Source organism: Mesorhizobium sp. M1406 (assembly GCF_040317555.1).
In the GTDB taxonomy this organism is placed as follows: Bacteria; Pseudomonadota; Alphaproteobacteria; order Rhizobiales; family Rhizobiaceae; genus Mesorhizobium.
The window spans coordinates 1-57053 of record NZ_JAMYKW010000006.1 but is presented as its reverse complement, the minus strand read 5'-3'; the positions used below and the strand labels follow the sequence as shown (position 1 = coordinate 57053).

Annotated in this window: 54 protein-coding genes and 1 riboswitch (1 of these 55 running past the window's edge); of the genes, 32 read left to right on the top strand and 22 right to left on the bottom strand. The window is 63.0% G+C overall.

Annotated elements, in window-relative coordinates; all coding sequences use genetic code 11:
* The 3 genes from xdhB to uraH all read right to left on the bottom strand — a co-directional run.
* On the bottom strand, positions 1-748 hold the start of the coding sequence (gene xdhB / locus NKH03_RS08000) for a xanthine dehydrogenase molybdopterin binding subunit (RefSeq protein ID WP_352967969.1). 1595 nt of this gene lie to the left of the window's left edge; only the first 748 of its 2343 coding nucleotides appear in the window; its start codon is at positions 746-748; its stop codon lies off the left edge, out of view.
* A gap of 202 nt (positions 749-950) precedes the next feature.
* On the bottom strand, positions 951-2432 hold the full coding sequence (gene xdhA / locus NKH03_RS07995) for a xanthine dehydrogenase small subunit (RefSeq protein WP_352967967.1): 1482 nt from the start codon (positions 2430-2432) through the stop codon (positions 951-953).
* Positions 2433-2435: 3 nt separating this feature from the next.
* The gene (gene uraH / locus NKH03_RS07990; RefSeq protein ID WP_352869271.1) at positions 2436-2810 is read right to left on the bottom strand and encodes a hydroxyisourate hydrolase; all 375 of its coding nucleotides are present in this window, start codon (positions 2808-2810) and stop codon (positions 2436-2438) included.
* Positions 2811-3014: 204 nt separating this feature from the next.
* Between uraH and puuE the strand changes: the two genes are divergently transcribed.
* The 4 genes from puuE (at position 3015) to NKH03_RS07970 (ending at position 6456) form a co-directional block, all read left to right on the top strand.
* A complete protein-coding gene (gene puuE / locus NKH03_RS07985; RefSeq protein WP_352967965.1) occupies positions 3015-4433 on the top strand; it encodes an allantoinase PuuE in 1419 nt (472 codons plus the stop codon).
* 10 nt (positions 4434-4443) lie between these two features.
* Positions 4444-5307: a bifunctional allantoicase/(S)-ureidoglycine aminohydrolase gene (locus NKH03_RS07980; RefSeq protein WP_352967964.1), complete on the top strand. Its 864-nt coding sequence runs from the start codon at positions 4444-4446 to the stop codon at positions 5305-5307.
* Positions 5304-5795, top strand: coding sequence for an ureidoglycolate lyase (locus NKH03_RS07975; RefSeq protein WP_352880044.1), 492 nt, complete (start codon positions 5304-5306; stop codon positions 5793-5795). Before NKH03_RS07980 ends, NKH03_RS07975 begins: the two co-directional genes overlap by 4 nt.
* 67 nt (positions 5796-5862) lie before the next feature.
* Positions 5863-6456 carry a nucleoside deaminase gene (locus NKH03_RS07970; protein WP_352880042.1) on the top strand — a complete coding sequence of 198 codons (594 nt, stop codon included), beginning with the start codon at positions 5863-5865 and terminating at the stop codon, positions 6454-6456.
* Positions 6457-6465: 9 nt separating this feature from the next.
* On the opposite strand, the gene NKH03_RS07965 is transcribed toward NKH03_RS07970, so the two are convergent.
* The gene (locus tag NKH03_RS07965; RefSeq protein ID WP_352967962.1) at positions 6466-6777 is read right to left on the bottom strand and encodes a BrnA antitoxin family protein; all 312 of its coding nucleotides are present in this window, start codon (positions 6775-6777) and stop codon (positions 6466-6468) included.
* Positions 6764-7018, bottom strand: a complete 255-nt coding sequence (locus NKH03_RS07960; protein WP_352869397.1) for a BrnT family toxin — start codon at positions 7016-7018, stop codon at positions 6764-6766. The genes NKH03_RS07965 and NKH03_RS07960 overlap by 14 nt, the downstream gene beginning before the upstream one ends.
* A gap of 181 nt (positions 7019-7199) precedes the next feature.
* Between NKH03_RS07960 and NKH03_RS07955 the strand changes: the two genes are divergently transcribed.
* The 9 genes from NKH03_RS07955 to NKH03_RS07915 all read left to right on the top strand — a co-directional run bounded on the left by NKH03_RS07955 (position 7200) and on the right by NKH03_RS07915 (position 18206).
* Complete coding sequence (locus NKH03_RS07955; RefSeq protein ID WP_352967961.1) at positions 7200-9185, top strand: CocE/NonD family hydrolase; 1986 nt, start codon at positions 7200-7202, stop codon at positions 9183-9185.
* A 154-nt stretch (positions 9186-9339) separates the two neighbouring features.
* Positions 9340-10926 (top strand): ABC transporter substrate-binding protein, encoded by a 1587-nt coding sequence (locus tag NKH03_RS07950; protein WP_352880038.1) that lies wholly within the window; start codon positions 9340-9342, stop codon positions 10924-10926.
* A gap of 15 nt (positions 10927-10941) precedes the next feature.
* Positions 10942-11901 (top strand): ABC transporter permease, encoded by a 960-nt coding sequence (locus NKH03_RS07945; protein WP_352880037.1) that lies wholly within the window; start codon positions 10942-10944, stop codon positions 11899-11901.
* A 9-nt stretch (positions 11902-11910) separates the two neighbouring features.
* The gene (locus NKH03_RS07940; protein ID WP_127262628.1) at positions 11911-12735 is read left to right on the top strand and encodes an ABC transporter permease; all 825 of its coding nucleotides are present in this window, start codon (positions 11911-11913) and stop codon (positions 12733-12735) included.
* A complete protein-coding gene (locus NKH03_RS07935) occupies positions 12735-14390 on the top strand; it encodes an ABC transporter ATP-binding protein (protein ID WP_352967960.1) in 1656 nt (551 codons plus the stop codon). Before NKH03_RS07940 ends, NKH03_RS07935 begins: the two co-directional genes overlap by 1 nt.
* Positions 14391-14450: 60 nt before the next feature.
* Entirely contained in the window at positions 14451-15290 is an 840-nt protein-coding gene (locus tag NKH03_RS07930; protein ID WP_352967958.1) for an alkaline phosphatase family protein, read from the top strand.
* A 261-nt stretch (positions 15291-15551) separates the two neighbouring features.
* The gene (locus tag NKH03_RS07925; protein WP_352879308.1) at positions 15552-16118 is read left to right on the top strand and encodes a sigma-70 family RNA polymerase sigma factor; all 567 of its coding nucleotides are present in this window, start codon (positions 15552-15554) and stop codon (positions 16116-16118) included.
* Positions 16115-16783 carry an anti-sigma factor gene (locus NKH03_RS07920; RefSeq protein ID WP_352967956.1) on the top strand — a complete coding sequence of 223 codons (669 nt, stop codon included), beginning with the start codon at positions 16115-16117 and terminating at the stop codon, positions 16781-16783. Before NKH03_RS07925 ends, NKH03_RS07920 begins: the two co-directional genes overlap by 4 nt.
* Positions 16773-18206 (top strand): S8 family serine peptidase, encoded by a 1434-nt coding sequence (locus tag NKH03_RS07915; protein WP_352967954.1) that lies wholly within the window; start codon positions 16773-16775, stop codon positions 18204-18206. The genes NKH03_RS07920 and NKH03_RS07915 overlap by 11 nt, the downstream gene beginning before the upstream one ends.
* A 98-nt stretch (positions 18207-18304) precedes the next feature.
* On the opposite strand, the gene NKH03_RS07910 is transcribed toward NKH03_RS07915, so the two are convergent.
* Both NKH03_RS07910 and NKH03_RS07905 read right to left on the bottom strand, forming a co-directional pair.
* Positions 18305-19117: a hypothetical protein gene (locus tag NKH03_RS07910; RefSeq protein WP_352879302.1), complete on the bottom strand. Its 813-nt coding sequence runs from the start codon at positions 19115-19117 to the stop codon at positions 18305-18307.
* Between the two features lie 158 nt (positions 19118-19275).
* Positions 19276-20298, bottom strand: coding sequence for a LacI family DNA-binding transcriptional regulator (locus NKH03_RS07905; protein WP_352967952.1), 1023 nt, complete (start codon positions 20296-20298; stop codon positions 19276-19278).
* Positions 20299-20661: 363 nt separating this feature from the next.
* Here NKH03_RS07905 and NKH03_RS07900 point away from each other — a divergent pair, with 363 nt between their 5' ends.
* From NKH03_RS07900 to NKH03_RS07880, 5 genes are all read left to right on the top strand, one after another.
* Positions 20662-22017 (top strand): ABC transporter substrate-binding protein, encoded by a 1356-nt coding sequence (locus tag NKH03_RS07900; RefSeq protein ID WP_352967951.1) that lies wholly within the window; start codon positions 20662-20664, stop codon positions 22015-22017.
* Between the two features lie 244 nt (positions 22018-22261).
* A complete protein-coding gene (locus tag NKH03_RS07895) occupies positions 22262-23275 on the top strand; it encodes a carbohydrate ABC transporter permease (RefSeq protein WP_183445972.1) in 1014 nt (337 codons plus the stop codon).
* A gap of 1 nt (position 23276) precedes the next feature.
* The gene (locus NKH03_RS07890; protein WP_352967949.1) at positions 23277-24431 is read left to right on the top strand and encodes a carbohydrate ABC transporter permease; all 1155 of its coding nucleotides are present in this window, start codon (positions 23277-23279) and stop codon (positions 24429-24431) included.
* Between the two features lie 4 nt (positions 24432-24435).
* Complete coding sequence (gene bglA / locus NKH03_RS07885) at positions 24436-26100, top strand: beta-galactosidase BglA (protein WP_352967947.1); 1665 nt, start codon at positions 24436-24438, stop codon at positions 26098-26100.
* Positions 26101-26141: 41 nt separating this feature from the next.
* Positions 26142-27254, top strand: coding sequence for an ABC transporter ATP-binding protein (locus tag NKH03_RS07880; RefSeq protein ID WP_352869318.1), 1113 nt, complete (start codon positions 26142-26144; stop codon positions 27252-27254).
* Between the two features lie 86 nt (positions 27255-27340).
* Here NKH03_RS07880 and NKH03_RS07875 read toward each other — a convergent pair whose 3' ends face one another.
* The 3 genes from NKH03_RS07875 to NKH03_RS07865 form a co-directional block, all read right to left on the bottom strand.
* A complete protein-coding gene (locus NKH03_RS07875; RefSeq protein WP_352869321.1) occupies positions 27341-27577 on the bottom strand; it encodes a DUF680 domain-containing protein in 237 nt (78 codons plus the stop codon).
* 77 nt (positions 27578-27654) lie between these two features.
* Positions 27655-27861 (bottom strand): DUF680 domain-containing protein, encoded by a 207-nt coding sequence (locus NKH03_RS07870; protein ID WP_352869324.1) that lies wholly within the window; start codon positions 27859-27861, stop codon positions 27655-27657.
* A 69-nt stretch (positions 27862-27930) separates the two neighbouring features.
* A complete protein-coding gene (locus NKH03_RS07865) occupies positions 27931-28134 on the bottom strand; it encodes a DUF680 domain-containing protein (protein WP_352869327.1) in 204 nt (67 codons plus the stop codon).
* A gap of 508 nt (positions 28135-28642) precedes the next feature.
* A riboswitch (cobalamin riboswitch) is annotated at positions 28643-28844 on the top strand.
* Positions 28845-28959: 115 nt separating this feature from the next.
* On the opposite strand from NKH03_RS07865, the gene NKH03_RS07860 reads away from it, so the two are divergent.
* Both NKH03_RS07860 and NKH03_RS07855 read left to right on the top strand, forming a co-directional pair.
* Positions 28960-30207, top strand: coding sequence for an aromatic ring-hydroxylating oxygenase subunit alpha (locus NKH03_RS07860; protein WP_352967945.1), 1248 nt, complete (start codon positions 28960-28962; stop codon positions 30205-30207).
* A 71-nt stretch (positions 30208-30278) separates the two neighbouring features.
* A complete protein-coding gene (locus NKH03_RS07855; protein WP_352967943.1) occupies positions 30279-31379 on the top strand; it encodes an FAD-binding oxidoreductase in 1101 nt (366 codons plus the stop codon).
* A gap of 16 nt (positions 31380-31395) precedes the next feature.
* On the opposite strand, the gene NKH03_RS07850 is transcribed toward NKH03_RS07855, so the two are convergent.
* From NKH03_RS07850 to NKH03_RS07815, 8 genes are all read right to left on the bottom strand, one after another.
* Positions 31396-31800, bottom strand: coding sequence for a type II toxin-antitoxin system VapC family toxin (locus NKH03_RS07850; RefSeq protein WP_352967941.1), 405 nt, complete (start codon positions 31798-31800; stop codon positions 31396-31398).
* Positions 31797-32030, bottom strand: coding sequence for an AbrB/MazE/SpoVT family DNA-binding domain-containing protein (locus tag NKH03_RS07845; protein ID WP_352869337.1), 234 nt, complete (start codon positions 32028-32030; stop codon positions 31797-31799). Before NKH03_RS07845 ends, NKH03_RS07850 begins: the two co-directional genes overlap by 4 nt.
* A 130-nt stretch (positions 32031-32160) precedes the next feature.
* A complete protein-coding gene (locus NKH03_RS07840) occupies positions 32161-32907 on the bottom strand; it encodes an FAD-binding oxidoreductase (RefSeq protein WP_352967939.1) in 747 nt (248 codons plus the stop codon).
* On the bottom strand, positions 32904-33515 hold the full coding sequence (locus NKH03_RS07835; protein ID WP_352869341.1) for a molybdopterin-dependent oxidoreductase: 612 nt from the start codon (positions 33513-33515) through the stop codon (positions 32904-32906). The genes NKH03_RS07840 and NKH03_RS07835 overlap by 4 nt, the downstream gene beginning before the upstream one ends.
* Before the next feature lie 142 nt (positions 33516-33657).
* Positions 33658-35181: a DegQ family serine endoprotease gene (locus NKH03_RS07830; protein ID WP_352967938.1), complete on the bottom strand. Its 1524-nt coding sequence runs from the start codon at positions 35179-35181 to the stop codon at positions 33658-33660.
* Between the two features lie 262 nt (positions 35182-35443).
* Positions 35444-36163: an MBL fold metallo-hydrolase gene (locus NKH03_RS07825; RefSeq protein ID WP_352967937.1), complete on the bottom strand. Its 720-nt coding sequence runs from the start codon at positions 36161-36163 to the stop codon at positions 35444-35446.
* A gap of 16 nt (positions 36164-36179) precedes the next feature.
* Positions 36180-37346, bottom strand: a complete 1167-nt coding sequence (locus NKH03_RS07820) for a diphosphate--fructose-6-phosphate 1-phosphotransferase (protein ID WP_352869345.1) — start codon at positions 37344-37346, stop codon at positions 36180-36182.
* A gap of 86 nt (positions 37347-37432) precedes the next feature.
* Positions 37433-38200, bottom strand: a complete 768-nt coding sequence (locus NKH03_RS07815; RefSeq protein WP_352869347.1) for a L,D-transpeptidase — start codon at positions 38198-38200, stop codon at positions 37433-37435.
* A gap of 216 nt (positions 38201-38416) precedes the next feature.
* Here NKH03_RS07815 and NKH03_RS07810 point away from each other — a divergent pair, with 216 nt between their 5' ends.
* The 3 genes from NKH03_RS07810 to xylB all read left to right on the top strand — a co-directional run bounded on the left by NKH03_RS07810 (position 38417) and on the right by xylB (position 42299).
* Entirely contained in the window at positions 38417-39040 is a 624-nt protein-coding gene (locus NKH03_RS07810) for a LysE family translocator (protein ID WP_199646081.1), read from the top strand.
* 399 nt (positions 39041-39439) lie between these two features.
* Complete coding sequence (locus NKH03_RS07805) at positions 39440-40762, top strand: tetratricopeptide repeat protein (RefSeq protein ID WP_352967935.1); 1323 nt, start codon at positions 39440-39442, stop codon at positions 40760-40762.
* A gap of 82 nt (positions 40763-40844) precedes the next feature.
* Positions 40845-42299 (top strand): xylulokinase, encoded by a 1455-nt coding sequence (gene xylB / locus NKH03_RS07800; protein WP_352967933.1) that lies wholly within the window; start codon positions 40845-40847, stop codon positions 42297-42299.
* Positions 42300-42496: 197 nt separating this feature from the next.
* Here xylB and NKH03_RS07795 read toward each other — a convergent pair whose 3' ends face one another.
* A complete protein-coding gene (locus NKH03_RS07795; RefSeq protein WP_352869353.1) occupies positions 42497-42859 on the bottom strand; it encodes a nuclear transport factor 2 family protein in 363 nt (120 codons plus the stop codon).
* 132 nt (positions 42860-42991) lie between these two features.
* Between NKH03_RS07795 and xylA the strand changes: the two genes are divergently transcribed.
* Entirely contained in the window at positions 42992-44317 is a 1326-nt protein-coding gene (xylA, locus tag NKH03_RS07790) for a xylose isomerase (RefSeq protein ID WP_352967931.1), read from the top strand.
* A 396-nt stretch (positions 44318-44713) separates the two neighbouring features.
* Positions 44714-44923: a hypothetical protein gene (locus NKH03_RS07785; RefSeq protein WP_352869357.1), complete on the top strand. Its 210-nt coding sequence runs from the start codon at positions 44714-44716 to the stop codon at positions 44921-44923.
* Positions 44924-44985: 62 nt separating this feature from the next.
* Here the strand turns inward: NKH03_RS07785 and NKH03_RS07780 are convergent, their stop codons facing one another.
* Positions 44986-45966 (bottom strand): GlxA family transcriptional regulator, encoded by a 981-nt coding sequence (locus NKH03_RS07780; protein WP_352869359.1) that lies wholly within the window; start codon positions 45964-45966, stop codon positions 44986-44988.
* Between the two features lie 135 nt (positions 45967-46101).
* On the opposite strand from NKH03_RS07780, the gene bcoG reads away from it, so the two are divergent.
* From bcoG to NKH03_RS07745, 7 genes are all read left to right on the top strand, one after another.
* Positions 46102-47019 carry a 3-dehydrocarnitine:acetyl-CoA trimethylamine transferase BcoG gene (bcoG, locus tag NKH03_RS07775; RefSeq protein WP_023810589.1) on the top strand — a complete coding sequence of 306 codons (918 nt, stop codon included), beginning with the start codon at positions 46102-46104 and terminating at the stop codon, positions 47017-47019.
* Positions 47020-47099: 80 nt separating this feature from the next.
* Entirely contained in the window at positions 47100-47729 is a 630-nt protein-coding gene (locus tag NKH03_RS07770) for an HD domain-containing protein (protein WP_352869361.1), read from the top strand.
* Entirely contained in the window at positions 47726-48829 is a 1104-nt protein-coding gene (locus tag NKH03_RS07765; RefSeq protein ID WP_352967929.1) for a carnitine 3-dehydrogenase, read from the top strand. Before NKH03_RS07770 ends, NKH03_RS07765 begins: the two co-directional genes overlap by 4 nt.
* A 4-nt stretch (positions 48830-48833) precedes the next feature.
* Complete coding sequence (locus NKH03_RS07760) at positions 48834-49997, top strand: acyl-CoA dehydrogenase family protein (protein WP_352880018.1); 1164 nt, start codon at positions 48834-48836, stop codon at positions 49995-49997.
* 63 nt (positions 49998-50060) lie between these two features.
* Complete coding sequence (locus tag NKH03_RS07755; protein WP_352967927.1) at positions 50061-52139, top strand: acetate--CoA ligase family protein; 2079 nt, start codon at positions 50061-50063, stop codon at positions 52137-52139.
* On the top strand, positions 52132-52914 hold the full coding sequence (locus NKH03_RS07750) for a carnitinyl-CoA dehydratase (protein WP_352967925.1): 783 nt from the start codon (positions 52132-52134) through the stop codon (positions 52912-52914). Before NKH03_RS07755 ends, NKH03_RS07750 begins: the two co-directional genes overlap by 8 nt.
* 199 nt (positions 52915-53113) lie before the next feature.
* Positions 53114-54052: an alpha/beta hydrolase gene (locus NKH03_RS07745; protein ID WP_352967923.1), complete on the top strand. Its 939-nt coding sequence runs from the start codon at positions 53114-53116 to the stop codon at positions 54050-54052.
* Positions 54053-54080: 28 nt separating this feature from the next.
* Here the strand turns inward: NKH03_RS07745 and NKH03_RS07740 are convergent, their stop codons facing one another.
* Both NKH03_RS07740 and NKH03_RS07735 read right to left on the bottom strand, forming a co-directional pair.
* Complete coding sequence (locus NKH03_RS07740) at positions 54081-55739, bottom strand: FAD-binding dehydrogenase (protein ID WP_352967921.1); 1659 nt, start codon at positions 55737-55739, stop codon at positions 54081-54083.
* Positions 55740-55773: 34 nt separating this feature from the next.
* Positions 55774-56760, bottom strand: a complete 987-nt coding sequence (locus tag NKH03_RS07735) for a Gfo/Idh/MocA family protein (protein WP_352880028.1) — start codon at positions 56758-56760, stop codon at positions 55774-55776.
* Positions 56761-57053 lie beyond the last annotated feature (293 nt).

The following is a 57053-nucleotide window of genomic DNA, read 5'->3' as shown; positions in this document are numbered from 1 at the left end:
GCGTCTCCTTGCCGCCGAAGCCGCCGCCCATGCGGCGGATTTCCACCGTAATGGCGTTGCTCGGCACGCCCAGCGCGTGGCTGACCATGTGCTGGATTTCGCTCGGATGCTGGGTCGAGGAATAAATGGTGACGTCCTGGTCCTCGCCGGGCACGGCCATAGCGATATGGCCTTCGAGATAGAAATGCTCCTGGCCGCCGATGCGCATTTTTCCTTTCAGCCGGCGCGGCGCCTGACGGATCGCTGTAGCGGCATCGCCGCGCTTCAGGGTCAGCGGCGGCGTGACGAACTTGTCCTTCTTCGGATCGAGCTCGCCGATGTCGGTGACGAAAGGCAATTCCTTGTATTCGACCTTGGCCAGCCTTGTCGCACGACGCGCCTGCTCGCGCGTCTCGGCAATGACGCAAAAGATCGGCTGTCCGTAGAACTGCACCTTGCCGTCGGCCAGCACCGGCTCGTCGTGGCGGCCGGTCGGCGAGATGTCGTTTTCGCCCGGCACGTCCTTGGCCGTCAGCACGTCGACAACGCCGGGCGCTGTACGCACCGCCGAGAGATCCATGCTGGTGATGGTGGCATGTGTTGCAGCCGAAAGCCCGAGGCAGCCATGCAGCGTGCCGGCTGGCTCCGGCATGTCGTCGATATAGACGGCGGTGCCGCTGACATGCTTGTGCGCGGAATCGTGGCGCTGGCTGGTGGCGACGCCGCCTGAAATCTTTTCAGCCTTGAGGTTGGGAGCGTGGCTGGTCATCGAGCGTCCCCTTTTCCTTCTCCCCGTTCACGGGGAGAAGGTGGCCCGAAGGGCCGGATGAGGGGCAGCGCCGACGTTGACAGCCTTTCAGACAAAGATCGATGACGGCGCCGCCCCTCATCTGACTGCCGGCATCTTCTCCCCGTGAACGGGGACGCTACTCGCGACCGTTCGGCTGTTTGTTCACTGGCATTGGTGTTCATCATGCTGCCTCGTTGCGTGACACCTGGAATGGTGCCCGGGTATCCGCGGTTTCGACAAAGAAGCGCAGCAGCAGGTTCTTCGCCGCCAGAGCTCGATACTCGGCCGAGGCGCGCATGTCGGTGAGCGGCGTAAAGTCTTTCGGGTACTCGGCCATCGCCACCTCTACCGTCTGTTCTGTCCACGGCTTGCCGAGCAGCGCTTTTTCAACGGCCGGCGCACGCTTCGGCGTCGCCGCCATGCCGCCATAGGCGATGCGCACATCCGCGACCGTGCCATCCCTGGCCAGCGTCAGGAAGAAGGCGCCGAGGGCTGCCGTGATGTCCTCGTCGCGGCGCTTGGTGATCTTGTGGACGGCGAATTTTGTGCCCTTGGCCGGCACTGGCACGTGCACCGCTTCGACGAATTCGCCAGGCTGCCGGTCCTGCTTGCCATAGGCAATGAAGAAGGTTTCCAACGGGATCGTGCGCCGCTTGTTGCCCTTGCGCAGCGTCAGCCGCGCGCCAAGCGCGATCAGGGGCGGCGGCATGTCGCCGATCGGTGAGCCGTTGGCGATGTTGCCGCCGATAGTGCCCATGTTGCGCACCTGATCGCCACCGATGCGATCGAACAACGGCCCCAGCGCCGGTATGCGTCTGGCCAGCGTCGAGAATGCTTCGGTGTAGGTGACGCCGGCGCCGATGGTGATGAGGCCATTGTCTTCGGCGATGGTGCAAAGCCCATCGAGATCGCCGATGAAGATCGCCGGCGAAATATCGCGCATATGCTTGGTCACCCACAGGCCGACATCGGTCGCACCGGCGACGATTGTGGCGCCAGGTTCCTTGTCCAGCACAGTGGCGAAATCATCGACATTGGCCGGCACGATCAGCCGCTTCTTGCCGGCGCCGATCTCGACCCGCGCACCGTCATGCATGGCCTCGAGCCTCGCTGTGATCGCCTTGCGCTCGGCGGCCAGCGGGTCCTTCGCCACCTTGCCGTAGCTGGAGATGGCATGCGCCGCGCGTATGATCGCCTCGTAGCCGGTGCAGCGGCAGAGATTGCCCTGCAACGCCTTTTCGATAGAAGCGTTCGACGGGTCCGGTGATTTCATCCACAGGCCATAGAGAGACATGACGAAACCCGGCGTGCAGAAGCCGCATTGCGAACCGTGGAAATCGACCATCGCCTGCTGCACCGGGTGCAACTGCCCGGGCGACCCATGCAAATGCTCGACGGTGACGACATGGGTGCCGTCCAGCGAGCCAAGGAACCGGATGCAGGCGTTGACGCTTTCATAGACCAGGCCGCCAGCCGAAAGCTTGCCCACTAACACGGTGCAGGCTCCACAATCGCCTTCGGCACAGCCTTCCTTGGTGCCGCGCAGCGAACGGTCGAGCCGCAGCCAATCAAGCAAGGTCGCCTCAGGGGCCACCGATGAAAGCACGACATCCCTGCCATTGAGAATGAACCGGATCTCGTTACGGATGCTGACTTTGGCCATGCTTCAGCTCCCCCTGTAGGTCGAATAGCCATAGGGCGAGACGAGCAGTGGCACATGATAGTGCACCGGCTCGGCCACGCCGAAACGAATTGGTATCAAGTCGAGAAAGGCCGGGTTCGGCAATTTCGTTCCCTGCTGGCGTAGATAATCACCGGCCGCGAAGACCAGTTCGTATTCGCCGGTGCGGAACTCCACGCCGGCGAGCAGCGGCTTATCGCAACGGCCGTCGGCATTGGTGACAACAGTCTTCAGATGTGTTCGCGCCTTGCCCTCGAGGTAATAGAGCGCGATCGACAGTCCCGCCGCCGGCTTGCCGGTCGCCGTGTCGAGGACATGGGTCGTCAGACGCCCGCCATCGGCTTTCGACGTTTCTGCCATTGGCCGCCTCCCATTTTCGGTACGAGCGAATTTGGCCCGGTACGATCAAATATCAACAGTGAATTGTGCGCCAATTAAAGGCGATGCATAAGTCCTGGTCGAGCGGAGTGCGACAAAAACACTTTCAAAAATTTTCGGGGGAATGCGTAGGCAGTCCTTTCGATATTCTCACCACACTTCGGGCCATGCCCGGCAGGAGGGACGATGCGATACACCAGAGACATGCGCGGCTACGGAGCCAATCCGCCGGATCCGAAATGGCCCGATGGTGCGCATGTCGCAGTGCAGTTCGTCGTCAACTATGAAGAGGGTGGCGAGAACTGCGTGCTGCATGGCGACAAGGCGTCGGAAGCCTTCCTGTCGGAAATCGTCGGCGCTGCGCCCTGGGTGGGCCAGCGCCACTGGAATATGGAATCAATCTACGAATATGGCGCGCGCGCCGGCTTCTGGCGGCTGCTGCGGCTGTTCACCGAGGCCGAGGTGCCGATCACCTGCTACGGTGTCGCCACCGCGCTCGCCCGTTCGCCCGACCAGGTCTCGGCCATGCAGGAAGCCGGCTGGGAAATCGCCTCGCACGGGCTGAAATGGATCGACTACCGCGACCACAGCGCCGAAGATGAGCGTCGCGACCTCGAAGCAGCGATCCGCCTGCACTATGAGGTGACCGGGCAACGACCGACCGGCTGGTACACGGGCCGCACATCGATCAACACGGTGCGGATTGTGGCGGAAGAGGGCGGTTTCGACTACGTGTCGGACACCTATGACGACGAACTGCCCTACTGGTTCGAGCACGCAGGCGGCACGCAGCTCATCATCCCCTACACGCTCGACGCCAACGATATGCGCTTCGCCACGCCGCAAGGGTTCAATTCGGGCGACCAGTTCTTTGCCTATCTCAAAGATAATTTCGACACGCTCTACGCCGAGGGCAAGGCCGGCCGGCCGCGCATGATGAACATCGGCCTGCATTGCCGCCTCGTCGGGCGTCCGGGCCGCGTCGCGGCGCTGAAGCGCTTCGTCGATTATGTCAAATCGCATGACAAGGTTTGGCTGGCGCGGCGCGTCGATATCGCCAAGCATTGGCAGGAGAATCATCCCTACAAGCCGGCGGCATTGCGTCCATCCAAGATGGAGTTCGAGACGTTTGTTCACACGTTCGGCGGCGTGTTCGAGCATTCGCCCTGGATCGCCGAACGCGCCCATGAGCTGGAACTGGGCCCGGCGCATGACACGGCCGGTGGCTTGCACAACGCACTCTGCCGTATCTTCCGCTCCGCCAGCGAGACCGAGCGGCTTTCCGTGCTCAATGCCCATCCCGATCTTGCCGGCAAGCTGGCCAAGGCCAAACGGCTGACGGCTGAATCAACCAGGGAACAAGCTTCGGCCGGGCTCGACGCGCTAACCGACAAGGAGCGCGAACTGTTTTCCAAATTGAACGCCGCCTACGTCACCACCTTCGGCTTCCCCTTCATCATCGCGGTGAAGGGCAAGACCAAGGAGGAAATCCTCGCCGAATTCGAGACGCGCATCGGCAATAGCCGCGGCGTCGAATTCGAGACCGCCTGCAAACAGGTCGAGCGCATCGCGCTGCTCCGCCTCAAGGACATGCTTCCGCAATAGGTTTGAACCCATGGATACGATCAGGATGCCCGAGCGAACCTATTACGCACCACGTGGCGGCCACCCCGGCCAGAGCGAGTTGCTGACCGGCCGCGCCGTCTTCACCGAGGCCTACGCCGTCATCCCCAGGGGCGTGATGCAGGACATCGTCACCAGCGCCCTGCCGTTCTGGGACAAGACCCGCGTCTGGATCTTGTCGCGACCGCTGTCCGGTTTTGCCGAGACGTTCTCGCAGTACATTGTCGAGGTCGCGCCCGGCGGCGGCAGCGCCCGGCCGGAACCCGATGCCGGCGCCGAAGGTGCCCTGTTCGTGGTCGAAGGCGAATTGACGGTTCTGCTTGCCGGCAAGAAGCACGTATTGCGGCCCGGTGGATTTGCCTTCCTGCCGCCGGCCAGCGGCTGGACGGTTCGCAACGAAGGCAAGGCCGATGTCCGCTTCCATTGGATTCGCAAGGCCTACGAGGTGGTCGACGGTCTCGATACGCCCGAAGCCTTCTTCACCAACGAACAGGAGATCGCGCCAACGCCGATGCCCGGCACCGAGGGTCGCTGGGCGACGACACGTTTCGTCGATCCGGCCGACTTGCGCCATGACATGCACATGACAATCGTGACGCTGGAACCCGGCGCGGTCATTCCCTTCGCCGAGACCCATGTCATGGAGCACGGGCTCTATGTGCTGGAAGGCAAGGCGGTCTACCGCCTCAATCAGGATTGGGTCGAGGTCGAGGCCGGCGACTATATGTGGCTGCGCGCCTTCTGCCCGCAGGCCTGCTATGCCGGCGGTCCGGGCAAATTTCGCTATCTGCTCTACAAGGACGTCAACCGCCACGCCAAGCTCGGTGGCGCCGGCATCGCAAAGCGCGCTCCATGACCCGTATCGTCGCGCGGCCGCTGACCCGCGAGAGCTTTGCTCCATTTGGCGACGTCATCGACATGAGCGGCGACAACCACTACCCGATCAATGGCGGCAGGGCCGAGCGCTACCACGATCTCGCCACCGCCGAGGCGACCGGGCCGAACGCCCGCGTGCTGATCTCCATGGTGCGCGGCACGCCCTACGAATTGCCGCTGAAGCTGAGCATGGTAGAGCGCCACCCGTTCGGCAGCCAGGCATTCATTCCGCTGTCGCCGCGCCCGTTCCTGGTCGTCGTCTGCCATGACGGGGATGAAGGACCGGGAGAGCCGCATGCCTTTATCACTGCCCCCGGACAAGGGATCAATTACCGGCGCAATCTCTGGCATGGCGTGCTGACGCCGCTCGGCGAGGCGCAGGATTTTCTGATCGTCGACCGGGGTGGCGACGGCCCCAACCTCGAGGAATTCCATTTCTCGCACGCCTACGAGATACATCTCCCTTGATTTTTTGTGCATGTCGTTACCCCGAAACCGGGGCACTTTTGGGGGACATGCAGCAGGAGACCCAGTAATGACCGACATTTCGCTGATCGACCGCCTGCTCGACGTGATCGAGCACGATATCGTGCCGAAGACGGCCGAAGGTGTCGCCCATGGCAACAAACTGTTCGGCGCGGCGATCCTGCGCAAGGACGACCGTTCGCTGGTGCTGGCCGAGACCAACAACGAGGTGGAAAACCCGCTCTGGCATGGCGAGGTGCATTGCCTGAAGCGCTTCTACGAAATGCCGAAGGCAGAGCGAGTCGACACCAAGGACGCAATCTTCATCGCCACGCACGAGCCATGCTCGCTGTGCCTGTCGGCGATCACCTGGACCGGCTTCGACAATTTCTACTATCTGTTCAGTCATGAGGATTCGCGTGACAGCTTCGCCATCCCGCATGATTTGAAGATCCTGAAGGAGGTCTTCACCCTCGATCCCGGCGGCTACAATGCCGAGAACGCCTACTGGAAGAGCTTTTCGATCCGCAGGCTGGTGCGGTCCCTGCCCGAGGCCGAACGCCAGCGGCTGGAAACACGCATCGACAATATCTCGGCCCGTTATGACGAGTTGTCCGGCGCCTACCAGGCGAGCAAGGATGAAAACGACATTCCGCTGAATTGACGCGGATGCTTAACCAATTTTCGCTTTCTTCAGCACTTCATTTATCTTGGCTTGCCAACCCTTGCCGGTGGCCTTGAATTTTCTGACGACATCCTGATCCAGGCGGATGGACACAACTTGCTTCGGCTTTTCCACGGTCGGCCGACCACGGGACCGCCTTATACTCTCGAAAAGTTCTGGAAACACTTCCGCGAAAGGTTTGGCATGCACCAGCTCTTCGTCGGTCGCCTCCGCATCATCGGGATCAGCGGCAATTTGTCTTTGAATTTCCGCTTCCTCCTCATTGGTAAGCGGTCGAATATGCGATTTAGGATTGCTCATATACGGACCTTTCCTTTCGGCTGGCACGACGCATCGAGATTACCGAAATCGCTTCGGAACCAAGCGGCTTAAAGATCACGGCGAGAATGATCTCTCCGAATTCGCCAATCGCCTTGAGTCGGCCTGCTTTGGCCGGGAGGACGGTTGAAGTCGCAAAAAACTCGATATCGAGTTCGGCAAAGTCCAGACCTCGGCCTTCGAGGTTCGTCACGCGCTTTGGCTCATCCCAAACGATCTTCAGTCGAGATTGTCCTCAATGCATCGGGCCTAAGCGAATAAAAGTAATACATAAATTAATGGGACAACGCAAGATGGAAAGTCGAACGGTCCCCGCCAGGCGTCGTCTCGGCGACACGGACCGTCGCCCGTTTGACTTCGTGACGTACACGTTTCATGCGTCACTGACATCCTGGAGAGCTCCCATGAAAACCGTCACCGAATTTCCCCGCAAGGTCGTCGAATTTCCGGACATGGCCATCGTCATGCCCGATGGCTGCCGGCTGTCGGCGCGGGTGTGGATGCCGGAAGATGCCGGTGATGATCCGGTGCCGGCGATCCTTGAGCATCTGCCCTACCGCAAGCGCGACGGCACCATCTTTCGCGATCAGCTGACGCATCCGTATTTCGCCGGCCACGGCTATGCCTCGATCCGCGTCGACATGCGCGGCAATGGCGATTCCGAAGGGCTGATGGACGACGAATATTCCGAGCAGGAATTGCAGGATGCCTGCGACGTCATCGCCTGGGCGGCAAGTCAGCCCTGGTGCAACGGCAATGTCGGCATGATGGGCATTTCCTGGGGCGGCTTCAACTGCCTGCAGGTGGCGGCCAAACAGCCGCCGTCGCTGAAGGCGGTGATCAGCCTGTGCTCGACCGTCGACCGCTATGCCGACGACATCCATTACAAGGGTGGTTGCCTGCTGATTGAGAATTTCGGCTGGGCCTCGACCATGCTGTCCTACTCGTCGCGGCCTCCGGATCCGCTGCTGGCCGGAGACAATAGATGGCGCGACCTGTGGCTCACCCGGCTGGAGAACCAGCCTTTCCTGGCGCCGCTGTGGCTGAAGCACCAGCACCGCGACGCCTACTGGAAGCGCGGCTCGATCTGCGAGGATTTTTCCGCCGTCAAAGCCGCGGTGCTGTCGATCGGCGGCTGGCATGACGGCTACCGCAACACCGTCTCGCATCTCGCCAGCAAAATCGAAGCGCCGGTCAAGGGCATCATCGGGCCGTGGATCCACAAATACCCGCATTACGCCGGGCCCAGGCCCGCCATCGGCTTCCTGCAGGAGGCGTTGCGCTGGTGGGACCGCTGGCTGAAGGATATCGACACGGGCGTCGAGGCCGACCCCGCCTACCGCGCCTATGTCATGGACAGCGTGCGTCCGGCACGCTGGCATCCCGAGCGGCCGGGCCGCTGGGTGGCGGAACAGCAATGGCCTTCGTCCAACATCAAGACGCAATCGATCGAGCTTATCGCCGAGGGCGGCAACCCCGCGATCGTCGCCTCGCCGCAAAGCTGCGGCCTGGCCGGCGGCGAGTATTTTCCGTTCACCTTCGGCCCGGAACTGCCAGGCGACCAGCGCCCCGACGACGCTTTGTCGGTGTGTTTCGACCAGCCGGAGCTCCGTGAGGCTATCGATATCGTCGGTGCGCCCGAAGTCCTGGTCCGGGTCGCGTCCGACCGGCGTCAGGCCAACATCGCGGTCCGGCTTTGCGACGTGCATCCCGACGGTGCCACCGAGCTGATCTCTTACGGCGTACTCAACCTGACGCATCGCAACTCGCACGAATTCCCCGAGGCGCTGGTGCCGGGCGAAACCGTGTCGGCGCGCGTGGTGCTCGATCAATGCGCCTACCGCGTGCCGGCTGGCCACCGCCTGCGTATTGCTGTTTCGAACGCCTATTGGCCGATGATCTGGCCGTCGCCGGAGCCGGTCCAACTCGCGCTGTCGACCGCGACGCTGTCCTTGCCGCTGCGGCCGCTGGCAACAGGCGACGAAGCGACGTTTGCCGAGCCGGAAGGCGCCTCGCCCTGGGCGACAGAAACGATCCGCGCCACCAATTCCGAGCGCCATGTCGATCGCGACGAGAAGACCGGAATTGTCACGCTTTCCATCGTTGATGATTTTGGCGAGGTGCGCGATCTCGATCACGGCCTTGCCAATGGCAGCATCGCCCGCGAGACCTGGACGATCCATCCCGACGATCCGCTGTCGGCCTCGGGAAAGACGCATTGGACGCAGACCCTGTCGCGAAATGGATGGTCGGTGCGCACCGAGACATCCGCCGAAATGCGATCGGACGCGCAAAACTTCATCGTCAGCGCCAGAATCGAGGCCTATGAGGGCGAAAGGCTCGTTTTCGAACGCAATTTCGAGGAGAAGGTGCCGCGCGCGCTTCTTTGAACGCCGGTTTCGTTGGTCCAATTGCGACGTACGATTTACGCCACGGCATGTCGCATTCGGTCTTGCTTACCGCTTTCCCTTGCGGTCATTATTCTCCCCACAAGAAACAAGAAAAACGACCCCAGAGTCGAACCAACAGAGTGAGGAACTCAAAATGTCAAACGAACTGGAATATCTTAGCCGGCGTGTCGCGTCGGGCAAACTGAGCCGTCGTGATTTTCTGGGCCGGGCGGCAGCGCTCGGCGTCACCGCCCCCTTCGCCAACTCGCTGCTTTCAAGTGCGGCGCGCGCGGCGGGTCCGGTCAAGGGTGGCACGCTGAAGGCCGGCCTGGTCGGTGGCGAATCCACCAACAGCCTCGATCCGGCGCTAATGATGACGCAGGTGCCGTTCGCCTTCGGCAAGTGCTGGGGCGAAATGATCGTCGAGCTGTCTCCCGAGGGCAAGCTTGAGAACCGTATCGCCGAGGAGATCGGCTCCTCGGACGACGCCAAGGTGTGGACGCTGAAGATCCGCGACGGCGTCGAATTCCACAACGGCAAGACCGTGACCGCCGAAGACGTCGCCGCCACGCTGGAGCGCCATTCGGACGAGAAGTCGAAGTCCGGCGCGCTCGGCTACATGAAGGGCATCGAAACCATCAAGGCCAGCGGCAAGGAAGTTGTGCTGACGCTGAAGGAGGCGAACGCCGACCTTCCCTACCTGCTCAGCGACTATCACCTGATCGTCCAGCCGAATGGCGGCAAGGATAAGCCAGACGCCGGCATCTCGGCCGGCCCTTACATGGTCAAGACCAACGAGCCTGGCGTGCGCCATGGCGCCGAGCGCTTCGCCAATTACTGGCAAGGCGACAAGATGGGCCATGCCGACCAGATCGAGGTCATCGTCATCAACGACGCGACGGCGCGCACAGCGGCCCTGCAGGGCGGCCAGGTCAACATGATCAATCGCGTCGAGCCGAAGATTGTCGACTTGATCAAGCGTCTGCCGGGCGTCACCATCCGCAATCACGCCGGCCCAGGCCACTACGTGTTCATCATGCATTGCAACACCGCGCCGTTCGACAACAACGACCTGCGCATGGCGCTCAAGCTGGCCATCGACCGCGAGGAGATGCTGGACAAGATCCTGCGCGGCTACGGTTCCCTCGGCAACGACTTCCCGATCAATGCGTCCTATCCGCTGTTTACCGAGATCGAGCAGCGCAAGTACGATCCCGACAAGGCGAAGTTCCACTACAAGAAGTCCGGTCACGACGGCGCCGTGCTACTGAGAACCTCGGACGTCGCCTTCCCAGGCGCAGTCGATGCAGCGCAGCTCTTCCAGCAGAGCGCCGCCAAGGCCGGCATCAAGCTCGAGCTCAAGCGCGAGCCGGGCGACGGCTACTGGAACGAAGTCTGGAACAAGCAGCCCTTCTGTGCCTCCTACTGGGGTGGCCGCTCGACCCAGGATCAGATGTATTCCACCGCTTATCTATCGACGGCCGACTGGAACGACACGCGTTTCAAGCGTCCGGATTTCGACAAGATGGTGCTGGCGGCTCGCGCCGAGCTCGACGAGACCAAGCGCAAGCAGATGTACCACGACATGGCTGTCCTGGTGCGCGACGAAGGCGGCCTGATCCTGCCGATGTTCAACCAGTTCATCGACGCGACCGGCGCCAAGGTCGGCGGCTGGATCGACGATCCGCATCAGGAGCTAATGAACGGCTACGCACTGGCGAAGTGCTGGCTCGAAGCCTGAGCCGGCTTTGCGGATATGTCTTCACCCATCCTGAAACTGATTGCCCAGCGCGTTGCGCTGGGCATTCTCCTCTTGTTGGCCGTTTCGGTCCTGATTTTCGCCGGCACACAGATCCTGCCCGGCGACGTCGCGCAAGCCATTCTCGGGCAATCGGCGACGCCGGAGTCGCTCGCCAATCTGCGCGAGCAGCTCGGCCTTAACGATCCGGCCTATATCAGGTATTTCCGCTGGCTCGGCGGGGTAGTGACAGGCGACCTGGGTACCGCCATGTCGAGCGGCCAGGACATCGCCACGTCGATCAAGGGCCGGCTGTGGAACACGCTGTTCCTCGCCTTCTGGGCGGCCGTTGTCGCTGTGCCGCTGGCGATCATCCTCGGTCTCATCGCGGTGCGCTACCGCAATGGCTGGGTCGACAAGCTGATCTCAGGACTTGCGCTCGCCTCGACGTCGTTTCCCGAATTCTTCATTGGCTATGTGCTCGTCTATTTCTTCGCCGTGAAGTGGCAAATATTCCCCGGCATCTCAACCGTCTATGACGGCATGCCGTTCGGCGAACGCATGCAGGCGATCGCCTTGCCGGCGACGGCGCTGACGCTGGTCGTGCTGGCGCATATGATGCGCATGACGCGCGCGGCGATCCTCAACGTCATGCAGTCGGCCTATGTCGAGACGGCGGAACTGAAAGGCCTGTCGGCCTTCAACGTCATCCGCAAGCATGCCTTTCCCAATGCCATCGCGCCGATCATCAACGTCGTCATGCTCAACCTCGCCTACCTGATCGTCGGAGTCGTCGTGGTCGAGGTGATCTTCGTCTATCCGGGCATGGGACAGTATCTGGTCGACCACGTCACCAAGCGCGACGTGCCGGTGGTGCAGGCGGTCGGCCTGATCTTCGCCGCCGTCTACATCAGCCTGAACATCATTGCGGACATAGGGGCTATCGTCGCCAATCCGCGTCTCAGACATCCGAAATAGGGGGCGGATATGCTCGATATCAAACGCATCCCCATCCCCGCGCTAATCGGCATCGTGCTGACGGCATTGTTCGTGCTGGCGGCGGTCTTCGCACCGTGGATCGCACCGCACGGCAATGGCGAGATCGTCGGCGATGTCTGGGAACCGATGTCGGCTACCCATTTGCTGGGCACCGACAATCTCGGCCGCGACCTGCTGTCGCGCATGATCTACGGCGCCCGCATCACCCTGTTCATCGCGGTGCTGGCCACCGCGCTGTCGTTCTCGCTCGGCGCCATCCTCGGCTTCTCGGCGGCGGTCTTCGGCGGCTGGTTCGATACGCTGCTGTCGCGCCTTGTCGATCTTTTGATGTCGATCCCGACGTTGATCATGGGTCTTGTCGTGCTGTCCGTGCTGCCTACCAATCTGGTGACGCTGATCCTCGTGATGGGCATTCTCGACTCGACCCGCGTCTATCGCCTGTCGCGCGCGGTCGCCGTCGACATCAACGTCATGGACTATGTCGAGGCGGCGAAACTGCGCGGCGAGGGCAGCGCCTGGATCATCTTCCGCGAGATCCTGCCCAACGCACTGTCGCCGCTGGTTTCGGAACTCGGCCTGCGCTTCATCTATGCCGTGCTGTTCCTGTCGACACTGTCGTTCCTCGGCCTTGGCGTGCAGCCGCCGGACGCCGACTGGGGCGGCATGGTCAAGGAAAACAAGGACGGCATCGTCTTCGGCATCGCAGCCGCACTCATCCCGGCGGCGGCGATCGCCTTGCTGGCGATTTCCGTCAATCTGGTCGCGGACTGGGTGCTCAACCGGACGACAAGCCTGAAGGGAGGACGCGGGTGATGGCCGACAGCAAAGCGAAGCCCGGCGTGCTTCTCGACATCCGCAATCTGCGCATCAAGGCGACCGTCTTCCCGCCCGGCGAACCGCCGAAGAATATCGTGCTGGTGCACGATGTCTCGCTGACGCTCGAGAAGGGCAAGGTGCTTGGCCTGATCGGCGAATCCGGCGCAGGCAAGTCGACCATCGGCCTATCGTCGATGGGCTATGGCCGCGGTGGTGTGCGCATCACCGGCGGCGAGGTCATCCTGAACGGCCGCGACATCCTCAAGGGCGGCAAGGACGGTTTTCGCAAGCTGCGCGGCCGCGAGGTCTGCTATGTCGCGCAGTCGGCGGCCGCCGCGTTCAACCCGGCGCATAGGCTGATGGACCAAGTGGTGGAAGCCACGCTGCTGCACGGCACGGCGACACGCGCCGAGGCCGAAAAGCGCGCCATCGCGCTGTTCAGGAAGCTCAGCCTGCCGAACCCCGAAACCATCGGCGAACGCTTTCCACACCAGGTCTCGGGCGGCCAGCTGCAGCGCGTGATGACGGCGATGGCGCTGTGCTCCGAGCCCGACCTGATCGTCTTCGACGAGCCGACCACGGCGCTCGACGTGACGACGCAGATCGACGTGCTGGCGGCGATCAAGGACGCCATTCGCGATACCCACGTGGCGGCACTCTATATCACGCACGACCTTGCCGTCGTCGCCCAGGTCTCCGACGAGATCATGGTGCTGCGCCATGGCCGACTGGTCGAATGGGGCGGCACAAGGCAGATCATCAAGGAGCCGCGCCAGGAGTACACCAACGCGCTGGTGTCGGTGCACGAGATCGAACACCACGAGCAGAAGCCCGGCATGACGCCGTTCCTGTCGGTGAAGAACGTCACCGCCGCCTATGGCCGCAGCCACGTCAAGGTGCTGAAGAACGTCTCGGTCGACATCTATCCGGGCCAGACGCTGGCCGTTGTCGGCGAGTCCGGCTCCGGCAAGTCGACTCTGGCACGCGCCATCACCGGTTTGCTGCCGCCAGAAGAAGGCACTGTCACCTTCGATGGGCGTCCGCTGGCAAACCGGCTGGCCGACCGGCCGAAGGAGGATCTGCGGCAGTTGCAGATGATCTATCAGATGGCCGACGTGGCGATGAACCCGCGTCAGACGGTCGGCACCATCATCGGCCGGCCGCTCGAATTCTATTTCGGCATACGCGGCCGCGAGCGCGACAAACGCGTCGCCGAACTGCTCGACAAGATCGAGATGGGCAAGGGCTTTTCCGATCGCTACCCGGCCGAGCTTTCCGGCGGCCAGAAACAGCGCGTCTGCATCGCCCGTTCGCTTGCCGCCAAGCCCAAGCTGATCATCTGCGACGAGGTAACCTCGGCGCTCGATCCGCTGGTGGCACACGGCATCCTCGAGCTGCTGCTCGAGCTGCAGAAGGAAGAGAACGTCGCCTACTTGTTCATCACCCATGACCTGGCCACGGTGAAGTCGATCGCAGATTCGATCGCGGTGATGTATCGCGGCGAGGTGGTGCGCTACGGCCCGAAGAGCAAGGTTCTGGCGCCGCCCTTCGACGCCTATACCGATCTTCTGCTTTCCTCGGTTCCCGAGATGGAGATCGGCTGGCTGGAAAAAGCGATCAAGGGACGGCGCATGGCCAGCGCGGGGAACTAGGGAATTCGTGGCATCGGCCGCGAAGCCATCCTTCAACGACAAAGCCTTCCGGAGTCGCCCATGGCGCTCAAGACAAAACTGTTGCTGATCGTCCTCGATGGCGTTCCCTATCGCAACTGGCGCCGGTTGATGGGCAATCTCGAAGGGTGGGTGCAATCGGGCGAGGCGCGGGTCTGGAAGATGCGCTCCGTGCTGCCGTCGACCTCGGCCTGCTGCTATGCCTCGATCCACACCGGGGTTTCGCCGCAGGTGCACGGCATCCTGTCGAACGAGAACCGGTTTCGAATCGCGCAACCCGACATTTTCTCCGAAGTCAGCAAGGCCGGCGGCAAGACCGGCGCCGTGACACATTCCTACTGGTCGGAATTCTTCCGCGCCCATCCGTTCGACCTGGTCGACGACATGGAATTCGACGAGCCGGGCGGACCGATCACGCATGGCCGCTTCCACACCATGACCGGCTACAACGCCCGCAATCAGATGACGCCGAGCGATGTCGACCTGTTCGCGACACTGACCATGCTGACCAAACGCCACGGCATCGACTACGGCATCCTGCACACCTGCACGCTGGACTCGATGGGTCACCGCTTCGGCCATGACTGCCACGAGATGGACCACGCGGTCTATGCGATGGACGGTATGCTGGCAGCCTTCCTGCCGCGCTGGATCGAAGCCGGCTATGAGGTGATGGTCACCGCCGACCATGGCCAGACCGATCGTGGCCATCATGGCGGCCATGATGACGAGATGCAGGATTTCGCGCTGTATTATTTTGGGCCCGGCAAAGGCCCGCAGGCCGACACGCTGCTCGACCAGTTGCAGCTGGCGCCGACGGTGCTGACGCGCCTCGGCGTGCCGGTGCCGGAGACGATGAAGGCTAAGCCGTTCTTGGGGTGACGTTGCCGCGACGTTGGCGTCCCCCCGTCCTTACGGCGAGAGGGTAAGGGTGAGGGCTAACATCGAATATGAATAGCGAACGCTGGTGCCGCCCCTCATCCGCCTGCCGGTACCTTCTCCCTGTGTAGTGACCGGGAGAAGGGATGCTCTGGCAACCGCCCCGCTCTTCGGTTAGCCTCCAAAAAATTCCTTGGCGGGAGGATGAACCTTTTTGGACCGATCAGCGACAGAGCAGACAGGAGCCAGGCGGCTCGACCGGCCATGACAGCAGCGACGGAAACCGATCGCGCGCTTGTCGACCGGGTCGCGAAGGGCGACCGTGCCGCCGTGCGGCTCCTGTTCATGCGTCACCACGCGCGGGTCTACCGCTTCGTGGCGCGCCAGACGGGATCGGAAATGATGGCCGACGATATCGCCAACGAAGTGTTCCTCGAGCTATGGCGCCAGGCGCCATGCTTCGAAGGGCGCTCCGAAGTCTCGACATGGCTGCTCGGCATCGCCCGTTTCAAGGCGCTGTCCTTGCTGCGCAAGAAGAAGGAAGACTGGATCGACGACGAGGCCGCCGCCGCGGTGGCCGACAGCGCCGACACGCCGGAAGTCGTCACCATGAAGGGAGACAAGGCTGCCGCCTTGCGCCGGTTCGTCGACGCCTTGCCGGAAGAGCATCGCGTGGTGATCGATCTTGCCTATTATCATGGCCAGTCGGTGAGCGAGATCGGCGAAGTGCTCGACATTCCGGTCGCGACCGTCAAGACTCGAATGTTTTACGCCCGCAAGAAACTCGGTGAGGCCCTCAAGGCCGCCGGTTACGACAGGGGGTGGCCATGAGCGCCGCTGAAAAGATGTCGCGCCGCGACGAAATGGAAACGCTGCTGCCGTTCTATCTGAACGGCTCGCTGGAAGGTTCGGACCTGGAAGCCGTCGAGGAATGGCTGGCCAGCGATCCGGCGGCACTTGCCGCCGTTGGCGAGGCGGAAGCCGAATTCTCCGGCACCACGGCCGCCAACGAAGCGATCCGTCCGCCGGCCGATGCGCTCGGCCGCTTCGCCAGGGCGCTCGATGCCGAGGCCGGACCTGTCCGCCAGCCGGCGGACTCGTCCTGGCTGGCGCAGGCCTGGGGCCGCTTCATGGCGGTGCCGGTCGGCGTCGCCTGGGCCGCGGCCGCGGTTCTGCTGGCCCTGGTCATGGTGCAGTCATTTGTCGAGCCCAGCGGCAAGGGCAGTGATTTCGAGATAGCCGGCGCGCAAGACGATCTGGCGAAAATGCCGTTCGCCCTGGTCAAGTTCAAGCCGGATGCGAAGATGTCGGATATTTCTGGCTTTCTCGGCAGCAACGGGCTGAAGATCATCGGCGGACCGACCACCGACGGCGTCTTCCGGCTTGGCATTCCCGCGACCACCACCGCCGACTACACAAGGCAAATCGGCCTTGTTGCCGCCCAGCCTTTCACGGAGACTGTGATCGAGGGAAGGAGGCCGGTTGATGGCGGCTGAGGCGGTCATTCGATTTGCGGCAATGCTTGCGGCGACGATGACAATCGCCGCCGTGCCCGCGTCGGCGCAGACCAGCGCGAAGCCTGAACCCGCGAAAATCGACTGCCGCGACGGGGCCAACGCGGCCGGGGCGGACTGCGGCAAGGATGGCAGTGACAGTGCAGCCGGTGCGGGTCCTGCAGCGGCAGGGGCCGTCTTTCTGCCCGCCTTGATCGTCGACCTGTTTCCCAATCCGGCAGCGCCTCCGGCACCGGTGCCGACGCCACGGCCGGCTCCGGCGACACCGCCGGCCGATAGTCAAGCCGGCCCTCCGTCTGGCGGCCCGATCGTCTCTCCGACCGATCTCATTGCCGTTCAGCCGCCACGCGCGGTGGTCGGCGATTTCGTGCCCGACGAGGTGCTGGTGACCGTCGACGGCGACGCCGGCGCGGTGCAGCAGATCGCCGCGTCCTTCGGCCTCCAGGTGCGCTCGCAGCGCCAGTCGCGGCTGCTTGGCACCACGCTGGTGCGCTTCGGCATTCCCGATGGCCGGCCCGTCGGCGTCGTGCTTGCGCAGCTGGCGGCCGACGGCCGCACCCAGCGGCGCGAGCCCAACCATGTCTATTCGCTGCAGCAGGCCGCCGGCATCGTCAACTATGCCTTCGACCGCATCGCGCTCGATTCCAAGCAGGCCAGCGGCGAAAACGTTCGCATCGCGGTGATCGACACAGGCATCGACGACACCAACCCGGCGCTGGCTGGCGTCATCGCCGAACAGTTCGACGCCATGCCGGGCGTGCCGATCGAAAAGCGCGATCACGGCACGTCGATCGACGGCCTGATCGCCGGCGTCGGCGCGCTGGAAGGCATGGCGCCGGGCGCCAGGATCTACCACGCCCGTGCCTTCGAGGGCGGCAAGTCGACCATGGATGTCATCCTGTCGGCGCTAGACTGGGCGGCCGAGCAGGACGTGCGCATCATCAACATGAGCTTCGTCGGGCCGAAGAACGACCTGCTCGGCGTCGCCTGCCGCAATGCCCGGGCGCTCGGCATGGTGCTGGTCGCCGCCGCCGGTAACAACGGGCCGAAAGCACCCTATGGTTATCCGGCCGCCTTCGACGGCGTCATCGCCGTGACCGCCACCGATGCCAAGGACGGGTTGATGCCGCAGGCCAATCGCGGCGCCTATGTCTTCATCTCGGCGCCCGGCGTCGAGATGGTGGCGCCGAGCGGCGCCGGCTCGGATGTGGTCACCGGCACCTCGTTCGCGGCGGCGATCGTCAGCGGCGCCATCGCCAATCTCATCCATGCTGCGCCCGATCGCTCGGCCGACGACATCGAAAAGGCGCTCGCGGCAACGGCCAGGGATCTCGGCCCCAAGGGGCGCGACAATGATTTCGGCTACGGGCTGCTGGACATCAAGGCGGCAGGGGCAACGGAATAAATTCCGTATATTATACTTCGCGGACCCAAGGGCTATGGTCGATAGTCATACACTTTCCATCTTGGCCGCAATCCGTTTCAGGCCACCGGTAGTGAGATTTAGGCCCCAGCCAGGAAGGGCCGTTCGCCGACAAGGCTCTGATTTTTAGACTCAATAGAAAAAGTCGCCGGCAGGACTTCTTTCCGTACGGCCAATTCGCGAAGAGATGCCAGCGCCGGCTGATCTAGCTTTAGGTTCTGAATTCTCACCCCTTTGTAATCAGTAGGAACGATGGTGTTCCGTAACGACCCTTGGGTCGAATCCGATCTGTAGACACCATGAGCCAGAGCATCGGAAATTGCCAGCGATAGGCACATGTCTTTGGAAGAGAACGATATACTCCCTAGCAGGCCAGCGAATTGCGTGCCCTTCAGGGCTTCAGTCAACTCGTTGAATATCTCAACCGCACCGCCCGCATTCTTGTGGCCTTGCTCCATTACAATGTTCAACGGCCATTCCGTGCGTTTGGAAGCCACGAACGAAATCGCCCACAGCAAGCAAACCCGAAAACACAGACCATATTCAGAATCCAAACGGATGCCGCGAGCCGGAGCGGGATTTCGATAGAACGAAACATAGTCATCGCGTCTGAAACCGGCGGATATGCCGAGCGCAAGGTATCGATCAATCAACGGGAAAAAGCGGCTGGCAAAGGAAAACCTCTTTTCCTTCTCCCAGCCGGCGAACTCCCCTTGTTTGGCCCGGTACTTCTTGGCGTGAAACCTCTTGATGTCGAACTCTGACAGCAGCGCCGCCAGATCGGTCTCATAGCTACCCCATTGATCAACATCGCCTAGGAAGCCAGCCACGACCGTGTTGGTAGCCTCGCCACCATGGGTTCCGCTTTCGTCAAAGTGAGCCGTCATCACCATGAACAGGCTTCCTTGTCGCACAGTGCGGAGGGACTCGCGAGCGGCGCAATTACCTGAGAAATGCCATTCCACATCTGTCATACCTCTTTGGGTACGCCAAGTACGATATACAGTATGTCGTTGTCTCAAAACCGGGGCCACTTTTGAGCGTCATGCATTTAGCCCGGCGCGCCGGCGACCGATCCCCTGACCACCAGGTCGACCGGCCAGACTTCGCCGCGAGCGCCCTCTTCCAGCCCCGAAATCCGGGCCGCCAGCCGCTCGGCGACGCGGGCGCCGGCGAGGCGGATCGATGAGCGCGTCGTCGACAGCGGCACCGAAAAATTCTCCGGCCTCAGCCAGGGGAAGACATCGTCATGGGCAATCAGCGACACGTCGCCCGGAATGCTCAGGCCGAGGTCGCGAACCGCGCGCACGACGCCCAGCGCCATGATCAGGCTGGAGCAGGCGATCGCCGTCGGTGCGTCGCCCTCTTCCAGCAAACGCCTGGTGGCGCGATAGCCGTTCTCTTCGGTCATGACCACCGAGCAGACGTGTCGTTCGCCCAAAGTCAGCCCGCTCGCGGCGAGCGCCCGGCGCACGCCGCGCTCGCGATGGATGGCAAAGGTCTCGCGGTCGTCACCATTGATCAGCGCCAGCCGCCGGTGGCCGAGCTGGATCAGCAGCCTGGCCGCCTCGTGGAAGGCGCCCTCATTGTCGATGTCGGTGAAGGCATAGTCGAAATCGAAGCCTTCGCTGCGGCCATGGACGATGAAGGGAATGCCGAGCGTGTTGACCAGCGCCACGCGTCGGTCTGCGGGCCTTGGCGAGGAGATGTAGACGGCGTCGACCTGCCGGTTGGCGACGATGCGCCGGTAGGTCGTCTCCTGGTCGTCGGCATCGGCCGGCGACAGCACCAGGTCGAGTTCGTGCGAGCGGGCGTAGTCGCCTAGGCCAGACAAGAACTCGACGAAATGCGGATCGATGTCGACGGATGCACCGGTCGGCAGGACATAGCCGATCATACCGGTCTTGCCGGTCGCCAGGCGGCGCGCGCTCGGATTGGGGCGGTAACCATGGCGCTTGGCGGCATCCATGACACGCCTGCGCGTTTCCTCGTTGACCTCGGGATAGCCGTTCAGCGCCCGGCTTACCGTGGTCTGCGACAGCGCCAGCATATGGGCAAGCTGCTTGAGGTTCACGAAACTCTCCATCTCCCTCAAAGCGCTTTTAACTTGAATCGACCCAAGTGCCCTCGGGGTTGAGCCGTTCGACAACGAACCATAAGCGTGCTTCAGACGTGTTTGAAACAAAAAATGCTGGTGCACTGCCATAAAAGCATGTTGCAACGCACTTCTTAGGCCGCAGACGCGCCGGATTAAATCGACTAGGCCACCTGCCTCTTGACTTCCGGCCGATTCAATGGCGAGATCAAAAAGGCCAAAGCGCTTTGGAAGACTCTTCGAAAGGTTGCGGTTCCTTTCCGAGTGAGTCACAGTCCTGCGGCGTCGGCGGGCGGAATGGAGGTTCCGTCCGGTGTGTTTGATCCACTGGGAGGAATACCGATGAAGAAAATGCTTTTGCTGGGTGCCGCGTTTGCCACGCTCGCCCTGGGCGCGCCGGCTCATGCCGAACTGAAGTTCAAACCGGGTGAGGACAAGCGCTTCAACTGGGCAAACTACGAAGAGCTCAAGAAAGTCGACCTCAAGGGGGAGACGCTGTCGATCTTCGGACCGTGGCGCGGTGAGGACGAAGGCCTGGTGCGCGGCGTTCTCGACTATTTCTCGGAAGCCACCGGCGTCGAGATCAAATACTCCTCCTCGGAAAATTACGAACAGCAGATCGTCATCGACACGCAGGCCGGCAGCCCGCCCAACATCGCCGTGCTGCCGCAGCCGGGGCTGATCCAGGATCTGGCATCGAAGGGCCTGTTGACGCCGCTCGGCGACGACACCGCCAAATGGATCAAGGACAATTACGGCGCCGGCCAGTCATGGGTCGATCTCGGCACGTTCAAGGACAAGGACGGCAAGCCAGGCTTCTTCGCCTTCCCCTACAAGGCCGACGTGAAATCGCTGGTCTGGTACTCGCCGGACAATTTCGAGGAAGCCGGCTACAAGGTGCCGAAGACGCAGGAAGAGCTCGCCGATCTCGAAAAGAAGATCATCGCCGATGGTGGCAAGCCCTGGTGCATCGGCCTCGGCTCCGGCGGCGCCACCGGCTGGCCGGCGACCGACTGGGTCGAAGACCTGATGCTGCGTACCCAGTCTCCGGAAGTCTACGACAAATGGGTGAAGAACGAGATCCCGTTCAACGACCCGGCGGTGGTCAGCGCCATCGACATCTTCGGCAAGATCGCGACCGACGACAAGATGGTCGACGGCGGCGCCAAGGCGGTTGCGGCGACCGATTTCCGCGACAGCCCGAAGGGCCTCTTCTCTGTGCCGCCGAAATGCTACCTGCACCATCAGGCGTCGTTCATCCCGACCTTCTTCCCGGAAGGCACCAAGGTCGGCCAGGACGCGGACTTCTTCTACTTCCCTCCCTATGCCTCCAAGCCTGACCTGGGCACGCCCGTGCTCGGCGCCGGCACGCTGGCGATGATCACCAAGGACTCCAAGGCCGCCCGCGCGTTCATCGAATTCCTGAAGATGCCGCTCGCCCATGAGATCTGGATGGCCGAGGGTGGTTTCGTGACGCCGCTCAAGTCAGTCAACAAGGAGGCCTATGCCAGCGACGCGCTGAGGAAGCAGGGCGAAATCCTCGCCAACGCCTCGACCTTCCGCTTCGACGGTTCCGACCTGATGCCGGGCAAGATCGGCGCCGGCGCCTTCTGGACCGGCATGATCGACTTGGTCGGCGGCAAGTCCGCGCAGGATGTCGCCACCGACATTCAGAAAAGCTGGGACGCGATCAAGTAGGCGTCCGTAAGCAGCCGATTGTTCGGCTATCCGATCCCGACTGGATCCGGGCCCTGGAGGCCCGGATCCGACCGGCGGCCCGTGCCGCGGCGATTATCATGAGCACACAAACATCCGGCATGAAGCGCGATCAGCAAAGGGAAAGCCTGTCTTGCCTGGCGATCGCGCTCTGAACAACTGAATCGGCGCATCTCACCGCCCGGACCGTTCGGCCTTGGCTGATGATACGCAGGGGGAGGGACCCATGGCGGCTCAGATTTTCTCGGCCATATTCGTAATCATCGTCGGGGTCGGCGGTTGCGTCGCCTATTTCTGGGGCGCCAACAAACTGGTCGACCTGATATTCCCGTCGCGCGGCGTCGCCGGCGCCGCGGCCATCGACAATCTGCGCCGGCAAGGGCTGGTCCGACCATGGCTGTTCGTCGGTCCGGCGATGATCATCCTGACCATCTATCTGATCTACCCGGTCGTCGAGACGCTGCGGCTGTCGTTCCTTGATCGCGGCGGCATCAATTTCGTCGGCTTGGCCAACTATGAATGGGCCTTCGGCGACCGCGAGTTCCGCAACTCGATCCTCAACAACATCATCTGGCTGGCGGTGGTGCCCGCCGCCTGCACCTTCCTCGGGCTGATCATCGCCGTGCTCACCGACAAGATCTGGTGGGGCACGATCGCCAAGAGTCTGATCTTCCTGCCGCTGGCGATCTCCTTCGTCGGCGCCAGCGTGATCTGGAAATTCATCTACGAGTATCGTGGCGAGGGCCAGACCCAGATCGGCATCCTCAACGCCATCATCCAGCATTTCGGCGGCCAGCCGCAGGTCTGGATATCGCTGCCGTTCTGGAACAATTTCTTCCTGATGGTGATCCTGATCTGGATCCAGACCGGCTTTGCCATGGTCATCCTGTCTTCCGCCCTGCGCGGCATTCCCGAAGAAACGCTGGAAGCCGCCGTCATCGACGGCGCCAATCCGTTCCAGATCTTCTGGAAGATCATGGTGCCGCAGATCTGGGGCACCATCGCCGTCGTCTGGACCACTATCACCATCCTGGTGCTCAAGGTGTTCGACATCGTTCTGACCATGACCAACGGCCAGTGGAACAGCCAGGTGCTGGCCAACCTGATGTTCGACTGGATGTTCCGCGGCGGCGGCGATTTCGGCCGTGGCGCCACCATCGCCATCATCATCATGATCGCGGTCATTCCGATCATGGTCTGGAACATCCGCCAGGCGAACAAAGAGACGGGAGGACATTGAGATGGCCGTTGCGACCGGAAAGTCCTTCGCCAGCCGCTTTGGCGTCCACATCGCCGTGCTTGTCTTCGTCGCGATCTGGACCATACCGACGCTCGGCATCCTGGTCTCGTCGCTGCGCGACAAGAACCAGATCATCGCCTCTGGCTGGTGGAACTCGTTCGCCAGTTCCACCCAGACCGAGGCCGGCCGACTGCCGGCCGCCTCGACGCAAGTCGAAAAGGACGGCAAGTTCGTTCTCGAGGGCAACATCTTCGGCGACGGCGCCAGGCGCAACATCAGCGCCTTCGGTGTCAAATCGGCGGCACCGACGCAATATCCCGCCGGCACTTCGGCCGATCTCGGCGACGAAGTGACCCTGCGGCTCAACGCCGACGGCAGCTTCGTCATGGCCTCGCCCAAGGCGTTCGAAGGCGATCGCGGCCAGCGCGTCTACTATGCCTCGTCGGCGCCGCCGAAATTCACCACCGACAACTACAGAACCGTGCTGTTTTCCGAGGGCATCGGACGGTCGTTCATGAACTCGCTGACCGTCACCATCCCGGCGACAGTCATCCCGATCCTGATCGCGGCGTTTGCCGCCTATGCGCTGGCCTGGATGCGGTTTCCCGGCCGGGCGCTGCTGATCGCGGTGATCATCGGCCTGCTGGTGGTGCCGCTGCAAATGTCGCTGATCCCGCTTTTGAAGCTCTACAACGGCGTCGGCGCTTTCTTCGGCATGCCGTCGAAAACCTATCTCGGCATCTGGCTGGCGCATACCGGCTTCGGCTTGCCCTTCGCCATCTACCTGCTGCGCAGCTACATTGCCGGCTTGCCGCGCGAGATCATGGAATCGGCGCGTATCGACGGCGCCAGCGATTTCGAGATCTTCGTCAAGATCGTCTTGCCGCTGTCGTTCCCCGTGCTGGCCTCGTTTGCCATCTTCCAGTTCCTATGGGTATGGAACGATCTGCTGGTGGCGATGGTTTTCCTCGGTACAGAGGCAGACCAGATCGTGCTGACCGCCAAGCTCAACGCGCTGTTGGGCTCACGCGGCGGCGACTGGGAGATTCTGACGACATCGGCCTTCGTGACCATAATCGTGCCGCTGATCGTCTTCTTCTCGCTGCAGCGCTATTTTGTCCGCGGGCTGCTTGCCGGCTCGGTGAAAGGAGGCTGAGACGATGCAATCCCCTTTGAAGGCCAGCTCGAAACCTGACCTCGCCCTCGATCGCGACTGGTGGCGGGGTGCTGTGATCTATCAGATCTATCCGCGCAGCTACCAGGACTCGAACGGCGACGGCATAGGCGACCTCAAGGGGATCATCGGCCGCCTCCCCTACATCGCCGCACTCGGTGCGGACGCCATCTGGATTTCGCCGTTCTTCAAATCGCCTATGAAGGATTTCGGCTATGATGTCACCGACTACCGCGACGTCGATCCGATGTTCGGCACGCTGGCCGACTTCGACGCGCTGACCGCCGAGGCGCACAGGCTGGGCTTGAAGGTGATGATCGACGAGGTGCTGTCGCACACCGCCGACAACCACCCGTGGTTCAGGGAAAGCCGGTCGAGCCGCACCAACCCGAAGGCCGACTGGTATGTCTGGGCGGACGCCAGGCCGGACGGCACGCCGCCCAACAACTGGCTGTCGATCTTCGGCGGCTCGGCCTGGCAATGGGACACCAGCCGCCAGCAATATTACCTGCATAATTTCCTGGCCGAGCAGCCCGACCTCAACTTCCACAACCGCCAAGTCCAGGATGCGCTGCTCGACGTCACCCGTTTCTGGCTGGAGCGCGGCGTCGACGGCTTCCGGCTCGACACCATCAATTTCTACTTCCACAGCCAGGGCCTGGAAGACAATCCGCCGCTGCCGCCGGAAGAGCGCAACGACCAGACCGCACCGGCGGTCAACCCCTACAACTACCAGGACCATCTCTACGACAAGAGCCGGCCGGAGAACCTCGGCTTCCTCGAGCGCTTCCGCGCCCTGCTCGATGAATATCCGGCAACCGCCGCGGTCGGGGAGGTCGGCGATTCGCAGCGCGGACTGGACGTGGTGGCTGCCTACACCGCCGGCGGCAAGCGCGTACACATGTGCTATTCCTTCGACTTCCTGGCGCCGGAAAAGATCAGTGCGGCCAAGGTCCGCTCGGTGCTGGAATCCTTCGGCAAGGTCGCCAGCGACGGCTGGTCATGCTGGGCCTTTTCCAACCACGACGTGATGCGCCCGGCCTCGCGCTGGGCGGCCGGCGAAGCCGATCCGACCGCCTATCTCAAGGTCATCTCGGCGCTGCTGATGTCGCTGCGCGGTTCGGTCTGCATCTACCAGGGCGAAGAGCTTGGGCTCGGCGAAGCTGACCTGCGCTTCGAGGATTTACAGGACCCCTATGGCATCCGCTTCTGGCCGGAATTCAAGGGCCGCGACGGCTGCCGCACGCCGATGGTGTGGGACGGCAGCGCCAGCAATGGCGGCTTCTCATCGGCAAAGCCCTGGCTGCCGGTGCCGGCCAAGCATCTGTCGCAAGCGGTCAATGTCCAGCAGGGCGACGAGAACTCGCTGCTCGAGCATTACCGGCGCTTTCTGACCTTCCGGCGTGCCCATCCGGCGCTTGCCAAGGGTGACATCACCTTCATCGAAAGCGAGGGCGACACCGTCGCCTTCACCCGCCGCTCAGGCAACGAGCAGATCGTCTGCGTCTTCAATCTGGGAGCCGGGCCAACCGAGGTTGACCTCGGCGGCCGATCGCTGCAACCTTTGCCCGGGCACGGATTTTCGGGACAGGCGAGCACCGGTTCCATCGAGCTTGGCGGCTACGGCGCCTGGTTCGGGCGCGCCGACTGAATTTCAAATCACTTGAATTTCAAATTACTGGAGGGAAACCAATGGCCGATGTCACGCTAAGACAAGTGAAGAAGTCCTACGGCAATCTGAACATTCTCCACGGCATCGACCTCGATATCAAGTCGGGCGAATTCATCGTCTTCGTCGGTCCGTCGGGCTGCGGCAAGTCGACATTGCTGAGGTCGATCGCCGGGCTCGAGGAAATCACCTCCGGCGAGCTCAGAATAGCTGGCGAGGTCGTGAACGACGTGCCGCCGTCGAAGCGGGGGATCGCCATGGTGTTCCAGTCCTACGCGCTGTATCCGCACATGACCGTCTACGACAACATGGCGTTCTCGATGAAGATCGGGAAGGAGAACAAGGCCGAGATCGATCGGCGCGTGCGCCAGGCGGCGGAAATCCTGCAGCTGACGAAATATCTCGACCGCTTGCCCAAGGCGATGTCGGGCGGACAGCGCCAGCGCGTCGCCATTGGCCGCGCCATCGTGCGCAATCCAAAGGTGTTCCTGTTCGACGAGCCGCTGTCGAACCTTGACGCCGCACTTCGCGTCGCCACACGCATCGAGATCGCCAAGCTCAAGGAATCGATGCCCGCCACGACCATGATCTATGTCACCCACGACCAGGTCGAGGCAATGACGCTGGCCGACCGCATCGTGGTGCTCAAGGACGGCCATATCGAACAGGTCGGCACGCCGATGGACCTCTACAAGAAGCCCGGCAATCTGTTCGTTGCCCAGTTCATCGGCTCGCCGGCCATGAACATCCTGCCGGCGACCATCGACAAGACCGGAAATCCGACTGTCGTCAGCCATGTCGGCGGGCGCAAGGCGACCGTGCCGATCACGACGCCTGCTTCGGCAAAGGGTGCCGCGGTGAGCTTTGGCGTGCGACCGGAGGACCTGATCATCGCCAGCGGTGCGGACTATCTGTTCGAAGGGACGGTCGACTATGTCGAGCAGCTCGGCGAAGTCCAGCTTGTCTACATCGACATCGGCCGCGCCGACCTGCCGCTGGTGACCAAGCTGCCTGGCAATGTCGAAGTCAAGCGTGGCTCGACATTGCGCCTGAGCGCCAATGGCGAAGACCTGCATATCTTCGACACGGATGGGCGGTCCTTCGCTCTTCACGAAGCAGAGGCGAAGGCGGCCTGAGAGGTCGCACGACGATACTTCCCTGTTACAAAAACAAGAGCGGCGGGCAAGACCCGCCGCTCTCGTTTGGAGATCAGCTTCGGCTGTTAGCGGCCGAAGAGGTTTCGGTCACTGCCCTGAGGGGCGGACTTCGGTGCATCGCCCGACGAATTGAGCAGCTTGTAGACGGGCGATTCGCTCTTGCGGATCGAGCCCGTATGCGAGGTGTCGACGTTGACGGTCGACTGCTTGTTGATGTCGGTGCCGCCAGCGTTGTCGTTGCGGGCATAGGCGCTGCCGGCGGCAATCAGAAGAGCGGCGGCAGTAAGAACAATCTTTTTCATTTTGATACTCCGTATTCTCGAATTCGATACGGCGGGTTAACCCGCCGCATCGCTGTCGGATGTTGGTTTTGGTCGGGTTAGTTGTTGCCGAACAGGTTGCGGTCGCTGCCATGGTCGACAGGCGCCTGCGTGGCCGGCTCCGACTTCTTGACGGAAGCCGTGTACGAGCTGTCGACCGCGGCGGCAGGCTGGTCGGCGCCCTTGGAGCCAAAGTTGTCGCTGCCGGCGAAGGCACTGCCGGTGACGGCCAGAACGGCGGCGGCGGCAAGAAGGATCTTGTTCATTTTAGTCTCCTGGATTTCTGGATTTCGCCAGGACGGCGGGCAGACCCGCCGTCAACTGGGAATTGGTTGTTAGCGGCCGAAGAGGTTACGGTCGCTGCCCTGAGCGGGCGTCTGGGCAACCGGTTCCGAGGTCTTGGTGGAAGCCGTGTACGACTTGTCGACCGCGGCAGCAGGCTGATTGGCGCCGTTCGAACCGTAGTGGTCGCTACCATTAGCGAAGGCGCTGCCGGAAATGGCCAGAACGGCGGCGGCAGTGAGAATGATCTTTTTCATTTTTTTGTACTCCAGTATCTTCTTTTCCGTCCGTCCAGCGGCGTGTCTTGGAAGGGAAATCGCGTCGTTCGGACAGCCCCGATGTGGGAGGGCATCCTCGCCTTTTCCAATCACGAAGTTGTTCCGTGTGGACCATGAATCCGCCACTTGAAATTGTGCCACGGGATTCTACACGCTACTTTTTATTTATGTTTTTCAACACTTAAGCAAAATCGCCCGCTGGATCACCAACTGTTTCCAAGGCCCGGCGTTCACACCGTCCTGCACGCACCGTCAACAGAAACGAACCGTTCGGTTCGATTTTAGAACCAGCTAATAGTCACTTTTCGAAACCGTTAACCTTTTTGGTCGCCGGCAAGGGGCCGGCTTCGAGGAGATTGCAGTTGGGAATGGCCGCCGCGGAGATAGGATTTCGGCTCAACAATCGCCAACCGGAACGTTTCGCATGCGTGTCGCGCCGCATGGATACGATGTCGTTTTCATGCCGATGACGCGCCCGCGATCGTGGTTAGATCATACCATCTCAGGTGCCGCTTCGTGACGACGAGGCGGAGAATTGGGAAGCCGGTCAGAATCCGGCGCTGCCCCCGCAACGGTGGTGGAGTTCAAGTCGCAACGGGAGACCACTGGGCAGTTGCCTGGGAAGGTGTCGCGATGGTCCGTAAGGACAACTCCAGAGCCCGGAAACCAGCCCGAGATTTCTAGACTCGACTGATCGCGGTGGGCGGTCAAGAGGTGGATAGTGCATGTCCGGCGCATCGCCGGCCTGCGTCCGATCCTTCCTCCGTCACCACCATTTCAGTCCTTAAGAAACGAGGACAGGACATGGATATTCGCAACGACATGCTGAGGCTCTTGAACAGCCGCCGGCAAGGCTTTTCGCTGGAGCAGCCCTTCTACACCGATCCAGACTTTTTCAAGCTCGACATGGAGCTGATCTGGTATCGTGATTGGCTGTTCATCGGCCACGATTGCGAGCTGCCTAAGCCGGGCAGCTACATCACAGTGCAGATCGGCGACTATCCGGTCGTTCTTGTCCGCGACCAGCAAGGCAAGATCAACGCCTTCCACAATTCCTGCCGCCATCGCGGCAGCCGCGTCTGCAACACAGAGAGGGGTACGGCGGCAAAGCTGGTCTGCCCCTATCACCAGTGGACCTATGAGCTCGACGGCCGCCTGCTGTTTGCCCGCCAGATGGCCGACGGTTTCGACAAGAGTGAGTTCAGCCTGAAGCCGGTCGCCTGCGAGAGCGTCGGCGGCTACATCTTCATCTGCCTGGGCAAGGAGCCCGCCGATTTCGCGCCGATGCGGGCGATGATCGAACCTTATCTTTTGCCGCACCGGTTGCGGGAAGCAAAGATCGCCTTCGAGAGCACGATCATAGAGAAGGGCAACTGGAAGCTGGTCTGGGAAAACAATCGCGAGTGCTATCACTGCGTCGCCAATCATCCCGAGCTGTGCAAGACCTTCCCGGAAGCGCCTACCGTGACCGGCGTCAACGGCGCCGACAGCGACCCCGAAATGGTCGCGCATTGGGCCAAATGCGAGGCATCAGGCCTGCCGAGCAAGTTCCGCATCGATCCGGCCGGGCAGTACCGCGCCACCCGCGCGCCGCTGTTGCGCGATGCCGTCAGCTACACCATGACCGGCAAGCTGGCGGTGAAGAAGAACCTCTCCGACACTGTCTCCGCCGACAGGATCGGAACCTTGATGCACTATCACTATCCGACGACCTGGAACCACATCCTCATCGATCACGCGGTGACGTTCCGGGTGCTGCCGATCAGCGCCACGGAAACGGCGGTGACGACGAAGTGGCTGGTGCACAAGGACGCGGTCGAGGGGGTCGATTACACCATCGAAGCCCTCACCCATGTCTGGACCGAAACCAACGACCAGGATCGCCGCATCGTCGAGGAAAACGCCTTCGGCATCCTGTCGCCCGCCTACGAGCCCGGCCCCTATTCGGAGTTGCATGAGGGCGGCGTGATCCAGTTCGTCGAATGGTATGCGTCGTTCATCGGCCCGCGCCTCGCCGAAGGCGGCCGGCCGGCCCTGCGCAGCGTCGCCTAGTGCATGTCGCCCAAAATGCGCAGCGGCTTTGGGATCATGCACAAAACAAAAGGGACAAGAGGATGAATGCGATGACGGATCTTGGCCTCTATCGCCATCTCGACCAGATGACGCCCTGGAACGACAGGCTGCAGGTGCTGGAAGTGATCGGCGTCAGCGACGAAGCACCTGACGTAAAGACCTTCACCTTCCGCTCCGACAACCAGACCTGGTTTCGCTACAAGCCGGGCCAGTTCGTGACGCTGGAACTGCCGACAGCCGACGGGCCGCTGATGCGCACCTACACGCTGTCGTCCTCGCCATCGCGGCCGTTCTCTATCGCGGTGACAGTGAAGGCGCAGGCGGGCAGCACAGGCACGCGCTGGATGTTCGACCATCTGGCGCCGGGCTCGCACGTCAAGGCCTATGGGCCGACAGGTGACTTTTCGCTGCACAGCCACCCGGCGGCCAAGTATCTGTTCATCTCCGCCGGTTCCGGTGTGACGCCGATGATGTCGATGCTGCGCTGGCTGAACGACTGCGCGCCATGGACCGATGTCGGCTTCGTCAACTGCGCGCGCCGTCCGGAAGAGATCATCTTCCGCAAGGAACTCGAACTGCTCGGCAGCCGTATGCCCGGCCTGTCGCTCGGCTTCATGATCGAGGAGCGGTCGAGCCGCGAGGGCTGGTTCGGCCATATGGGCCGCATCGACGCCATTCGGCTGCCATTGCTGGCGCCCGATTTCCGCGATCGCGAAATCTTCTGCTGCGGCCCCGATCCCTTCATGCGCGCCGTGCGCGGCATGCTGGAGGCAACGGGCTTCGACATGACGAAATACCATCAGGAGAGCTTTGCGGCGCCTGTGGTGGAAGAAATCCTGGCGCCGTTCACGTCGCCTGCGGAAGACGGCGCCGCCGTTGTCGCCGAAGCCGTGACACCGATCCGGTTCGCGCTTTCGGATGTCGACGCCGAATGCGTCGCCGGCCAAACCGTGCTGCAGACCGCGCGGGCTTCAGGTGTGAGGATTCCCGCCGCATGCGAGTTTGGCCTGTGCGGCACCTGCAAAGTGAAGAAGGTCGCGGGCGACGTCGAGATGAGCCACAATGGCGGCATCCTCGACCACGAGATCGACGACGGCTTTATCCTCGCCTGTTGCTCAAAACCGCTTTCGGCGCTCGAAATCGAGGCGTGACCGGCGGTTGGTGCCATCAGGGGCCTGGAGTGATCAGCCTCAAGGATGGGAAATAGGTCCGGTAGCGGCCGACATCACGGGTCAGGAGCGGAAGCCGAGCGACAGCGGCATGGGCGCCAATAAAGAAGTCGGGCAACACGCCAATCCTGGATCCTCCTGATCGGCGGTATTGTGTGAACACCTTTCCGGCCAGGAAAAGGGCGGCTCTCGGCATCGGAGCCATTTCGAGACCGGCCGCGTCCAGAAACGTCTCGAGATCCTCGATGCGAGTGTACCGAACAGCAAGCTCGGCATAGACCGCATCATTGATCAACAATGGCCCATCGAGGCTTACTGCCTCTAGCTGTGCAACCGACCAGTCCGCCCAGGTCGGATCATCCGTAACGAGGTCGAGCAGAACGTTGGTGTCGACCAGCGTCACGCTTCGCCACGCGTCAGCGCCATGATCGCGTCGGTCGTGAGCCCCTCGCCGGCATGGCCGCGCAACTTGGCGAAGCGGCTCGCAGGCGGCTTTTTGTCAACGCGAGCCAGCACCACGCTGCCATCGGCGGCGCGTCGGAAATCGACCCTGCTGCCCGGGACGATCCCCAGGAGATCGCGGACCGGTTTGGGAATGGTCACTTGTCCCTTTGCCGTAACGGTGGTGGCCATCTTCATCCTCTGGTAATACCATGTTTCGATAAGGTATTACCTTGCAGGTCGGATTTCAATGCTTGAAGCATCGAGTCCTCGGCCGAACTGTCAGTGCCAAGACGACATGCGTTGGGAAGGCAACGTCCGTTCAGACTCCGTAGCGTTCGGTGCGAATGTTTCCCGCTGCAACGCCGGCATCAATCAGCGCCTGGGCGGCGACCGACACGAAAGCGTTGGAGCCGCAGACAAAGGCGAGACCAGGCGGCTCGGGCAGCCGCGCCATTGCTTGCGCCATCATCGCGACGTCCACTCGCCGCGCATAATCGGCCGGGCGCCGCGCGGCTTCGCGCGTCAGTGTCAGCACAAGGTCGAAGCCGTCCCTGCGGTCGTCGAGGCCGATCAGTTCGTCGCGAAAGATCACTTCGTCCCAGATCCGGGCTGAAGAGACCAGGATGACGGGCACCTTCGAATTACGCGCGGCGCGATGGCGGACCATCGACATCAAGGGCACGACACCGGAGCCGCCGCCGACCAGCACAAGCGGGCCACTCTCATCTTGCGGCCAGATGAAATGCCCGCCGAGCGGCCCACGCAGTTCGATTTCGTCACCAATCGCCGCGACCTCGTGGAAGAATGGCGAGACCTCGCCATCGTCGAGCTTCTCGATCGCCAGTTCGATCACGCTGCCAATCTCGGGCGCGGAGGCGATGGAATAGGAGCGGCGCGCCTGGTAGCCGTCCGGCGCCGTCAGCCTGATATCGACATGCTGCCCGGCGCGATAGGCAAACGGCCGCGATGGCCGGAAAAAGAAGCTGGTGACCCGCGGCGTGCGCTTTTCGATACGGACGATCCCGGCCGTCTGCCAGGGCGATTGCACTGCTGCCGCATCGCTCATGGATCGCCCGTATAGCGCTGTTCGCGCCATGGATCGCCATGGATGTGATAGCCGCGCAATTCCCAGAAACCGGGTTCGTCGCGCGTCGTGAACTGCAGGCCGTTCAGCCATTTGGCCGACTTCCAGAAATAGAGATGCGGAACGAGCAGTCTTGCCGGGCCGCCGTGATCCGGCGTGATTGGCTTGCCTTCATAGAGCAGCGCCACCATGGCCTTGCCGGCGGTGAGATCCTTTACCGGCACATTGGTGGTGTAACCATCGAACGCGTGCGCCAGCGTGAAGCCGGTCGGCGGCTCCAAACCCGCGTCTGCAAGGATATCGTCGACCAGCACGCCCTGCCACGGCGTGTCGAACTTGGTCCATGCGGTCACGCAATGGATGTCGCGCGTCATCTTGGTCAGCGGCAGCACGTTGAATTCGGCCCAGTTCCATTTCTTGATCGGCCGTGGCCCATGCTTCAGCGTGAAAGACCAATCCTCGGTGCGCACACGTGGCGTCGGACCGGCCGACAAGACCGGAAAACCCTGTTCGAGATATTGGCCGGGCGGTATGCGCGCATCGCCATCGGCTGGCGGGCGCCGTCCTGAAGAGAAACCTCGGGTGACCATCGCGGCAATTCCTCTGCACCAGGCATCCGTCAGCCCGCCGCAGTTTTCTCGATGATGCCGCCGCGGGCAACCGAAATCTTGACGGACAAGGGCGGCAGTTCCGAAGAGCCTACCGCCTTTGCACTCAGTTCAGCGCCTCGCGTCAGCCATTGGCGAACGGCACCGCGACATAGATCTGACCTCCGTCGCGTTCGACCAGCAACAGCACCGACTTCTTGCCGGACTTGCCGGCCTGGGCGATCGCCTGGGTGACCTGCCTGGCGCTCTTCACCGGCACCTGATTGACGGCGACGATGATGTCGCCGGCCTGGATTCCGGAAGCCGCGGCAGCCTTGTCGGGATTGACGCTGGCAACCACCGCGCCGTGCTGATTGTGGGCGAGATTCATCTGCTCGCGAATCTCAGGGGTGATGTCCATCAGGCCAAGCCCGATCGCCGGGGAGCCTTGCCCGACGCCAGGCGCGCCGGACCCGTCGTCCAGCGACGCGGTCTTCACGTCGTCGGTGTTGCGCCCGATATCGACGGAAATATCCACGGCCTTGCCATTGCGCCAGATGTTCAGGGTCTCCCTGGCGCCAGGCGTGACATCGGCGACCGCCCGCGACAGGTCCTTGGGATCCTTCACATCCTGTCCGGCAAAGCTGGTGATGACGTCGCCGGCCTCGACTCCGGCCCTGGCGGCCGGCGAGCCGTCATTGACCCGCGAAACCAGCGCGCCGGCGGGATGATCGAGGCCGATTGCGCTCGCCACATCCGCCGTCACCGGCTGGATCTCGACGCCGAGGTAGCCATACTGGATCGAGCCGTCCTTCATCAGCTTGGCGACAACCTTCTGGGCCTGGTCGGACGGGATGGCGAAGCCAACGCCGACGCTGCCGCCATTGGGCGAATAGATCGCCGCGTTGATGCCGACGACATTGCCGGCGACATCGACTAGCGGTCCGCCGGAATTTCCATGATTGATCGGGGCGTCGATCTGGATGAAGTCGTCGAACGGGCCACTGTGCAAATCCCGGCCGCGGGCCGAAACGATGCCTGCGGTGACGGTGGTGCCGATGCCGAACGGGTTGCCGAAGGCCAATACCTGGTCGCCTGGCATGAGCTTGTCGGAATCACCCCATTTGACAGTCGGCAGGGGTTTGTCCGACTTGACCTTGAGGACGGCGAGATCGTTCTTGGCATCGCGGCCGACCAGCTTGGCGGGGAGTTCGGTGCCGTCATCGAGCGCAACCTTGATCGAGGAGGCACCATCGATGACGTGATTGTTGGTGACGATGATACCATCCGCGCCCACGATGAAGCCGGAACCCAGCGCTTCGGCACGCTGCGGTTGCTGTTGTGGCGGTGTCTTGGGCATCGGCATGCCCTGGTCACCGAAGAACTGACGAAAATAGTCGTCGAAAGGCGAGCCGCCGTCGAAGGGAGAGACATCGCTCGTCGTTCCAGGCTCTGCCTTCATGACGGTGGTGATCGTTACCACTGCCGGCTTGTCGGCCGCCACGATGGGGGCGAACGAGCCGTTGGGAGCGGTGAGGCCGGCGACAGGTGTCTGGGTCGTCGGAACAGTGTTACCTTCGCTTTGAGCGAAAGACATGACGAAAGGAGATATGATCAGCGCAGCGCCCAGCAAGGCCGCGACGCGATGTCTGCGAATTATGTCTGACATGGTCGTTTGTCCGGGCGAGAGTTGATCGGTCGCCGTGGAGGTCTCCTTGTGGGGAAACCGGCCATTCGGCGTGTCGAACGTCGCGAATGCCCGTCTCGCCTGGCATGGCAGCCGACCGGATCGACAGCTCTGCATCTAGGACGTGGATTGGCCCGATTTAGGGTTTTCGGGCAACCTTACGAAGATTTAATTTCCGTATGACGGCTGGTCACGATGTCGTCAGGCGCCGCGCCAGTCCGGTGTTCCCTGTCCCGCCGGGGCATCAGATCCCGCCGGTTCGCCCTAGATACGCGGTGGCGATGTCGTGCATGCGCTTGCTGTCGAAGCTCGAACCGTGGCCGCCATGGCCGATGCGGATCGGCAGGTCGAGCAGGCGCTGCATCGTACTGATATAGGCCGTTCGGTCCGAATCGGGCAGATCGTCGATCAGCGTGTCGTCGTAGATGGCGTCGCCGCTGAAGAACAGACCGTCGGCCTCGTCGAACAGCGCGATCGAATCCGGCGAATGGCCAGGCAGATGCAGCACACGGAATTGCCGGTCGCCGAGATCGACGATGTCGCCCTCGTCCAGGGTTCGCGTCAGCGGCGCGGGCGGGATCTTGTAGTCGGCAGCCTTCCAGCCCGGCACCGGCACTTTCGAAACGGCGGCTTCGAGATCACGGAACATGTAAGCGTAGGTCGCCGCCTCATCCATGCTCTCGAACTGTTCCGCGCTGTGCCTTGGCCCTGCTCGCCACGGAAATTCGTGCAGCGAGCCGACATGGTCGAGATGAATGTGGGTGGCGACGACCAGCAGCGGCTTGCCGTCGGGCGTGTCGATCTCAGGCGCCAGCGGACGGATGCCCATGCCGGTATCGACCAGAAGGTCGGCGTCGCGGCCGCGCAGATGCCAGATGTTGGCACGCAGGTACTCATGCACGAACGGTTCGGTCAGCATCGTCATCTTGTCGTCGATGATGCTTTTGCTGAACCACTCCGGCATCAGCTGTGACCCAGCATCAGACGAAGGGCTTTCCGACCTTGTATTTTTCCGGAACCAGCCGCTTGAGATAAGCCATACCGGCATCGGACAGTTGATTGACATCGGGCTTCATGAAATCGTCCGGCATGTGGCGGGTCTTGCCGGCGACGTTCTTCAGTGGCACCTTCTTCAGCACCGTTTTGGTGCCGTCATACTGCAGCGCCACCGAGCCGCCGCCCTGTTCGGCGACGGCAACCGCGAAGGCGCCGGCATCGAAAGCCTCCCGCGCGTCAACCGCGCTAATGGCGCCGATATAGCCGCGCGGCATGTAGCCGAGCGCGTCGACGCGGGCGCGCTTGCCGGGCAGGCCTTCGGCCAGTGCGCGCTCGAGTGCGGCCGGCAGATCGCTGCCCGACAGCTTGACGTTGCCATGCGCGTCGCGCTCGAGCTTGTCCGGCGGCACCAGGCTTTCGACCAGCGCCTTGCCATCGGCGGTGCCGACACCTTCCGAAACGGCGACGATGCAGCGTTTGTGGCGATCGAGCGTGGCGCGCACGTCGTCGATGAAACCGGCGGCCGAGAAGGGGCGCTCGGGCACATAGACCAGGTGCGGGCCGCTGTCGGGGTCGAGCTGCCATGCCGCGGCGGCCGCGGTCAGGAAGCCGGCATGCCGACCCATGACGATGCCGACATAGATGCCGGGCAGGGCGCGAAAATCGAGGTCGACGGACAGGAAGGCGCCAGCGACGAACTCGGCCGCCGAAATGAAGCCCGGCGTGTGGTCGTTCTCCTCGAGGTCATTGTCGATGGTCTTCGGCGCGTGGACGAAGGCGATCGTGCCGCCTGCGGCATCGGTCAGGATCTGCTGCGTGCCCGACGTGTCGTTGCCGCCGATATAGATGAAGGCGTCGGCGCCCACCTTCTTCAATCCGTTGAGGATGACGTCACAATAGGCGGCATCCGGTTTGTCGCGCGTCGAGCCAAGGGCTGCACTGGGCGTTCCGGCAATCAGCCGCAGCCGGTCCTCGGGAATCGCGGAAAGGTCGACATAGTTGCCGTCACGGATACCGCGCACGCCGTGGATGGAACCGAGGACCTTGGCACCGGGATGCCGCTTGCGGATCTCCAGCGTCGCCCCGACGACCGTCTGGTTGATGACGGCGGTTGGGCCGCCGCCCTGCGCGATGACAAAAGTTCCGGCCATTCCTGACGTCTCCCGAGCGATGAATTTGCAGGCACATTCGCCTGTCTTTTGCTATCGCGCAACGGAAGAGTGGAGCGGGTGACGTGTCAGACGACCACCACCGGGTTTTTCTTGGAGACGCGGCTGTAGAGGTCGATGATGTCCTGGTTGATCAGGCGCACGCAACCCGACGACATCGCCTGGCCGATGCTCGCCCATTCGGGCGAACCGTGGATGCGATAGCCGGTGTCCTTGCCGTCCTGGTAGATGTAGAGGGCGCGCGCGCCGAGCGGGTTGGTCAGGCCGCCGGGCTGGCCGGCCTGCCATTTCACCAGTTCCGGCTTGCGGACGATCATTTCGGGCGGCGGCGTCCAGGTCGGCCATTCCCTGCCGTACTGGATGTTGGCGCGGCCGGACCAGCGGAAGCCGTCCTTGCCGATGCCGACGCCGTAGCGGATGGCATCGCCACCCGGCTGGACGAGATAGAGCATGCGCTCCTGCAGGTGGACGACGATGGTGCCGGGCGCCTCGCCTGTCGTGTCGACGACGATCTGGCGGCGGAATTCCGGCTTGACCTTCAAATAGGGCACTTCCGGCACGTTAAAGCCGCCGTCGGTCAGCGCCGCATACATGACGCCGGGGCTGGTGATGTTCTTGTCGACGCTGATCGCGGGCCGCATCGGCGGCACCGAACCGGTGGTGACGCCGTCGAGCTCGAGCGCCGGCAGGCCGCCACCCGAGGTCGAGCAACCGGCGGCGCCGAGCAGTGCGAGCGCCCCTGCCCCCGACAGGATGGCGCGGCGGGAAAGATGATGATCGATTTCGATTGCGTCGCCATTTCGCGGCGGCGTCAGACCCTGCGGCAACTCACCCATATACCCAAACCCTACGCTGTCGGCGGGAAGCACGGTCCGGCCGGATAGCAGGCATTTTCATCATTCATGGTTGATAAAGCGTGAAGACACCTTGCTCAGCCTGCGTTTGCGGCGCGAACTGACACCGGTCCGCCGTTGGCGAATTAGGGAATCGCCTCTTTACATTCTTCCGGACCCAAGGATTTATCCTCTTCTTTACGCTCAACGGAGACGAGCATGTCCTTCGAAAACTGGGCCGCCTTCGCCGCCGCATCGACGATCCTTCTCATCATTCCGGGCCCAACCATCCTTCTGGTCGTGTCCTACGCGCTGGGCCAGGGTTGGCGCACCGCATTGCCGATGGCCGTCGGGGTGGCGCTTGGCGACTTCACCGCGATGACCTTGTCGATGCTGGGCATCGGCGCGCTGCTGGCCGCCTCGGCGACCGTCTTCACCATCCTGAAGCTGATCGGCGCCGGCTATCTGATCTATCTCGGCGTGAAACTGTTTCGTGCCGGCGGCACGCTGAAAGCCGAACCGCGCACCGATGCGGTGTCGTCGGCCAAGATGATGGCGCATGCCTGGCTGGTCACCGCGCTCAACCCGAAAAGCATCACCTTCTTTGTTGCCTTCCTGCCGCAGTTCCTCGACCGGCACGCCGATTTCTGGACGCAGATGCTGATCTTCGAGACGACCTTCCTGGCGCTCGCCTTCGCCAATGCCTTCGGCTATGCGCTGATCGCGGCACGCGCACGCAACGTCGTGCGCAATCCCAAGGCGATCCGCATCTTCAATCGCACCGGCGGCACGCTGCTGGTCGGCGCCGGCATCGCCACGGTGGCGATGCGTTCGGGTAACTGAGGTAGGGGTTGGATTCGTTCATCGCGCAGCGCCAACTTCGGCGGTCAGCGAAAACAGCCGTGGCAAACCGGCATCACCTGAATATCAGCACACCTTCGCCTCACCATTTCACGCTGAAGCCGAAATTGCCTTCGAGGATACGGCGTTTGTCGCCGCCAGGATTGGTGGTGTAGTCGCCGGTGGCGAAGATGCTGACCTTGTCCGTCACCTTGGCGATCACGCCTCGGTCTGCCGCCCGAGTCGCCGCTATCGCAGGTGTAAACGGTGTTCCCGGCGGATGGATCCAGCACGCATGCGGCAAACGCAGCGCGCGTGGTTGGCGTGTCCGTGGCCCATGCTTTAGGATCGCCTTGGGCCGAAGGATCGAGGGCCTGTCACGGGTCGATGAAAGGACATCGCATGGCAATCAGGGACGTATTCGGCCTGACGCTTTCGGGTGCAACGGAGGCGGGAGTCACGCCCTACAGCCAGGCAGTGCGTCAACTGCAGTGCTTCATCGGCGATCCCGTGGCGTCCATCGACCGCGCCATCGCGGAAGATCCGGGCTTTGTCATGGCGCATGTCTTCAAGGGCTATCTGTTCGGCCTTGCGACCGAGCGGGAGGCGACGGCCGTGGCCAAGGCGTGCCATGAGACGGCACTGCCGCTTGCCGCGACCGCGCGCGAGCAGGCGCATGTCTCGGCTCTCGGTCATCTCGCCAACGGGCGTTGGCATCAAGCCAGCCGCGGTCTTGAGGATATCACCATCGAGACCCCGCGCGACGGGGTGGCGCTGCAGGTCGGCCACCAGATCGATTTCTTCACCGGCAATGCCCGCATGCTGCGCGACCGCATCGCCCGTGCCCTGCCGTCCTGGCAAAGCGGCATGCCCGGCTATCACGCCATGCTCGGCATGCAGGCCTTCGGGCTGGAGGAAATGGGTGACTATATCAGGGCCGAACAGCTTGGCCGCTCGGCAGTCGACATGGAGCCGCGAGACGGCTGGGCGCAGCATGCCGTCGCCCATGTCATGGAAATGCAAAGCCGGCAAAGGGATGGCATCGCCTGGATGCGCGCCAACCCTGAGGCGTGGACAAGGGAGAGCTTCCTGCAGGTGCACAATTGGTGGCACCTGGCGCTGTTCCATTATGATCTCGGTGAAACGGACGAAGTGCTGGCGCTCTATGACGGCCCCATCTACAGCGTGCAATCGACGATGGCGCTCAACATGGTCGATGCGTCGGCAATCCTGTGGCGGCTTTATCTTGGCTGCATCGATGTCGGCGACCGCTGGACGGCAATCGCCGCAAACTGGCGCAACGCCGGCGCCGGCAATTATGCCTTCAACGATGCCCACGCGATGATGGCGTTTGTCGGCGCCGGGCTCGAAGCCCCGGCTCGGACCCTGCTCGACACGCAGCGCGAGGCCATGCATGGCAACGACGACAATGCGGATTTCACTAGGGATGTCGGCCATCCCCTCACGCTCGCCATCAAGGCATTCGGTGAGGGCAGCTATGCCGAGACCGTACGCCTGATCCGGCCGATCCGGGCGATCGCCCACCGTTTCGGCGGCAGCCACGCCCAACGCGACGTCATCGACCTGACACTGATCGAGGCGGCCCTGCGCGCCGGTGAGGGTGCGCTTGCCCGGGCGCTGACGGCAGAACGGTCGATGGCGCGACCCGACAGTCCGCTGTCGGCGCTGCTTTCCCGGCGTGCCGCCGATTTGTCAGAGAATTGACCCGCGACCGATCTTGTCTTAGAAACTGACCAAGCCATATTATTTCGGGACCCGAAAAAATTAATGGCAAGGGGAGGAAACCATGTATCTCGGCCTCGATCTCGGGACATCGGGCGTCAAGGCGCTGCTCATCGATGCCGGGCAAACCGTCATCGGTTCCGGCCATGCGTCGATCGACGTGTCGCGGCCGCATCCAGGCTGGTCGGAACAGAACCCCGACGACTGGATCCGCGCTTGCGAAGAGGCGATTGCCGATCTCAAGGCCAGGCATCCCGGGGAGTTCGCCGCGGTCAAGGGTATCGGCCTGTCCGGCCACATGCATGGCGCAACGCTGCTCGATGCCTCCGACAAGGTGCTGCGCCCCTGCATCCTGTGGAACGATACGCGCAGCCATGCCGAGGCCGCCGTCCTCGACGCCGATCCGCGCTTCCGCGCGCTGACCGGCAACATCGTCTTTCCCGGTTTCACGGCGCCCAAGCTTGCCTGGGTTAAGAACAACGAGCCCGCAGTCTTCGCCAAGGTCGCGAAAGTGCTGCTGCCCAAGGATTTCCTGCGGCTCTGGCTTACGGGCGAACACATTTCGGAAATGTCGGATTCCGCCGGCACGTCATGGCTCGATGTCGGCAAGCGCCGCTGGAGTGCGGAACTGCTCGCTGCGACATCGCTCGATGAAAAGCAGATGCCGTCGCTGGTCGAGGGTACGGAGAAGGCAGGCGCGCTGCGTGTCGAACTGGCCTCGAAATGGGGCGTCCAGGCCGGCATTCCGATCGCCGGCGGTGCCGGTGACAATGCGGCCTCTGCCTGCGGCATGGGCACGGTCGGCGCCGGCCACGCCTTCGTCTCGCTCGGCACATCGGGCGTGCTGTTTGCCGCCAACGCGTCCTACCTGCCCAACCCGGCAAGTGCCGTGCATACCTTCTGCCACGCGCTTCCGAACACCTGGCACCAGATGGGCGTCATCCTGTCGGCAACCGATTCGCTGAACTGGCTGTCCGAAATCACCGGCAAAGCCGCCGGCGAACTGACCGCCGAACTCGGCGACACATTGAAGACACCCAGCGGCGTGTCCTTCCTGCCTTATCTCTCGGGTGAGCGCACACCCCACAATGATTCCGCCATTCGCGGCGCGTTCACCGGGCTGGCGCACGAATCGAGCCGTGCCGTGCTGACGCAGGCCGTGCTGGAGGGCGTCGCCTTTGCCTTCCGCGACAGCCTCGAAGCCCTGGCCAAGGCCGGCACGACCTTGACGCGGGTGACGGCGATCGGCGGCGGTTCGCGCTCGCGCTACTGGCTGAAGGCGATTGCCACCGCGCTTCAACTGCCCGTCGACATTCCCGCCGACGGCGACTTCGGCGCCGCCTTTGGCGCCGCGCGGCTCGGCCTGATCGCGGCGACGGGTGCCGATCCGCTGGCTGTGTGCACGGCGCCCAGCACGGATGCTACCGTTGAACCGGACGCTGCGCTCGCTGGGGCGTATGCGGATGCGTATCAGCGCTACCGGTCGCTCTACCCGGCAATCAGGGGCGTGACCGCGTGAATGAGCGCGAGGCACCCCCCTCTGCCCTGCCGGGCATCTCCCCCGCAAGGGGGGAGATTAGCAGCGTTGGCGGGTATGCCAGTCCTGCAAGGTGGATGATTGGCGGTGGCGCGGACGCCAACCAATCTCCCCCCTTGCGGGGGAGATGGCCGGCAGGCCAGAGGGGGGTGCTTCACGCCCGCCTCCCCCAGAAGTCCTCACTGCGCCGGGACCTTGTCGAGAAAACCGGTGACGCTCTTCAGGCGGCCGTTCTCGATGACGCCGATATCGGTGCCTTCGATCACCGAAGGCGTCCCCTCGGGTCCGAGATTCCACGAGAAGCGTATCTTGTCGGCAAAACCGTCCGGCGTGCCCTTCAGCGAAAAGCGAAACCCGGCAAAGCGCTGCTGCACGCCGCCGATCAGAGCCGCGATGCCCTCATGGCCGTCGCCCTGCATGAGCGGATCGCGATAGCTGACGTCTTCGGTGAAGGTCGCCTTGAGCAAGTCGGCCCGGCGCTCGGCATCGCTTTCGTTCCAGGCGGTGATGTAGTTTTGGGCGATCTTGTTGAGGTCGGTCATGGTCTGTCTCCTTTGTTTGACGGTTCTGACACGAGCCTTTTCGACCAGCGGACGAACGAAACCAATTACGCCTGAGGTAATCAAGGCGAATTACCTGACGTAATCAGGTCGAACTATTCGAGAGGAAAAAACATGAGCAGCGGATTTTTCGGCGACATCAAGAAGATCAAATATGAGGGGCCGGATTCGACCAATCCGCTGGCCTACCGGTTCTACAATCCCGACGAGGTCGTCGCCGGCAAGCGGCTGGAAGACCATCTGCGCTTCGCCGTCGCCTACTGGCATTCCTTTGCCTGGCCGGGCGGCGATCCATTCGGCGGCCAGACCTTCGACCGGCCGTGGTTTCCCAAGGCCGGCGGCACCGACACGATGGAACTGGCGAAACTGAAAGCAGATGTCGCCTTCGAGATGTTCTCGCTGCTCGGTGCGCCCTATTTCTGCTTCCACGACGCCGATGTACGGCCGGAAGGCAAGGATTTTTCCGAAAGTGCGGCCCGCCTCGACGAGATCGCCGACTACTTCGCCGGAAAGATGAAGCAGACCGGCGTCAAGCTTTTGTGGGGCACGGCCAATTTGTTCTCCAATCGCCGCTTCATGTCGGGCGCCGCCACCAATCCCGATCCGGATGTCTTTGCCTATGCGGCGGCGACGGTGAAAAGCTGCATTGACGTCACCAAGCGGCTGAAGGGCGAGAACTACGTGCTGTGGGGCGGGCGCGAGGGCTACGAGACGCTGCTCAACACCGACCTTGCCCGCGAGCAGGAGCAGGCCGGCCGCTTCCTCAGCCTCGTCGTCGACTACAAGCACAAGATCGGCTTCAAGGGCACCATCCTGATCGAGCCGAAGCCGCAGGAGCCGACCAAGCACCAGTACGATTACGATGTCGCCACCGTCTACGGCTTCCTCAAGCGCTTCGGGCTGGAGAAAGAGGTCAAGCTCAACATCGAGCAGGGCCACGCCATCCTGGCCGGTCATTCCTTCGAGCACGAGCTGGCGCTGGCCAATGCGCTCGGCGTCTTTGGCTCGATCGACATGAACCGCAACGACTACCAGTCGGGCTGGGACACCGACCAGTTCCCCAACAACGTGCCTGAAATGGCACTGGCCTACTACCAGGTCCTGCAGGCCGGCGGTTTCAAGACCGGCGGCACCAATTTCGACGCCAAGCTGCGCCGCCAGTCGCTCGATCCGCAGGATCTGCTGATCGGTCATATCGGCGGCATGGATTCCTGCGCACGCGGCCTCAAGGCGGCGGCCCGGATGGTCGAGGACAAGGCGCTGTCCGCACCGCTGGCCGAACGCTATGCCGGCTGGAACACGGCCGAGGGCAAGGCGATGCTGTCCGGCAAGCGCACGCTGGAAGATATCGCCGAGCGCGTCGTCAAGAAGAAGATCGAGCCGCAGCCAAGGTCGGGCCGCCAGGAACTGCTGGAAAACATCGTCAACCGGTACGTGTGAAGTCCGACCTCTGGACCGATATCCACCACGTCTGACTGAAAGCCGCGGCAATCGCTTCCTGCTAGAGAAATTCCAGGAAAAGTGTGAAGCGGTTTTCCGTCCGGAATTGCGTCAAAACAAAGCGTTAGATCGGTAATGCTCTAGTCAGCCCTTTTCGCGACAGGCAGCCGAGGACCACATAGATCCTCGGCTGCCTGCTGTTCGAAAAGCGGCTTTAGATCTGTCCTTGACCTGGCCTGCCCGGACGCGGGAACAAACTTTGCGCAAGGACGGGTGCGACGACACGGTTTTGCCCTTTGGCGCCCTTCAATGACCTCGCTCTTGCCTTCAAACTGCCGTCACGTATCTCGTATAAGACCGGCTCGTGGCGGGAGAGGAAGAAGGAGGCGACCCGATATGCAGAACGAACGTGAAATCGACGCCCTGCTCTCAGCGGGCGAGGCCGGATCGATCATCGACAGGCTGATGGCAATGCCGCATCCGAAGGATGGCACACACCGCTCGAACGAATGGGACCGCGCCGTGGCCAGCCGCTTCGAGACCCATCTTGCCAGACAGATGCGCTCGCAAATCGACAGCGGCAGCGATCACCAGGACGCTGCCTGATCTTTCCGATTTTGTGCATGTCATTGTCCCAAAACCGAAATACACTTTTGGGTGACATGCACTCAGCCCCGGCGCAGCCTGACCGGCGCTTCGCCGAAAGCCCGTGAAAAAGCCCTCGAAAACGCCGCGGCGGACGAAAATCCGGTCCGCCCGGCAATATCGGCCATCGCCACCCTGGTGTCGACCACCAGCCTGCGGGCAGCACCGAGGCGCAGCCTGAGATAATAGGCGCCTGGCGTCTCGCCGATCGACTTGCGAAAGATGCTTTCCAGCGTACGTGCCGTCACCCCGGCGCGTTTTGCCACCGCTTCTATGGTGAGCGGCTGGTCGACATGCGATTCCATAAGCCGAATGGCTTGCGCCAGCCGCGGATCGTAGCCGTCGAGCCGGCCGAGCGAGACCAGCGGCTGGGCGTCGGTCGCGGCACGCGCCTGGTCGTAGATGAAGACGCTGGCGACATCGAGCGCGACGGCCATGCCGAGCCGCGTGCGAATCAAATGCAGCATAAGGTCGAAGGTCGGCGACGCGCCGCCCGACGTGAACACCGGCCCGTCGATGACATAGCGGTCCGGGCGCACGTCGACGCCGGGGAAGGCCGAGGAAAAATCCTCCATGTCCTCCCAGTGGGTGGTGGCGCTGCGCCCTTCCAGCAAGCCGGCGCGCGCCACCAGCCAGGTGCCGGCTTCAACGCCGCCGCAAGCGCGCGCCGTCCGCGCCGCCCTGCGCAGGCCTGACAACAGAGCCGACGTCGCATAATTCTGGGTGCCGAAGCCGGCGACGACGACAAGAACGTCGGTTGGCTCGCCCGCATCGAAGCGGCCACTGACCGCCACCGGCAGGCCGCATGTGGTGACCGGAGCCTCGCCGGTCACCGAGACTAGCCTGAAATCGAACAGGGTCTCGCCGGAAATACGGTTGGCGGCGCGCAGCGGATCGACGGCCGACGCCACGCACATAATCGATGAGCCGGAAAACACCAGCAGCGTCACCTTGAGCGGAGAGCGCTCGGCGCAAAAGATCGTCGGTTTTTCGCCTTTCGTCATGGAAGCTTCGTAAAACGCAAAACAGTTTTCGGCAAGTCGGGCATTGTGGGTCAGCTCTTGTGCATGTCGTCATCCCAAAACCGGTTCCCACTTTTGGGCGACATGCATGGCTTGTTCTATTCGGAGGAGAGTTCCATGCCGCTTGCGATGAACCGTGAGGTTTTCATTACCTGTGCCGTGACCGGGTCCGGCGGCTCGCAGGATCGCAGCCCGCACGTGCCGCGCTCGCCCAAGCAGATCGCCGATTCGGCCATCGATGCGGCCAAGGCGGGCGCTGCGATCGTCCACTGTCATGTGCGCGACCCCGAAACCGGCAAGCCCAGGCGCGACGTGCATCTCTATCGCGAAGTGACCGAGCGTATTCGCGCGGCGGAAGTCGACGTCATCTTGAACCTGACCGCCGGCATGGGCGGCGACATGGTGTTCGGCTCGCCGGAAGCGCCGCTGCCGCTCAACGAAAAAGGCACCGACATGGGCGGCGCCACCAACCGCATGGAACACGTGCGTCAGTGCCTGCCGGAAATCTGCACGCTCGACTGCGGCACCATGAATTTCGCCGAGGCCGACTATGTGATGACCAATACGCCCGGCATGCTGCGCGCCATGGGCGGCATGATGACGGCGCTCGGCGTCAAGCCGGAGATCGAGGCCTTCGACACCGGCCATTTGTGGTTCGCCAAGCAGCTGGTCGAGGAAAAGGTGCTCAATCCCGACGCGCTCGTACAGCTCTGCATGGGCGTGCCCTGGGGCGCGCCCGACGATCTCAACACCTTCATGGCCATGGTCAACAATGTGCCGTCGACCTGGAACTGGTCGGCCTTCGCCATCGGCCGCAACCAGATGGCCTATGCCGCCGCCGCCGTGCTGGCCGGCGGCAATGTCCGGGTCGGCCTGGAAGACAATCTGTGGCTCGACAAGGGCGTGCTGGCGACCAATGCACAACTGGTCGAACGCGCCGCCAGCATCGTCACCAATCTCGGCGCCAGGATTCTTGGGCCGGAAGAGGTCCGGCAGAAGCTCAACCTCACCAAGCGGGCGCCGATCGCGGCATAAGCATGATCCCGAAAAGTGGGAACCGGTTTTCGGATAAGATCATGCTCAAACAGGAAGGTTCATTCGCCGGGAGGGTCGGCATGACTACCGTCAAATTCACCGCGATGAAGGATGGCGACCGGGACGACTACGATTTCCTGACCGCGCATGAGATCGACTATGCGGCCAGGACCGGCGAGCGGCTGCTCGACGCGCTGGTCCAGCTCGACGAGGGCCTGTCGGGTTACAAGATCACCCGGCTCGGCCATTCGCTGCAGGCGGCGACGCGCGCCTGGCGTGACGGCGCCGACACCGACTGGATCGCCTGTGCCTTGCTGCACGACATCGGCGACATCTACGCGCCCTACAATCACGACGAATATGCTGCTTCGATCCTGAAACCCTTCGTGCGCGAACAATGCACCTGGGTGGTGGAGAAGCATGGCGACTTCCAGCGGCTCTACTATGCCCATCATCTGGGCGGCAACCGCCATGCGCGCGATCGCTTCGCCGGCCACGCCTATTTCGACGATTGCGATCAGTTTTGCGAACGCTGGGACCAGTCGAGCTTCGACCCCGACTATGACACCCTGCCGATCGACTTCTTCCGGCCCTTCGTGCTCGAGGTGTTTGCCCGCAAGGCCTACGACGCCTCCGTGGTCCGCGCCGGCGAGCGCGTGCCTCTCATCGACCTTACAACAGCCAAGACAAGAACCGGAGCCTCCGCATGAGCATTATCAACAAGGCAGCCGCCATCGGTGGCGGCGTCATCGGCGCCGGCTGGGTGGCGCGCCTGCTGCTCAACGGCATCGACGTGTCGATCTTCGATCCCGATCCCGAGGCATCGCGTAAGGTCGGCGAAGTGATGAAGGGCGCGCGCCGCGCCTACAAGCAGATGGTGCCCGGCGGACTGCCCAAGGAGGGCAAGCTGACCTTCGCCAAGACCATCGCCGAGGCGGTTGCCGATGCCGATTTCATTCAGGAAAGCGTGCCCGAGCGGCTCGACCTGAAACACCGCGTGCTGGCCGAGATCGACGCCCACGCGCCGGCCAACGCCATTGTCGGCTCCTCGACCTCCGGCATCAAGCCGACCGACATGCAGGTGGCGATGAAGAAGCATCCGGAGCGACTGGTCGTCGGCCATCCGTTCAACCCGGTCTATCTCCTGCCGCTGGTCGAGATCGTCGGCGGCGAGCAGACCTTTCCCGAGGCGATCGAGGTTGCCAAGGAAATGTATGCCTCGATCGGCATGAAGCCTGTCGTCATCCGCAAGGAGATCGAGGCCTTTGTCGGCGACCGTCTGCTCGAAGCGGCATGGCGCGAGGCGTTGTGGCTGATCAAGGACGGCATCTGCACCGTCGAGGAACTCGACGACATCATGCGCTACGGCTTTGGCCTGCGCTGGGCGCAGATGGGCATGTTCCAGGTCTATCGCGTCGCCGGCGGCGAGGCCGGCATGCGCCACTTCATGGCGCAGTTCGGGCCGTGCCTGAAATGGCCATGGACCAAGCTGATGGACGTGCCAGAATTCAACGACGAGCTGGTCGAGCTGATCGCCACGCAGTCGGACGACCAGGCGCATGGGCTGTCGATCCGCGAGCTCGAAAAGATCCGCGACGACAACCTGGTCGCCATCATGGAGGCGCTGTCGAAGCAGAACAAAGGCAAGGGCTGGGGCGCCGGCGCCCTGCACAAGGACTATACCAAACAACTGGCCAAGCTGGCGGCGAAGAAGCCTACGGCCTCCAAGGCCGCCGAGAAAGCCAAGGCGTTGAAGCCGGTGAAGAAAGCCGAAAACCCGAAGAAAAAGACCGGCAAGAAGAAAGGCTGAGAGCATGGATTTCGGGCTGTCGGAGGAACAGAAGCTCATCGTCGAGACGACGAAGGCGTTCGTCGAGAACGAGCTTTACCCGCATGAGCGCGAGGTCGAGCGCACCGGCGTGCTGCGCCGCGAGCTGATCGAGGAAATCAAGGCCAAGGCGATCGAGGCCGGGCTCTATGCCGCCAACATGCCGGCCGATGTCGGCGGCGCGGGCCTGGATACGGTGACATGGCTGCTCTACGAGAAGGAACTCGGCCGCGCCAATTATGCGCTGCACTGGACCTGCGTGGCGCGGCCCTCCAACATCCTCCTGGCCGGTACGCCCGAGCAGCGCGAGAAGTACCTGTTCCCTTGTATCCGTGGCGAGAAATGGGACTGCCTGGCGATGACCGAGCCGGGCGCCGGCTCCGATCTGCGCGGCATGAAGGCGACCGCCGTGCAGGATGGCGACGACTGGGTGCTGAACGGCACCAAGCATTTCATCAGCCACGCCGATCTGGCCGACTTCGCCATCGTCTTCATGGCCTCGGGCGAGGAAGAGTCGGCGCGCGGCAAACGCAAGAAGATCACCGCGTTCTTCGTCGACAAGGGCACCAAAGGCTTCACCGTTCGTGACGGCTATCGCAACGTCTCGCATCGCGGCTACACCAACGCCATCCTCGAATTCGATGACTGCCGGCTTCCCGCAAGCCAGGTGTTGGGCGAAGTCCACAAAGGGTTCGACGTCGCCAATTCATGGCTCGGCGCCACGCGCCTGCAGGTCGGCGCCACCTGTCTCGGCCGTGCCGAGCGGGCGCTTGGCCATGCCGTCGAATACGCCGCGCAGCGCCAGCAGTTCGGCCAGCAGATCGGCAAGTTCCAGGGCGTGTCGTTCAAGCTCGCCGACATGGCGACCGAACTGAAGGCCGCCGACCTGATGGTGTTCGAAGCCGGCTGGAAGTACGATCAAGGCACCGTCACCGATCAGGACATGGCCATGGCCAAGCTGAAGGCCACCGAGATGCTCGCCTTCGTCGCCGATGAGGCGATCCAGATCCATGGCGGCATGGGGCTGATGGACGACCTGCCGCTGGAGCGCATCTGGCGCGACGCCCGCGTCGAGCGCATCTGGGAAGGCACTTCGGAGATACAGCGACATATTATTTCGCGGGCGCTGCTGCGTCCGTTCGGGGCTTAGAGCATGATCCCCAAAGCCGGAGTTCGGCATGGGAGAAGATGATGCTCAAACGAAAAGATGACCATGCATAAACTCGAACGTCTTTTGCGCCCCAGATCGATTGCCGTCTTCGGCGGCGCGCAGGCCGCGGCCGTCGTCGCGCAATCGATCAAGATGGGCTTTTCCGGCGAGATCTGGCCGGTGCATCCGACCAAGGATGAGGTCGCCGGCCGCAAGGCCTACCGTTCGGTGGCCGACCTGCCGGGCGCGCCGGATGCCGCCTTTGTCGGCGTCAACCGGCATTTGACGATCGAAGTGGTCAAGGCGCTGGCCGAGCGCGGTGCCGGCGGCGCCGTCTGCTTTGCCGCCGGCTTCCTCGAGACCGAAGCCTACGACGACGACGGCGAGCGGCTGCAGGCCGAGCTGGTCGCGGCGGCGGGCCAAATGCCGATCATCGGGCCGAATTGCTACGGCCTGATCAACTATGCCGACGGCGCGCTTCTGTGGCCCGACCAGCATGGCGGCATCCGACTGGCCGAGGGCGGCAAGGGCGTCGCCATCATCACCCAGTCGTCCAACATCGCCATCAACATGACGATGCAGAAGCGCGGCCTGCCGATCGCCTTTCTGATGACCGCCGGCAACCAGGCGCAGACGGGCCTGTCGGAAATGGCGCTCGGCCTGATCGAGGACGAGCGGGTCACTTCGCTTGGCCTGCACATCGAGGCCTTCGATTCCGTAGCCGGCTTCGAACGGCTGGCGGCGAGGGCCCGCGAGCTGAAGAAGCCGATCATCGCCATGAAGGTCGGCCGTTCCGAACAGGCGCGGCAGGCGACCGTCTCGCACACCGCCTCGCTCGCCGGCTCGGACGCGGCCTCGGGCGCTTTCCTGAGGCGGCTCGGCATTGCGCGCGTCGATTCGATCCCCGCCTTCATCGAGGCGCTGAAGCTGCTGCACATCACCGGACCTTTGCCCGGTTATAGGCTGTCGTCGATGAGCTGCTCCGGCGGCGAGGCCTCCGTCATGGCCGACAGTGCCGAAGGCCGCTGGGTCAATTTCCCGATGCTCAGCGACACCCACCGCGCCCATGTCAAATCGACACTCGGGCCGCTCGTCGCGGTGGCCAATCCGCTCGACTATCACACCTTCATCTGGAACAACGAGCCGGCGATGACCGCCACCTTCACCGCCATGGTGTCGGGCGGCTTCGACCTCAACATGCTGGTGCTCGACTTCCCGCGCCCCGACCGCTGCTCGGTCACCGACTGGTGGGCGACGCTGCGCGCCTTCGAATCGGCGCTGAAGACCAACAAGGCGCACGGCGCGATCGTCTCCTCGCTGCCGGAGAACCTGCCGGAGGAATATACCGCCGAGTTGATGTCACGCGGCATGGTGCCGTTGTTCGGCATTTCCGAAGCCATGGACGCCGCCCAGGCGGCGGCCTTCATCGGCTGGGCGTGGCACGAGCCGCAGGCACAGCCGATCGACACCTCCGCCTCCGGCGCGCCTGCCGGCGACCACGTCACCCCCGATGAGGCCGAGGCGAAATCCCGCCTCATCGAGGCCGGCCTGCCGGTGCCGAAAGGCGAACGCGCCGCCAATGCGGTCGAGGCGGTGATCTCGTCGATGGCGCTCGGCTTCCCGGTGGCGCTGAAGGCGCTGGGCGTCACCCACAAATCGGAGGTCGGCGCGGTGCGGCTCAACCTCAAAGACGCCGAGTCCGTCAGCACCGCGGCGCATGACCTCTTGCCGCTCGGCACCGGGCTCTATGTCGAGCGTATGGTGCGCGATGGTGTCGCCGAACTGATCGTTGGCTTCACCCGCGACCCGATGTTCGGCGCGGTGATGACGCTGGGCACAGGCGGTGTGCTGGTCGAGCTGCTGCGCGACAGCGTCACGCTGATGCTGCCGGCGACCCGCGACGACATCGAGGCGGCGTTGCGCGGCCTGAAGCTGTATCCGTTGCTCGAAGGCTATCGCGGCCGGCCGAAGGCCGATGTCGCGGCAGCCATCGACGCCATCTCGGGCATTGCCGCCTTCGTGCAGGAGAATGCCGGCGAGATCGAGGAACTCGACATCAACCCGCTGATCGTCTGCGCCGAGGGCAAGGGCGCCTGGATCGCCGACGCACTGCTGGTGCTGGGAGACAAGAAGAATGTCTGACGTCATCTCGACCCGCCGCGAGGGCACCATCCTCGAAGTCACGCTCGACCGGCCCAAGGCCAACGCCATCGACCTCAAGACCTCGCGGCTGATGGGCGAAACCTTCAAGGCGTTCCGCGACGATCCCAGCTTGCGCGTCGCCATCGTCAAGACCGCCGGCGACAAGTTCTTCTGCGCCGGCTGGGATCTCAAGGCCGCCGCCGGCGGCGACGCGGTCGACGGCGATTATGGCGTCGGCGGCTTTGCCGGGTTGCAGGAACTGCGCGATCTCAACAAGCCAGTCATCGCCTGCGTCAACGGCATGGCGGTGGGCGGCGGTTTCGAGCTGGCGCTGTCCTGCGACCTCATCTACGCCTCCGACCATTCCTCCTTCGCGCTGCCCGAGATCCGTGCCGGCACGCTGGCGGACGCGGCGACGATCAAGCTGCCGAAGCGCATTCCCTACCATGTCGCCATGGACCTGCTGCTCACCGGGCGCTGGATGGATGTCGCCGAGGCGCATCGCTGGGGCCTGGTCAACGAAGTGCTGCCCAAGGAAAAGCTCGAGGAGCGTGTGTGGGAGATCGCGCGGCTGCTCGCCAGCGGCCCGCCGCTGGTGTTTGCCGCGATCAAGGAAACGGCGCGTGTGGCCGAGGCGCTGACTTTCCAGGACGCGATGAACAAGGTGACGCGCCGGCAGCTGCCGACGGTCGATGCGCTCTACGGTTCGGAAGACAATATGGAAGGCTTTCGCGCGTTTGCGGAAAAGCGAGAGCCTGTATGGAAGGGGAAGTAGTGGTTTTTGCCGAGATGATGGCGTTCCGTCACACCCCCCTCTGTCCTGCCGGACATCTCCCCCGCAAGGGGGGAGATCGGATGTCGTTTCCGCTTTCGCTAACTGTCAACGCTGTGAGACGAGCGCCGCGATCAACGCTGCCAATCTCCCCCCTTGCGGGGGAGATGTCCGGCAGGACAGAGGGGGGTGCCTGGGCTCAATGACCGACTACAAAACCCTCATCGACGCCGAGACCTGGGCCTTCATCGAGCGGACCAATTCCTATTACCCGCCCGATACGATCGATCTCACGATCGCGCAGCAGCGCGAGATTTATGACCGCATGTGCCGCGAGTTCTTTGCCGGCTATCCCGACGGCGTCACGGTCGAAACGTCCGCCATTGCAACGCCCACCCACGACATTCCGATCCGCATCTACCGAAGCGCACGCCAAGCAGCGGTGACGGTGCTGTATTTCCATGGCGGCGGCTTCATCCTCGGCGGGCTGGACAGCCATGACGATGTCTGCGCCGAACTCTGCGCCCGCACCGGCTATGAGGTGATCTCGGTCGACTACCGGCTGGCGCCGGAACACCTGCATCCAGCGGCCTTCGACGATGTGATGAGCGCCTTCGAATGGGCCACCTCCACCCGCAACCACCCAATTCTGCTTTGCGGCGACAGTGCCGGCGGCAATCTTGCCGCTGCCGTCAGCCACGCGACACGCGGCCACGCGAAACGGCCGATCGGCCAGGTGCTGATCTATCCCGGCCTCGGCGGCGACCGGTCGAAGGGATCCTATCTCAGGCATGCCGAAGCGCCGATGCTGACCATGCGCGATCTTGAATTCTACAAGAACATCCGCACCGGCGGGCGAGACGGCACCGGCGATATCACGCAGTCGCCGCTTGCCGACGCCGATTTCGCCAACCTGCCGCCGACGGTGCTGATCACCGCGCAATGCGACCCCCTGTCGTCTGACGGCGAAGCCTACCGCGACCGCATCGTCGCGGCCGGCGGACGGGCTTACTGGTTCGAGGAACAGGGCCTGGTGCACGGCTATCTCAGAGCCCGGCACACGGTCGGTCGTGCCCGCGCGAGTTTTACCCGGATCATCGATGCGGCGGCCGCCCTCGGACAAGGCGCCTGGCTCTGGTGAGCGGATTTATCGTCTCGCGGTTTAGGCTTTATCGCACGGCCGCGGCCGCCGCCCGGCCGGCGCTCCGGCCGGAAAAGATGCAGCCGCCGAGGAAGGTGCCCTCAAGCGCCGCATAGCCATGCACTCCGCCGCCGCCGAACCCCGCGGCTTCGCCAACGGCGTAGAGCCCGGCGACCGGCTGGCCATCGGCACCCAGCACGCGGCTGTCGAGGTCCGTCTGCAGGCCACCCAGCGTCTTGCGGGTCAGGATGTTGAGGCGCACCGCGATCAGCGGACCATTTGCCGGATCGAGCATTTTGTGTGGCTTGGCCGTGCGAATCACCCGGTCACCGAGATAGGCGCGAGCGCCGCGTAACGCGGTGATCTGCATGTCCTTGGAGAACGGATTGTCGAGCTGCCGGTCGCGGGCGCGGATTTCGCGCTCGACCTGGGCCAGCTCCAGCAGCGGCTCGCCGCCGGCCAGCGCGTTCATGCGCGCGACCAGCGTCGGCAGATCCGCCTCGACAATAAAGTCCTCGCCCTTCTCCATGAAGGCTTTCACCGGACCCGGGATGCCCGAGGTGGCGCGGCCGAGCACCTGGCGCCAACTCTTGCCGGTCAAATCGGGATTCTGTTCGGAGCCCGACAGCGCGAACTCCTTCTGGATGATCTTCCTGGTCAGGATGAACCAGGAATAATCGAAGCCGGTGCTCATGATGTGGCTGAGCGTGCCCAGCGTGTCGAAGCCGGGATAGAGCGGCACCGGCAGCCGCTTGCCGCGCGCATCGAGCCACAGCGATGACGGGCCGGGCAATATCCGAATGGCATGGTCGGTCCAGATCGGCGCCCAGTTCTTGATGCCCTCGACATAATGCCACATGCGGTCGCGGTTGATGATCGAGCCGCCGGCCTGCTCGGTGATTGCCAGCATGCGGCCATCGACATGGTCGGGCACGCCGGTGATCATGCGCTTTGGTGCCGCGCCCAGTCGCTGCGGCCAGTTTTCCCGGACAAGCTGATGGTTGGCGCCAATGCCGCCGGAGGCGACGATCACAGCCTGCGCTCGGAATGCAAAATCGCCTGATATTTCGCGAGAACTCTTGTGACCGCGCTCGACAGCGCTCGGCTGCAGGATGTCGCCGCGCACGCCGTCGACGGTGGCACCCGTGCGGGTCAACTCGTTGACGCGGTGGCGGAATTTGAAGCTGATCAACCCTTGCTTCTGAGCTTCTCGCACGCGCTGGACGAAGGGTTCGAGCACACCGGGACCAGTACCCCAGGTGATATGGAAGCGCGGCACCGAATTGCCGTGGCCGATGGCATTGCCGCCGCCGCGCTCGGCCCAGCCGACGACGGGGAAGATTTTCAGGCCGCGCTGCAGGAGCCACGAGCGCTTCTCGCCGGCCGCGAAGCCGACATAGGCTTCCGCCCATTTGCGCGGCCAGAAATCCTCCGGCCGATCGAAAGCAGCGGTGCCCAGCCAGTCCTCCAGCGCCAGATCATGCGAATCGCGGATGCGCATGCGCCGCTGCTCGGGCGAATCGACAAGGAAAAGGCCACCGAACGACCAGAACGCCTGGCCGCCCAGCGACTGCTCCGTCTCCTGGTCGACGATGATGATTTTCTTGCCGGCCTCGGCAAGTTCGGCGGCGGCAACCAGCCCGGCAAGGCCGGCGCCGACAATGATCACGTCCGCATCGTCAGACATTTTCCCCTCCCCATTAGCCGGCTAAAGCAATGCGTTAGACGGTCTCCCAGCTATCCTTGCCGCCGGCGCGGAAGATGGCGTCGATGACCTTCTGGTTGAGCACGGATTCCTCCAGTGTGAAGACGCGCTCCTTGCCGCCCTGTGCCGCTCGCGCGAAGGTCTCGACCTCCAGCCGGTACTGCTGCGTGCCGGGAAAGCGGAATACCTGCGCCTCGGTGTGGTTCTGGTTGTGCAGTTCGACGCGGTGATGATCGTAGAGCCCGGCATTGAAGGGCGAGAACACCTCGATGAAACCCTTCTCGCCGTGGAACACCATGAACTGGCGCGCCGCCATCTGCGTCGACAGGTAGAACGACAGTTCGAAGTCGCCGAAATCGGCACGGATCGAGGAATAGATGTCGGTGCCGAATTTCTTGTCGCGCTCGATCGTCGCCTGCACGCGCAGCGGCTCCTTGCCGGTCGAAAAGCGCGTCGACACGGTCGGATAGACGCCGATGTCGGGCAGCGCGCCACCGCCGAGATCGAGCTTGTTGCGCATATTGTTGGGGTCGACATTGTAATAGGAGAACGCGCCCTGCACATGGCGCAGCCGGCCGATGGTGCCGCTGGCGATGAGATCGCGCACCTTGATCCATTGCGGGTGGTAGATGACCATGAAGGCTTCGCAGACCAGCACTTTTTTGGCGTCGCGCAGCTTGATCAGTGGGGCAATATCCTTGGCGTCGAGCGCCAGTGGTTTTTCGACCAGCACATGCTTGCCGGCTTCGATGGCCTTGGCCGTCCATTCGACATGCTGCGAGGTCGGCAGCGGGATGTAGACGCCGTCGATTTCGTTGGAGGCGAGAAGGTCCTCATAGGAGCCGAAGGCATGGCGGGCGCCGAAGCGCTCGGCCAGTGCCTTAGCCTTCGACAGGTCGCGGCTGGCGATCGCCGACAGCACGCCGTTCTCCGCCTCGACCATTGCAGGCAACAAATGCTCGCGGCCGATCTTGGCCGTGGACAACACACCCCATCGGAACATCAGGCTTCTCCATCACGATTACAGGCCACGAGGTTTGCCCGAAATCGCCGGAAAAGCCAATTGGAGACTGTCCATCGAAGCGCGCCTTCGTCATCCTCGGGCTTGACCCGAGGATCCTGTGTGTTGTTCCCATGCTATGTTTGAAGTGGGAAGGAGACCGAGAGGATCCTGGTCGTCCTTTCACAGGACAGGCCGCGGTATGGCTCGATCCCTTCCCACCGGTGAACCATCAACCTGAACAGTTGCACGGGGCTGTTAGCAGCAGACCCCGCACCACAGGAAGAGGCATGGAC

Coding starts and splice junctions, on each gene's coding strand:
- NKH03_RS07920 (WP_352967956.1), top strand. CDS start 16,115: ATGAGCGCCGCTGAAAAGATGTCGCGCCGCGACGAAATGGAAACGCTG.
- NKH03_RS07890 (WP_352967949.1), top strand. CDS start 23,277: ATGGCCGTTGCGACCGGAAAGTCCTTCGCCAGCCGCTTTGGCGTCCAC.
- xylB (WP_352967933.1), top strand. CDS start 40,845: ATGTATCTCGGCCTCGATCTCGGGACATCGGGCGTCAAGGCGCTGCTC.
- NKH03_RS07855 (WP_352967943.1), top strand. CDS start 30,279: ATGACGGATCTTGGCCTCTATCGCCATCTCGACCAGATGACGCCCTGG.
- NKH03_RS07870 (WP_352869324.1), bottom strand. CDS start 27,861: ATGAACAAGATCCTTCTTGCCGCCGCCGCCGTTCTGGCCGTCACCGGC.
- NKH03_RS07845 (WP_352869337.1), bottom strand. CDS start 32,030: ATGGCCACCACCGTTACGGCAAAGGGACAAGTGACCATTCCCAAACCG.
- NKH03_RS07935 (WP_352967960.1), top strand. CDS start 12,735: ATGGCCGACAGCAAAGCGAAGCCCGGCGTGCTTCTCGACATCCGCAAT.
- NKH03_RS07955 (WP_352967961.1), top strand. CDS start 7,200: ATGAAAACCGTCACCGAATTTCCCCGCAAGGTCGTCGAATTTCCGGAC.
- NKH03_RS07785 (WP_352869357.1), top strand. CDS start 44,714: ATGCAGAACGAACGTGAAATCGACGCCCTGCTCTCAGCGGGCGAGGCC.
- NKH03_RS07965 (WP_352967962.1), bottom strand. CDS start 6,777: ATGAGCAATCCTAAATCGCATATTCGACCGCTTACCAATGAGGAGGAA.
- uraH (WP_352869271.1), bottom strand. CDS start 2,810: ATGGCAGAAACGTCGAAAGCCGATGGCGGGCGTCTGACGACCCATGTC.
- NKH03_RS07945 (WP_352880037.1), top strand. CDS start 10,942: ATGTCTTCACCCATCCTGAAACTGATTGCCCAGCGCGTTGCGCTGGGC.
- NKH03_RS07770 (WP_352869361.1), top strand. CDS start 47,100: ATGACTACCGTCAAATTCACCGCGATGAAGGATGGCGACCGGGACGAC.
- NKH03_RS07755 (WP_352967927.1), top strand. CDS start 50,061: ATGCATAAACTCGAACGTCTTTTGCGCCCCAGATCGATTGCCGTCTTC.
- xdhA (WP_352967967.1), bottom strand. CDS start 2,432: ATGGCCAAAGTCAGCATCCGTAACGAGATCCGGTTCATTCTCAATGGC.
- NKH03_RS07740 (WP_352967921.1), bottom strand. CDS start 55,739: ATGTCTGACGATGCGGACGTGATCATTGTCGGCGCCGGCCTTGCCGGG.
- NKH03_RS07805 (WP_352967935.1), top strand. CDS start 39,440: ATGGCAATCAGGGACGTATTCGGCCTGACGCTTTCGGGTGCAACGGAG.
- NKH03_RS07975 (WP_352880044.1), top strand. CDS start 5,304: ATGACCCGTATCGTCGCGCGGCCGCTGACCCGCGAGAGCTTTGCTCCA.
- NKH03_RS07795 (WP_352869353.1), bottom strand. CDS start 42,859: ATGACCGACCTCAACAAGATCGCCCAAAACTACATCACCGCCTGGAAC.
- NKH03_RS07815 (WP_352869347.1), bottom strand. CDS start 38,200: ATGGGTGAGTTGCCGCAGGGTCTGACGCCGCCGCGAAATGGCGACGCA.
- NKH03_RS07925 (WP_352879308.1), top strand. CDS start 15,552: ATGACAGCAGCGACGGAAACCGATCGCGCGCTTGTCGACCGGGTCGCG.
- NKH03_RS07910 (WP_352879302.1), bottom strand. CDS start 19,117: ATGGTGATGACGGCTCACTTTGACGAAAGCGGAACCCATGGTGGCGAG.
- puuE (WP_352967965.1), top strand. CDS start 3,015: ATGCGATACACCAGAGACATGCGCGGCTACGGAGCCAATCCGCCGGAT.
- NKH03_RS07940 (WP_127262628.1), top strand. CDS start 11,911: ATGCTCGATATCAAACGCATCCCCATCCCCGCGCTAATCGGCATCGTG.
- NKH03_RS07745 (WP_352967923.1), top strand. CDS start 53,114: ATGACCGACTACAAAACCCTCATCGACGCCGAGACCTGGGCCTTCATC.
- bcoG (WP_023810589.1), top strand. CDS start 46,102: ATGCCGCTTGCGATGAACCGTGAGGTTTTCATTACCTGTGCCGTGACC.
- NKH03_RS07865 (WP_352869327.1), bottom strand. CDS start 28,134: ATGAAAAAGATCATTCTCACTGCCGCCGCCGTTCTGGCCATTTCCGGC.
- xylA (WP_352967931.1), top strand. CDS start 42,992: ATGAGCAGCGGATTTTTCGGCGACATCAAGAAGATCAAATATGAGGGG.
- NKH03_RS07765 (WP_352967929.1), top strand. CDS start 47,726: ATGAGCATTATCAACAAGGCAGCCGCCATCGGTGGCGGCGTCATCGGC.
- NKH03_RS07980 (WP_352967964.1), top strand. CDS start 4,444: ATGGATACGATCAGGATGCCCGAGCGAACCTATTACGCACCACGTGGC.
- NKH03_RS07780 (WP_352869359.1), bottom strand. CDS start 45,966: ATGACGAAAGGCGAAAAACCGACGATCTTTTGCGCCGAGCGCTCTCCG.
- NKH03_RS07875 (WP_352869321.1), bottom strand. CDS start 27,577: ATGAAAAAGATTGTTCTTACTGCCGCCGCTCTTCTGATTGCCGCCGGC.
- NKH03_RS07835 (WP_352869341.1), bottom strand. CDS start 33,515: ATGGTCACCCGAGGTTTCTCTTCAGGACGGCGCCCGCCAGCCGATGGC.
- NKH03_RS07830 (WP_352967938.1), bottom strand. CDS start 35,181: ATGTCAGACATAATTCGCAGACATCGCGTCGCGGCCTTGCTGGGCGCT.
- NKH03_RS07750 (WP_352967925.1), top strand. CDS start 52,132: ATGTCTGACGTCATCTCGACCCGCCGCGAGGGCACCATCCTCGAAGTC.
- NKH03_RS07930 (WP_352967958.1), top strand. CDS start 14,451: ATGGCGCTCAAGACAAAACTGTTGCTGATCGTCCTCGATGGCGTTCCC.
- NKH03_RS07760 (WP_352880018.1), top strand. CDS start 48,834: ATGGATTTCGGGCTGTCGGAGGAACAGAAGCTCATCGTCGAGACGACG.
- NKH03_RS07915 (WP_352967954.1), top strand. CDS start 16,773: ATGGCGGCTGAGGCGGTCATTCGATTTGCGGCAATGCTTGCGGCGACG.
- NKH03_RS07900 (WP_352967951.1), top strand. CDS start 20,662: ATGAAGAAAATGCTTTTGCTGGGTGCCGCGTTTGCCACGCTCGCCCTG.
- NKH03_RS07820 (WP_352869345.1), bottom strand. CDS start 37,346: ATGGCCGGAACTTTTGTCATCGCGCAGGGCGGCGGCCCAACCGCCGTC.
- NKH03_RS07810 (WP_199646081.1), top strand. CDS start 38,417: ATGTCCTTCGAAAACTGGGCCGCCTTCGCCGCCGCATCGACGATCCTT.
- NKH03_RS07735 (WP_352880028.1), bottom strand. CDS start 56,760: ATGTTCCGATGGGGTGTGTTGTCCACGGCCAAGATCGGCCGCGAGCAT.
- NKH03_RS07950 (WP_352880038.1), top strand. CDS start 9,340: ATGTCAAACGAACTGGAATATCTTAGCCGGCGTGTCGCGTCGGGCAAA.
- NKH03_RS07895 (WP_183445972.1), top strand. CDS start 22,262: ATGGCGGCTCAGATTTTCTCGGCCATATTCGTAATCATCGTCGGGGTC.
- NKH03_RS07970 (WP_352880042.1), top strand. CDS start 5,863: ATGACCGACATTTCGCTGATCGACCGCCTGCTCGACGTGATCGAGCAC.
- NKH03_RS07860 (WP_352967945.1), top strand. CDS start 28,960: ATGGATATTCGCAACGACATGCTGAGGCTCTTGAACAGCCGCCGGCAA.
- NKH03_RS07840 (WP_352967939.1), bottom strand. CDS start 32,907: ATGAGCGATGCGGCAGCAGTGCAATCGCCCTGGCAGACGGCCGGGATC.
- NKH03_RS07880 (WP_352869318.1), top strand. CDS start 26,142: ATGGCCGATGTCACGCTAAGACAAGTGAAGAAGTCCTACGGCAATCTG.
- bglA (WP_352967947.1), top strand. CDS start 24,436: ATGCAATCCCCTTTGAAGGCCAGCTCGAAACCTGACCTCGCCCTCGAT.
- NKH03_RS07825 (WP_352967937.1), bottom strand. CDS start 36,163: ATGCCGGAGTGGTTCAGCAAAAGCATCATCGACGACAAGATGACGATG.